Source organism: Micromonospora sp. NBC_00858, assembly GCF_045207365.1.
In the GTDB taxonomy this organism is placed as follows: domain Bacteria; phylum Actinomycetota; class Actinomycetes; order Mycobacteriales; family Micromonosporaceae; genus Micromonospora.
Map to the genome: position 1 here is coordinate 4,237,043 of NZ_CP108828.1, position 57,671 is coordinate 4,294,713.

A 57,671-nucleotide genomic window follows, 5' to 3' on the forward strand; every position below is an offset into this window, starting at 1 on the left:
TGATCGAGTTGGGTTACGAGGGGGTGACCGTCGAGCAGGTGCTTGAGCAGCGGCTACGCCGTGCGGTACGCGGCACCGGGGCCACCGCGGCCGGCGCGCTCGCCGCCGTGGAGGATGCCATTCGGCTGCTCAACAGCCCGCGCCTGGTCGACGAGTTGGGCGAGCGGGCGGTCGACCTGCTCGCCGCCGAGCGCACCGTCGACGACGCCCCGGACGTGCTGCGCCGCATCCGTCGGCTGCTGGCCCACCTCCGGGCCACCGCGCCAACCCTGCCGGCCTGGTGCGAGGCATTCGTGACCACCGGGTACGCCCACTACTGCACGCTGCTGCCGACCGCCATCGCGGCGGAGGAGACCGAGGTCCGGCAGGTCTCCGCGATGCTCGGCTTCCTGTTCTCCATGGAGGGCCTTGCTCTCTCCCTGGGGTGCGACCGGTCCCAACTGGAGCTCGCCGTCGCTCAGTCGCATCCGACGGCTCCGGCGAAGGTCTCCCTGCTCTGGGCCGCCCGGCACCAGCTCGGCCTGCTGCCGCTGGCGGAGCTGCGGGCCCGGTGTGCTGACCTGCTGGCGAATCCACTGGTGGTGCCCGCGTTCCCGCAGTACCTCTCCGGCTTCGTGCACGCGCTGGAGCCGGTGCCCGGGCTGGCGCCGTTCGTGGTGGAGACGATGTCCACCGCCTTCGCCCGGCTTCCCGACCCGGTGCTGCTGCCCTGGCTGCCCACCCTGATCACCACGTTGCGCGATCAGGGGCCGGAGCTGGTGCCGCTGCTGGTCCGCGAGGCGGGGCGCACCTTCCCGGGGGCGCTGTCCGAGCTGGACGCCTGGGTGCCGCCGTGGGTGGCGGCGCCGTCCTCCGCGCCGGTGGTCCCCGTCGCCGAGCCGCTGCGACGGACGGGCGCACTGCTCGCCGCCCATCCGGCGGCGGTCGACGCGGTGGCCACGCTGCTCGGCTGTCCCGGCGGATGGCAACCGACCCGCAATCCGAACGCGAGCCCGAGCGCGGTGGCCGCGCTGCTGGCCGGGCATCCGGACACCATCGAGGCGGTGGCAGCGCTCCTGGTGGCGCCGGGCCCGTCGGTCAGCCACGACGTCCACTGACGACTGTCGACGCCCGATGCGGGGTCACGCGCCGGGCAGCGCAGGGTCACACGGCGGACGGTGCCCGGGTACGGTCCCAGGTGACCGCGGTCACGGCAGGCGCGGACAGCGGCCCCGGCCGGGCACGGCGTCCGCTCGCCGACCGGCCGCCACACCGGCCGCCGCCACAGCGGGCGACAGCGCCACGGTGGTGCCGATCCAGGTCACCGGGGACCCGGCGAAGCGGTTCAACCTGGTGCTGCTCGGCGACGGCTACACCGAGGCCGACCTGCCCACCTTCCGGTCACACGTGGACCGGCACCTCAACACGCTGTGGACGATCGAGCCGTTCAAGTCCTACCGCAGCTACATCAACGTGTACGCCGTCGAGATCGTCTCCGCCGAGTCCGGGGTGGACTGTGACCCGGGCCTGTCTGCGCCACAACGGGACACCGCTCTGGGCATGGGCTTCTGGGGTGGCTGCAATCCGGCCAGCGTGCAGCGGCTGCTGACGGTCAACGGCGCGGCGGCGAACACGTACGCCGACCTGGCCGCCGGGACCAACCGGGGCAACCGCCAGCTGAGCGCCCTCGCCAACAGCGGCACCTACGGCGGCGCGGGCGGCAGCAACGCCACCGCCTCCGGGGGTGACGACAGCTCACTCTTTCGTGCGTAACCGTGCGTATCTGTGAGCAAATGTTATCATGTGGCCGTGAAGCTTGCCGAGTGGGCGCGCCGTAACGGGGTGCACCCGCAGACCGCGTACCGGTGGTTCCGTGAGGGAACCATGCCGGTGCCCGCTCGGCGGCTCCCGTCGGGCACGATCCTGGTGGACGTTGCCGATACCGCCCCGCAGGACCAGGTTGTCGTGTACGCCCGGGTCTCCTCGGCGGACCAGAAGGCCGACCTGGACCGGCAGGTCGCGCGGGTGACCGCCTGGGCCACCGCCCAGCATCTGACCGTGTCCCGGGTGGTGACCGAGGTAGGGTCGGCACTGAACGGGCGTCGCAAGAAGTTCCTGGCCCTGCTCCGCGATCCGGCCGTGGTGACGGTCGTGGTCGAGCACCGGGACCGGTTCGCCCGGTTCGGCGCCGAGTACGTCGAGGCGGCACTGACCGCGCAGGGCCGCCGGCTGCTGGTGGTGGACCCGGCCGGGGTCGACGACGATCTCGTGCGGGACGTCACGGAGATCCTGACCTCGCTGTGCGCGCGGCTGTACGGCCATCGGGCCGCCGCGAACCGGGCCAACCGAGCCGTCGCCGCGGCAACCACCGAGGACGACTCGTGATCGTCAACCAGGCGTACCGGTTCGCGCTGGACCCGAACGCTTCCCAGATGGCCGCGCTGGCATCGCACGTCGGGGCCAGCCGCAAGGCGTTCAACTGGGCGCTTGGGTTGGTCAAGGCGCAGATGGACCAGCGCGCCGCGGAGAAGACCTACGGCCTTACCGGCGACCAGCTCACTCCTTCCGTGTCGTGGACGCTGCCGTCGCTGCGTAAGGCGTGGAACGAGGCCAAGGGCGACGTGGCGCCGTGGTGGGCGGAGAACTCCAAAGAGGCGTACGCCGCCGGGATCCGCAACCTGGTCCGTGGCCTGGACGCTTGGCGCGACTCCAAGTCCGGCAAACGTAAAGGGCCGAAGGTCAACTTCCCGTGCTTCAAGAACAAGCGGTCGGAGACGAAGTCGTGCACGTTCACGACCGGCGTCATCCGGGTCGAGCCGGACCGCAAGCACGTCGCTCTGCCACGCCTAGGCACGATCAAGCTGCACGAGTCGGCCCGCAAGTTGGCCCGGCGTCTGGAAGCGGGCACCGCCCGGATCCTGTCCGCGACGGTGAAACTGGACGGCGGCCGGTGGTACGTGTCGTTTTCCTGCGAGGTCGACCGGCAGATCGCCGACCACGCCCGGTCGGATGCCGTGGTCGGCGTGGACGTCGGCATCAAGCACCTGGCCGTGTTGTCGACCGGCGACGTGATCGACAACCCGCGCCATCTGGCGGGCGGGGCCAAGCACCTGCGGCGGCTGTCACGGCGGGTGTCCCGCCGGGTCGGCCCCGGACCGACGCACCGGCCAGGAGGCATCCAAGCGCTGGCAGAAGGCCAACGCGGACCGGTCCCGGGCATACGCCCGGGTGGCGAACCTGCGCCGCGACGGCCTACACAAGCTCACCTCCGCGCTGACCGCCGACTATGCCACGATCGTGGTGGAAGACCTGAACGTTGCCGGGATGGTCCGCAACCGCAAGCTAGCCAAGGCCATCTCCGACTGCGGGTTCGCCACGATCCGCGGCTTGCTGGGTTACAAGACAACGTGGAACGGTGGTCGGCTGGTCACCGCCGGCCGCTGGTTCCCATCGAGCAAGACCTGTTCGGACTGCGGCGTAGTGAAAGCCAAGCTGCCGCTGCGAGTCCGGACCTTCGAGTGTGACGCCTGCGGGATCGTCCTGGATCGGGACTTGAACGCGGCCAGGAATCTCGCTCGGCTGGTTGAGCGTGAGGCGGGTACCGGAGTGGCCGGAGACCCGGAGCCGCAAGGCTTCAACGGACGTGGAGCCGACCGTAGGACCCCGCTTGCGGGGCAGGTGGCCGTGAAGCGTCCACCCCGACTGGGGACCGTCGGCCGGCAACGGCCGACTGCCGATCGCGAACTCACGTTCGCTCACTGAAAGGCAACGGTTGACCGGCACCGACGACAGCGCCGGGCAGGTCACCTCGGAGTTCCGGCTCGACGGCGACGGCTGGCACAACTACTACGGCTGGCCCACCGATGCCCGGTCGCCCTTCCTGTTCACGGCCACCGGCACGGACGTGGACGGCCTGGTCTACGGCAACCTCGGCTCGGGCGGGCTGTCGGTGTCCCCGTTCGCCGAGCGGTCCCCCGGCTACGGCCGGCACACGATCGAATACCGGGGCATCGACGCGGTCGGCAACATCGGCGCGGCCCGCGCATTCGTGGCCACGCTGATCCCGCCGCCGCCGACCTGCACCAGCGTGGTGTCCGGCCGGCACGCCGGCCCGCTGGTGGTCTCCGCCGGTGTCACCTGCCTGCGCGAGGCGACCGTGTCGGGCGGGGTGACCGTCCGGCCCGACGCCACCCTGGTCACCGAGCGGTCCTCGATCGCCGGGAGCCTGGTGTCGACCGGTGCCACCGCCGTCGAGCTGCTGAACACCGACGTGCGGGGCGCCGTGACGCTGACCGGCACCACCGACCACGTCACGGTGGTGGGGGCACGGGTGACCGGTCGGCTGGTGCTGGCCAGCGCGGGCACCGCGACGGCGCCCACCCTCGCCGGCAGCCGGGTGGGCTCGCTGGCCTGTTCTGGCCCGACCCCGGTCGATCTCGGCGCCCCCACCACCGTGCGCGGCGCGACCTCCGGCCGATGCGGGTCGACGCCGGCAGCCTGACGCCGCGCGACGCGCAACCGCCTCGGGGGCGGCGCGGGCCAACGCTCGCGCCGCCCCTCCCCCGGCCGGGGCTGCCCGCACCGGTTCGACGCCCGGTGCCGGCGGCGGCCGAGGAAACCGACCGGCTCGTGGTGGTCAGGCGTGAGTGGGACGGTGACGGGTAGGCAGCGGCCCGGCGGCATGTCGACAACAGCCGGGTAGGAGGCCGCGATGAGCACGTACCGGGACGAGCAGAGTGATCCGGTTCCCCCGCCGGAGGCGGACGCCCTGGAGCAACGGCAGGACGCGGTCGACATGGGGCCGCCGGACCGAATGTCGGGTGACGTGGACCCGGAGGCCTCCGAGGCCGATCTGGCCGAGCAGGGATCTCTGCCGGCGGGCACGCTCGAGGAGACGACGTCGCTTCCGATCGAGGCCGACGCGGCGGACGTCCTCGAACAGCGCCAGGAGATCCCCACCCGCGACGAGGGCCGGCGGACGTGACGGTGCCGGCCACCGGCTGAGGCACGTCCGGTGGCGGTTCAGTCCAGTTGCCACAGCCTGCGGTTCCACCAGCCCGGGCGGCGGCGGGCCACCTCGCGCAACCGCCAGTGCTCGGCGTGCTGGGTCACGATGAACAGCGGCACCAGGCCGAGCGCCAGCAGCGGCAGGTAGCGCGGCGCCGAGCGGTTCTCCCGCAGCGACGCGGCCAGGGCGGCCGCACCCGACACGTACAGGATCGGGTTGTAGAACCGCATCAGCTCCGGTCCCAGCCCTTCGTACTCGCGCAGCCAGGGCACGCCCAGCCGGGTCCGCCGGCGCGGCCAGCCGCGCAGCTGGGCGAGCACCGTGGCCAGCCCGACGCCGTTGCAGACGGCGAAGACCGCGTCGGCGGATGCCGGCCGGTTGCCGGCCGTCCGCCACAGCGTTCCGGTGCCGAGTGCCCACAGCCCGGCGGCGGGCACCGGGCCCAGGACAGCGGCCGCCGGCATGCCGACGCCGGCGCCCAGCTCGAAGAACGCCTGCGCCGCCAGGCCCGCCGTGGCGAGCCTGGTCAGCGGCCGGCTGCCGGCCGTTTCCGCTCGCACCCGGCTTCCGGCCATCCACCCGATCCGGCTTGACCCCACGGCAGGACCCTTCCGCAGTACGGCACCTCGGCTCGTCGCCGGTCACGCCCCCGACCAGCCCGAACGCGGTACCCGCTCCGGCCCGGCCTACACGCTCTGGTCGCGACCCGCCCGACCTGCTCAGCCGGCGACGACCCGCCAGAGGAGGAGGGCGTTGAGCGCGACGACCAGGACGGCCACCAGGGACGCGGCGACGGTGGTGAGCGGGTGGTTGACCAGGTTGCCCATCAGGTCGCGGCGCCGGGTGAAGGCGACCACCGGGATCAGCGCGAACGGAATGCCGAAGCTGAGGATGACCTGCGACAGCACCAGGGCACGGGTCGGGTCGAGGCCGATGGCGAGCACGGCCAGCGCGGGCACCAGGGTGACCAGCCGGCGCAGCATCAGCGGGACCCGGCGGCGCAGGAAGCCCTGCATGATCACCTCGCCGGCGTAGGTGCCGACGCTGGTGGAGGCGAGCCCGGAGACCAGCAGGGCGATGGCGAAGCCGAACGCGGCGGCGGTGCCGATGGTCTGGCCGAGGCCGGCGTGCACCCCCTCCAGACTGTCCGCGCCGGCCGGGCCGCCGCCGCGGAAGCTGGCCGCGGCGATCAGCAGCATGGCGAGGTTGACCGCGCCGGCCGCCGTCAGGGCGAGCAGCACGTCGGTGCGCTGGCCACGGAACAGGGTCCGGCGCTCCGTGTCGTCGGCGGTGGGGATGCGGTCGCGGGTCAGCGCGGAGTGCACGTAGATGACGTGCGGCATGACGGTGGCGCCGAGGATGCCGGCGGCGAGCAGCACACTGTCGGTGCCCTGGAGCCGGGGCACCAGGCCGGCCATGGCGGAGCCCGGGTCGGAGTCGGCGGCGAGCAGGTTCGCGGCGAGGGCCAGGACGATGACGCCGAGCAGCACGGCGATGGCGATCTCGAAGGCGCGGAACCCGCGCGAGCGCAGGGCGAGCACGGCGAACGCGGCGGTGCCGATGATGATCCCGCCGGGCAGCAGGGGGATGCCGAAGAGCAGGTACAGGGCGACCGCGCCGCCGATCACCTCGGCCAGGTCGGTGGCCATCGCGACCAGCTCCGCCTGCACCCACATCATCCGGTTCACCGGCCGGGGCAGGCGTTCCCGGCACAGCTCGGGCAGGCTGCGCCCGGTGGCCAGGCCCAGCTTGGCGGTGAGTGTCTGCACCAGCATGGCCATCACGTTGGCCACCACCACGACCCAGACCAGCAGGTAGCCGTAGCGGGCGCCGGCGGCGGAGTTGGTGGCGAAGTTGCCGGGTCGACGTAGGCGACAGCCGCGACGAACGCCGGGCCGAGCAGGATCAGCCGGCCGCGTACCCGGCCCCGGGCGCGGGCGACCTGCAGCGGCGTCGCCGTCGACACCACGAGTTCGTTGGTGACCATCGAACACCTCCCCGTCCGGCACGGATCGCGTGTCCGTCCCTTCCCAGGCGGCTGACCCGTCGGGGCCAAGGTGTGGCCTACCGGTGCCAGCACCGCCGACCAGGCCCGAGGACTTGCCCGTTCGGGGGGACTTGCGGTGCCGCCCTTGACAGCGGTGGGGCTCCCGATGAAGCTGTCTATTAGTCCTACTGTCGTAGGACAACAGGAAGGATCGTCTCGAGTGATCGAGTTTGTGCTGGACAGCCGGTCGAAGGTGAACACCTACATGCAGCTCGTGCAGCAGGTGAAACAGGCGCTGCGGGTCGGCCTGCTGGTGCCGGGCGACCAGTTGCCGAAGGTCCGGGACGTCGCGCAGTCGCTGGCGATCAACCCGAACACGGTGCTGAAGGCGTACCGGGAGCTGGAGATCGAGGGTCTGGTCGGCGGCCGACCCGGGGTGGGCACGTTCGTCCAGCGCACCCTGGCCGGCGCTTCCCTGCCCAACCAGGCCGAGCTGCGTGAAGACCTGGTGGCGTGGCTGCACCGGGCGCAGGCCGCCGGCCTCACGGCCGAGGACGTCGTCGCCCTGGTGGAGACCACACTGCGAGCCACCCTCGCCGACGAAGCCCCACAGAAGGAGCCCGCGTGAGCGAGCACAGCGAGCGAACCATCAGGCACAGCAGCCAGCGCTCGCGCCACCGCGAGGCGGTGGCGTGAACGGAACGAGAGGACAGAGGATGGACATGGTCTTGGAGGCCGACCAGCTGGGCAAGCGGTACGGCAGGACCTGGGCGTTGCGGGACTGCTCGCTACACCTGCCGGCCGGCCGGATCGCCGCGCTGGTCGGGCCGAACGGTGCCGGCAAGAGCACCCTGCTGCACCTGGCCGTCGGGCTGCTCAAGCCCGACGCGGGAGCGGTACGCGTGTTCGGCAGATCGCCGTACGGCGACACGGAGGGCCTGGCCGACATCGGCTTCGTCGCACAGGACACCCCGCTGTACCGGGACTTCACCGCAGCCGAGTTGGTCACCGCCGGCGGCAAGCTGAACCGGCGGTGGGACGCCGAGTTGGCCCGCAATCGGCTGGCCCAGCTCGGCATACCGCCAGATCGGCCGGTCGGCAAACTCTCCGGCGGGCAACGCGCCCAGGTGGCGCTCGCCCTGGCGCTGGCCAAGCGGCCCCGGCTGCTGCTGCTCGACGAGCCGGTCGCCAGCCTCGACCCGCTGGCCCGGCGGGAGTTCCTCCAGTCGCTGATGGGCAGCGTGGCGGACTCCGGGACCACCGTCCTGCTCTCCTCGCACCTGCTGGCCGACCTGGAACGCGTCTGCGACTACCTGATCGTGCTCAACGCCGCTCAGGTGCAGCTCGCCGGCGCGGTCGACGACCTGGTCGCCGGGCACCGGCAGCTGGTCGGCCCACGGCACGACGGCGGCCCGATCGGGGGCGTCGCCGCCGTCATCCGGGCCAGCCACACCGACCGACAGTCCACGCTGCTCGTCCGCGCCGACGGTCCGGTCACCGATCCGGCCTGGACGGTGCGCGAGGTCGGCCTGGAGGACGTCATCCTGGCTTACCTGGCCGACGGCAACACGCAGACCAGTCACAGCGAGTGGGGGGTGCCGGCATGATCTGGCTGACCTGGCGGCAACACCGCAAGCAGGCACTCTTCACCCTGCTGGGGTTCGTGGCGCTGGCCGCCCTGCTGGTGCCGATCGGCCTGTCGATGCGGAACAGCTTCGCCGATCTCGGGCTGGCGGAGTGCGTACGCCAACTGAACGACACGAACGTGGCCGCGGCGACCCGGGACGGCTGCGAGGCCGGCTTCCGCCGCTTCACCAACCGGTACGGCAGCCTGAACCTGGTGGCCGTGCTGCTGATCACGCTGCCGGTGCTGGTCGGCCTGTTCTGGGGCGCCCCGCTGGTCGCCCGCGAGGTGGAGCAGGGCACGCACCGGTTCGTCTGGACCCAGGGCGTCGGCCGGAACCGCTGGGCGCTGGTGAAGTTCGGGCTGGTCGGCGCGGCCGTCGTGGTCCTCGCGGTGTGCTACGGGCTGGGCATGTCGTGGTGGGTCGAGCCGCTCACCCAGTCCGCGCACGAGGGCCGACTCGGCCTGATCGTCTTCGACCTCCAGGGCGTCGCCCCGATCGGCTACACCCTCTTCGCCGTGGCGCTCGGCATCTTCGCCGGCACCGTCTGGAAGCGGATGCTGCCCGCCATGGGCATCACCCTGGCCGGATTCATCGGCGTACGGGCGGCGGTGGCGGTCCTGGCCCGACCGCACTACCAGCCCGCCCGCACCCAGACCTTCCCGATCGAGGGGGACGGGACACCGGAGATGGGCCGGGGGGACTGGATCCTCGCCCAGGGCGTCCGGAACCCCGACGGGACGATGATCGCGGAGGACACCCGAATCCAGTGCCCGCCGGGCGGAAAGGGGCCGGACGGTCGGACCTGCGGCGCCGAGCTGGGTCTCGAGCCGGGCGCGTACAACTGGCAGCTCTACCAGCCGGCGGACCGGTTCTGGCTGTTCCAGGGCATCGAGACGGGAATCTTCGTCGCCCTCGCGCTGCTCCTGCTCTACCTGGCCATCCGCCGGGTCCGCCGGATCGCGTAACCCGGCAGCGGGTGATCGCCGGGGCCACGGGGCCCGGCGATCACCCGCTGCGCAGGCCCTCGGCGGTCAGTTTCAGCCAGGACGCGAGGTCGTGCAGCTCGTCGTGCACGGCCCGGGTCATCTCCGGCGTAAAGGGCACGTCCTCGTGGATGGCGTGCACCGTGAGCGTGCCGCGCCGGCGGTCGGCCATGGCGTCGACCTTTCCGACCAGCCGGTCGCCATGCAGGATCGGCAACGCGAAGTAGCCCCACCGCCGGTTGGCCTTCGGCTTGTACATCTCCAGGACGTACTCGTACTCGAACAGGTCCGCGAGGCGGACCCGGTCGTGCACCAGCCGGTCGAAGGGCGACAACACCGCGGTACGCCCGGTGAACGGTTGCCCGAGCGCAGCCGGGTCGACCCGCCAGACGCCCGGGACGCCCTCGACGACCGCCGGCTCACCAGCGTCACCGACCTCCGCCGGCTCGCCGGGGACAGCCACCGCCTTCTCCCGCGCGATGCCCAACGCCCGCAGCCGCCGCTCGTTGCGGAGTCGGTGCGCCTGCTCCAGTGGGACGACGGGCGTGCCCGTTGGGTAGACCCGCTCCGCCACGTCCCAGAGGCGCTGTCGGCCCTGGCGGGCGGCGATCGCGACCTCTCCCCGCAGGACCAGGAACTCCAGCATCTGGGTGACGTTGCGGTTGTTGGTCCACCCCGACGACGGCCAGGGCACCACGCAGGTGTCCGGGATGTCGCGGGAGAGCAGCGGCCCGGAGCGGCCGAGCAGGTCGAGCACGTCCCGGCGGAACGAGTCGTTGGCGCGCAGCCACTCGCGCGGGCGCTCGTAACTGGGCCAGGTCGCCATGGCGGCGAGATAGAGCCGCAGATCGTCCATCGGCCGCACCATCGCCTGGTGCTCGAAGAGCGTCCGGTCCCGCTCCAGCGCCTGCCGCAACTCGGCTGGCTGGTACGACGAGCCGAGTCGGCTCCAGGCGACCAGGTCGGCGCTCGGCGCGACGGCGGCCGTCGGGTCGATCTGCAACAGCGTCAGCTGACGCACCACGGTCAGCAGGTCCGTCGGCCGCTGGGCGGCCAGCAGTTGGGCCCGGACGGCGATCCGCCGCGCCTGCGCCCGATCGAGCTGGTGCACCACCACGTCGCCGAGCCTAACGGCGACGCCCGACACTGCGCGGGAACGTGAAGTCGGATTCCGGCCCGTCGCCAACGCGACTGAAAGTGCCCATCCGATCACACTTGGTGCTCCGATGTGGACCTCAGGGCCGGGTCGGCCGGGCCGCAGGGATGGGAGCGCACGAGTGAAGTCCAGAATCCTCCGTCGGGTCGCCGCGTCGGCCGTGGCGCTCGCCTGCGCCGTGCTGGGCGCGGTGGCGTTGCCGGCCGCCCCGGCGACCGCCAGCCCGATCCGCAACGCCACCGCCTGGTCGGTGCTGCTGTGCAAGTTCAGCGACAAGCCGGCCGAGCCGCAACCGCCGTCGCACTTCGCCAACTTCCTCACCGCGGCCGGGATCGGCACCGGCGGGGTGGCGGACTACCTGGCCGACCAGTCCGGCGGGCGGGTGTCGCTGGCGGGCTCGGTCGTTCGAGGCTGGTACACCATGCCGTACACGCTGGCGCAGTTCCAGTCGATCGACCGGTGGACCCGGATCCAGCGCTGCGTGGACACCGCGGCGACCGCCGGCTACGCGGTGCCCGCCGGGAACCGGATCGCGGTCATGCTCAACGACTGGGTGGATTCGGGTGCGGCCGGTGGCCGGGTGCTGCTCGACCCGGGCGCCTGGAACGTCGGCTTCGCCGCGCACGAGATGCTGCACGGATACAACCTGGGGCACTCGTTCTCCAACGACACCACGTACCAGAACGCGCCATGGTCCCAGCCGGGCGAGTACGACGACCCGTGGGACGAGATGAGCGCCATGCACATCTACGCCTTCGGCACCGCGAACTACGGCACCAGCGCGGTCGGGCTCAACGGGCCCCACCGCGACGAGTTGGGCTGGCTGCCCAAGAACCGGATCTTCACCATGGCCGCCGACGGCATCGGATCGCGCACCCTCACCATGGCGCCGCTGGAGGTGCCCGCCGCGAGTGGCCCGCAACTGATCCGGATCCCGTTCGACCCGGCCGACCTGTTCCACTACTACACCATCGAGTTCCGCCGGAAGACCGGTTGGAGCGCCGGTATCCCCGGCGACACCGTGCTGCTGCATGAGGTCCGCAACGGCACCCCCACCCTGCTCCGTACCGGGCCCGGCGGCGGGCCGGCGCAGTCGGTCAACGCCAACAGTGTGCAGATCGGCGTGAACTGGGTCTCCGGCAATGCCGCCTCGGTGACCGTCACCACCGACGTGGTCAACCGCTGCCTGCAGGGGTACGTGTGGCGCGAGGCCCGCCCCGGTGACCTGGTCTGCGTCACCGGCGCCACCCGCAGCCAGGTGTGGGCGGACAACGCCGCCGCGGCGAGCCGCTGGGTGAACGGCCCGTACGGCCCGCACACCTGCGTCGCCGGCTACGTGTGGCGCGAGGCGTACGCCGGGGACGACGTCTGCGTCACCGGCACCCAGCGCAGCCAGGCCGCCGCCGACAACGCCGCCGCGGCGTCGCGGCGCAATCCCGCCCGGCTGGTGTTCGGCCCGAACAGCTGCGTCAGCGGGTACGTCTGGCGCGACGGCGACCAGTCCGACTACGTCTGCGTGACCGGCGCAACCCGCTCCCAGGTGCTCGCGGACAACGCGGCCGCCGCGAGCCGCTGGGTCAACGGACCGTATGGGCCGCACACCTGCGTCGCCGGCTACGTGTGGCGCGAGGCGTACGCCGGGGACGACGTCTGCGTCACCGGCACCCAACGCAGCCAGGCCGCCGCCGACAACGCCGCCGGACCGGGCCGGGTGCTGCGCCCCGCCGGCTGATCCGTGGCGCGCCCCGGTGGTCGGTCACCGGGGCACGCCGCCTGTCCGGTCGGAGTCCCGCACCTGCGCCTGGTCGAACGCCGGCAGGGGCAGCGGGTACGTCACCGGCGTTCGGTGTCGGACCCCTCCGGCGGCAGGTCGAGCAGGGCGTCGGTCGGATCGGTGCGGGGCGGGCCGGCCGGCCACCAGGCACCGGCACGGCGCCGGAACGGATACCAGCGTCCGTCCGGGCCGTGGCGCAACTGCACGTCCCGGCCGACGGTCCACCGGTTGCGCCAGGACTTCACGTCGCCGTCCACCACCGCACGCAGCGCCGCGGTGGTTCGGGCGGTCACCTCGGGCGGCGGGGTGAACACCGCGTCGAGGGCGGCCACGCCGGCCGGACCGGCGTACTCCCAGGCCCGGACGGCCCGGGGCAGCTCTGCCGCTCGCCCGCTGGCCTCGGCGAGCCGCTCGACGGCCGGCGAGCGCGGCACGCTGGCGGCCAGCCGGACGGCGTCCGGCCAGGCGTCGGGCTCCGGCGCGAGCAGCTCCGCGCGGGTGGCGGCGAGCAGTTGCCGGGCCCGGGAAGCGACGTCGGCGGCGAGCAGCCCGAGCGCCTCGGCATCGACGCCGGGCGCGGAGTGTCCGGCGAGGATCGGGGCGAGCGCCAGCGGTGCGCCGGGCACCGGCGCGGGCGGTGCAGGTAGCGGCGCCGGGGCAGCGGCCCAGGCTTCCTCCGCCGGGGTGCCGACCGGGGCGGCGGCGTCCGCCACCGCGATGTGCCGCCGGGCGTTGCGCCGGCGCAGCTCCTCCACCAGCTCGGTCTCGGCCCGCCCGCGCATCAGCAGCAGCACGAACGGGTCGCGGTCGAGCAGCCAGGACGTCTGGTAGGCCAACGCTGCGGCGTGCCGGCAGGGCTGGTCCCAGGACGGGCATTCGCACTCCGGTTCCAGGTCGCCGTAGCCGGGCAGCAGGCGTACCCCGGCGTCCTCGGCGGTATTGACCAGCTCGGGCGGCATCTCCCGGTCGAGCAGGGCGGCGATGTGGCCGGCCTTCGCGGCGAGCGCGTCGAGCAGACGGTCCCACTGGCGCTCGGAGAGCGGGCCGACGCGCACCACGGTGTCGTGCGGACGGTCCGGGTCGCCGTCATGGACCGGGGCGGAGATCCGACCCGGACTCACGGTGATCGGGCCGACCTGACCGGCGAGCGCGTACCGGCGCCCCCGGCTCAGCTGCCCACGGTCGAGCGCGGCCCGCTCCATGGCGTCGATCCAGGCGGTGCCCCACCAGGTGGCGGCGAACGTCCGGCCGATCCGCCGGTCCGGTGCGAAGGCCGGGAAGCTGCGGGCCCGTCCGTCGTCCCGCACCGGTTCGGCGTCGTCGTCCCACAGGTCGTCGAACTCCTCGTCGCCCGTCACGTCCCGTCCCCTCGTTCCTGGTCGCCGAGCCGGACGAGCCGGAGCAACTCGGCGTCGGACAGCTCGGTCAGGGCGGTCTCGCCGCCGCTGAGCACGGCGTCGGCCAGGGCTCGCTTGGCCTCCAGGAGGGCGGCGATGCGCTCCTCCAGGGTGCCCTGGGCGATCAGCCGGTGCACCTGCACCGGCCTGGTCTGCCCGATCCGGTGGGCCCGGTCGGTGGCCTGTTCCTCGACGGCCGGGTTCCACCAGCGGTCGTAGTGGATGACATGGTCGGCCCGGGTCAGGGTCAGGCCGGCGCCGGCCGCCTTGAGCGACAGCAGGAAGACCGGCACCTCGCCGGCCTGGAACCGGCGGATCAGCTCCTCGCGCCGCGACACCGGTGTGCCGCCGTGCAGCAGCTGCGCCGGTACGCCCCGCTCGGCCAGGTGCCGGGCCAGCAGCCGGGCCATCCGCACGTACTGGGTGAAGACCAGCGCACCGCCACCCTCGGCGAGGATGGTGTCCAACAGGTCGTCGAGGAGGTGCAGCTTCTCCGACCGGCCGCGCAGCGGACCGTGTGCCTCCTTCAGGTAGTGCGCCGGGTGGTTGCAGACCTGCTTCAGCCCGACCAGCAGTTTGAGCACCAGGCCGCGCCGGGCGATGCCGGTGCCGCTGGCCCGGATCTCGGCCAGCACCTCGTCGACCACCTTCTCGTAGAGGGCGGTCTGCTCGGCGGTCAGCGGGACCAGATGGTCGGTGACCGTCTTGGGCGGCAACTCGGGGGCGATGCCCGGGTCCGTCTTGCGGCGGCGCAGCAGGAAGGGGCGGGCCAGGCGGGACAGCCGGCCGACGCTCGCGGAGTCCCGGTCCACCTCGATGGGCCGGGCCCAGGTCGCGCGGAACTCCCCCGCCGTGCCCAGCAGGCCGGGCGTGGTCCAGTCGAGGATCGCCCACAGGTCGGTGAGGTCGTTCTCCACGGGGGTGCCGGTGAGCGCGACCCGGGCCTGGGCCGGGATCGTCCGCAGGGCCTTCGCGGTGCCGCTGAGCCTGTTCTTCACGTACTGCGCCTCGTCCGCGACCACCAGCCCCCAGCGCTGGGTGGTCAGGGTGTCGGCGTCGAGGCGCATGGTGCCGTAGCTGGTCAGCACGATCCCGTCGGCCAGCTCGGCGAGCGACCGGGTGCTGCCGTGGAAGCGGCGTACCGGCGTGCCAGGGGCGAACCGGCGGATCTCCCGCTCCCAGGTGCCGAGCACCGAGGCGGGGCAGACCACCAGGGTCGCGCCGGCGGTGGCCCGGTCGAGCTGGCGGCGCAGGTGCAGGGCCACGACGGTGACCGTCTTGCCCAGGCCCATGTCGTCGGCGAGGCAGCCACCGAACCCGAGCGAGGTCATCCGCTCCAGCCAGCGCAGCCCACGCAGTTGGTACCCGCGCAGGGTGGTGGCGAGCGCGGCCGGCGGGGTCAGCGGCTCCGGCCCCCGGTCGGGGTCGGCGAGCCGTTCACACAGCGCGTCCAGCCAGCCGTCGGCCACCACGTCGACCCGCTCGCCGGCCACCTCGGTGCTGCCGGTCAGGGTCGCCGCCAGGGCGTCGTACGCCGGGAGCGGGGTGAGCCGGCGCTCGGCGGCCCGGCGGGCCAGCTCCGGTGGAACCGCAACCCACCCGTCGCGCAACCGGACGATCGGCCGGGCGACCGCGATCAGGTCCGCCTCGGCGTCGGTCAGCGGCACCCCGGCGAGGGTCAGCTGCCAGCTCAGCGGCATCGGCGCGGCGGAACGGAAGAAGGCCGCCGGCTCGGCGGGCTGCTCCGGTGGAGAACTGACCAGCACCCGGGCGGCGAGCGCGCGGGAGAGCTGCGCCGGCCACTCGATGTCGATGCCGGCCGCGACCAGCCGTGCCTCGGCGCCGTCGAACAGGTCGACCAGGTCCTCGTCGAGCAGCTCCAGCTCGACCGGCGCGGCCTCGTCGAGGAGGCGTTCCAGCGGCGGCCACAGCGCGGCCGCGCGTCGTACGGCGAGCATCGCCTCCACGGTGGCCCGGTCGCCGAGACCGTGCTGGTCGCCCGCCCAGAGGGCCTCGGCGTCGCTGACCAGGGTGGGGTCAGCGAGACTGCGCAGCCGGACCACGGCGCTGGGCGCGGTGGTGTCGAGATCCCCCCGCATCTCCACGCGCAGCGCCACTCGCAGGCCGGTGTCCACCCCGGCGGAGACCTGCCTGGCCCAGCCGCGCAGTTCCTCGGCCGACTGGGGCGCCGGGGCGGTGAAGCGGGGATCGCCGGTGAGCCAGGGCGCGGCCGGGGTACGCGGCAGCGTGTCGGCCACCGCGTCGAGGAAGGCGCGGACCAGTTCCTCCGGGTCGGGGAGGACCAGCCGTCGCGCCGTGGGGTCGAGCGGCACCGCGCGCGCCGTCGGGGGCATCGCGGAGGCCAACGCCCGGATACGTCGCATGTCCTCGACGTCGAACGGGCCGGCGCGCCAGCCGTCGTACCCCTGCGGTGACACTCCGGGCAGGATTCGCCCTCGGGCGACGAGGTGGAGCCCGGTGACCGCGACCGCCGACCAGAACGCGGCGGCCGGGTCGAGCTGGTCGGCGTCGCGCAACGCCACCAGCCGGCGGACCGCGTCGCCCACCGGGATGGACCGGACCGGGACGGTGCACAGCTCCGGCCGGCCGCCGCGCGGGAGGACCAGCCCCAGCTCGCCGCCCTCGCCGACCCGGTCGAACTCCTCGGGCAGCGCGTCGGCGGACGGATGGTGGACGTGAACCGTGCCGGTGCGGGGCGGGTCGCCCGGGGTGAAGACGACCACGAGCGGCACTCTGCCTCCTGATGCATCGTCGGTGGGCGGCCGCCCACCGACCCGACAATCGTGACCTACGACGTTCGACAAGCCCCGGTTCAACCACTCAGCCGCCGGTAGCGGGCCACCGAGAGCGGCAGGAATACGGCGACCAGCACGACTGGCCACACGACGGCCAGCCACGGGTACTGCTGGACCACCCAGGAGTCGCCACCCCAGCCGGCGTTGCCGAAGAGTTCACGGGTCGCGCCGACGGTCACCGACAGGGGGTTCCACTCGGCCACCGTGCCCAGCCAGGCGGGCATGGTGGACGGCGCCACGAACGCGTTGGACAGGAAGCCGAGCGGAAACTCCAGGATCTGCACCCCGGCCACCGCCTGCTGGCCCCGCATCACCAGGCCCAGGAAGATGCCGACCCAGACCAGGGCGAACCGCAGCAGCAGGATCAGCCCCACCGCGGCCAGCGTGTCGCCGACACCGCCGTGCGCCCGCCACCCGAGCGCCAGACCGGCCAACAGCATCACCACGAGGGTGACCAAGGCGAACAGCATGTCGGCCGCCGCCCGACCCATGAGCGGGGCCAGCGGCGAGACGGGCATCGACCGGAAGCGGTCGGTCACCCCGCGGTCCAGGTCGGCCGAGACGGCGATGGTGGTGAGGCTGATGCCGAACACCATGGTCATCACGAACATGCCGGGCAGCAGGAACTCCCGATAGCTCCCGCCCCCCGGCACCTCCAACGCGCCGCCGAAGAGGTAGACGAACATCAGCACGATCAGGATGTCGAAGCCGAGCGAGCCGATCAGCGGCCCGGGATCGCGGCGCCAGTGGGCGAGGCCCCGCCGGGTCAGCGTGACGCTGTCGGCCAGCAGGGTGGGACGACCGGGCCGGTGGGCCGGCGATCCGGTGCCGGGCAGGGTCAGACTGGTCACGCCGAAACCTCCGCGCTGTCGGCGGGCACAACGACCGCCTCGGCGCCGCCGTCCTCGGCGGGCTGCGGTCGATGCCCGGTGAGGTGCAGGAACACCTCATCCAGGGTGGGGCGGCGCAGCGCGATGTCCGCCACCTGCACGCCGCCCTCCTCAAGCGCCCGTAGCACGGCGGCGAGTGTGGCGGCCCGGTCCCCGATCCGGGCACTGAGCAGCCGCCGGTCGTGGTCGACCGTCGGCTCGACCCCGACCACCTGCCGCAGCCGCGGCAGGGCGGCGGCGAGATCGGCGCGGTCGCGGAGGACCAGGTCGAGGCGGTCGCCGCCGAGGCGGCCCTTGAGGTCGTCCGGGGTGCCCTCGGCGATCACCCGGCCGGCGTCGACCACGGAGACCCGGTCGGCCAACTGGTCGGCCTCGTCCAGGTACTGGGTGGTGAGCAGGACGGTGGTGCCGGCGCGGACCAACTCCCGGACCGACTCCCAGACCTCGTTGCGACCGCGCGGGTCCAGACCGGTGGTGGGTTCGTCGAGGAAGAGCACCGACGGGGTGAGGATCATCCCGGCGGCGAGGTCCAGCCGCCGGCGCATGCCACCCGAGTACGCCTTCACCGGCTGCTCACCGGCGTCGACGAGGCCGAACCGTTCCAGCAACTCGGTGGCGCGCCGCCGAGCCGCCTTCGGGTCGAGGTGGAACAGTCGGCCGAAGATGACGAGGTTCTGCTGGCCGCTGAGCATCTCGTCCAGCGCAGCCTGCTGCCCCACCAGCCCGATGCGGTAGCGCACCTGCTCGGGCTGGCGTGCCACGTCGAACCCGGCCACCTCGGCCCGCCCCTCGTCGAAGCGGAGCAGGGTGGACAGGATCCGTACGGCAGTGGTTTTGCCGGCACCGTTCGGGCCCAGCAGGCCGTACACCGTGCCGGCCCGGACCCGCAGGTCGAAGCCGTCCAGCGCGTGCCGGTCCCCGTACCGCTTGCGCAGCCCCTGCGCGACTATCGCGTCCTCACCGGTCGTCATTTCGCTCCCCCTCGATGCCGCCGCCGCTGTCGTACGACGTACGGTAGCATCTACGGCAGCGATGGGCACATGGCATTTCCGTCGGTTGATGACGGTCATCTGTTCGAGGTGATCGATGAGCCCGATCAGCCGCACTCCGCGTGCCGGCCACTCGGCCCGGCACCAGCGCCGTCGAGGACGTGCCGCATCGGCCGCAGCAGGCGCTTGCGGCTACGCCGGGTCGACGGGCCCCACGTGGCCGGCGACGCCGACGTTCAGCGGGTCGGCCAGCAGCTTGTCGAAGGCCAGTTCGGCGGCACCGATCAGGACGGCGTCCGGGCCGAGCGCCGCCGCCTCCAGGCGCAGGTGCTCGCGGGAGACCGGTAGTGGCATGGCGCCCAGCCGGCTGCGGACCGTGTCCGCCCCGGCGGTGAAGATGTCGCGCAGCGAGCCGCCGAACACCACGGCGTCCGGGTTGACCACGTTGACCAGGTTGGCCACGCCGAAGCCGAGCCAGTCGGCGACCCGCTCGACCGCCTCTCGCGCGGTCCGGTCGCCGTCCGCCGCCGCGCGCAGCACCTCGGCCACCGCCGCGCGGTCGCCGGGGTCCCGGCCGGCGTGCCGCAGCAGCGCGTTCTCACCGATCTCGGTCTCCCAGCAGCCGCGTGAGCCGCACCCGCAGGGCAGCCCGTTCGGGTTGACCACCATGTGGCCGACCTTGCCGCTGTGGCCCCGGTGCCCGATCATCAGCCGGCCACCCACGATGATGCCGGCGCTGATGCCGAGGCCGCCGTGCAGGTAGATGAGATCGTCGACGCCCGCCGCCACGCCGCGGACGTGCTCGGCCAGGCCGGCGATGTCGGCCAGGTCGCCGGCCACGAAACCCGGGCCGGCGGAGAGTTCGGCCTCGAGCGCGGCGCCGAGGGTCCCGTCGATGCCGACGATCCGGATCCTGTCGTCCGCGTCACGGGTGGTGTCGGTGACCGCGACCGCGCCGCCGACCAGCAGGGCGTCGGCGGCCACGCAGCGTTCCATGTCGCGGACGAGGTCGGCGAGCGGGCCGACGGCGTCGACCGCCGACATGCCGACGGGTCGGGCGACCTCGCGCAGATCGAGGATGCGCCCGCCGAGGCCGACCCGGGCGGCGCGCAGTCGGTCCGCGTCGATGCTCAGCGCCTGCGCGTAGACCCGGTCGGAGCGAGGGCTGACCACCAGCGAGGGGCGGCCGGCGCGGCGGGCGGTGGTCGGCGCCTCCTCGGTGACCAGGCCACTGGCGACCAGGTCGGCCGCGAGGGCACCGATGGTGCTGCGGTTGAGGCCGAGCCGGCTGGTCAGCTCGGCCCGGGACGTCGGCCCGTGCAGGTGGACGTAGCGCAGGACGGCGCCGAGGTTCTGCCGCCGGATCTCCTCCTGGCTCGCGCCGGGGACCGAGGGCAGCGGGGATTCGGGATTGCGGCCGACGCCGGCTGGCCTGGACCGGACGGGTGTTTCCACGGTCAGACCTCCTTCCGGGTCGGCGGCGGGTGGTGCGGGGGTGCCAGGACGACGATGGGTCCCGGAAGAGGAGATCCGGGACCCATCGGCGTTGCTGCCTACCGTGTGGTGCTTACTTGGTGAGCGGCGCGAGCTTCGGGTCGTTGGCGTACGCCTCAGCCGCGTTGGCCTTGGTGACGGCGACCGGCGGGAGCAGGTACGTGTCGACGACCTTGCTGCCGTTGTTGTAGGACTTGGTGTCGTTCACCTGCGGGGTGTTACCGGCCTGGAGGGCCTTGACCATGTTGATGGTCTCCTTGACCAGGTTCCGCGTGTCCTTGTTGATCGTCATGTACTGCTCGCCAGCGACGATCGACTTGACCGACTCAACCTCGGAGTCCTGACCGGTGACGACCGGGACCTGCTTGCCAGCACCCTTGATCGAGGTCATGATCGCGCGGGCCAGGGTGTCGTTCGGGGAGAGGACGCCGTCCAGCTCCTTGTTGCCGTAGGTCGAGGTCAGCAGCTGGTCCATGCGGGCCTGCGCACCCTCGGCCTTCCAGCCCTGGATGGCGGTCTGCTTGACGTCGGTCTGCTTCGAGGCGACGACCACGTTGCCCTTGTCGATCTCCGGCTTGAGCACGCTCATCGCGCCGTTGAAGAAGACACCGGCGTTGTTGTCGTCCGGCGAGCCGGAGAACAGCTCGATGTTGTACGGGCCGTTCGGCTTCTTGGCCTTCATGCCCTCGAGCAGGGCCTGGCCCTGGAGCTCGCCGACCTTGAAGTTGTCGAACGCGACGTAGTAGTCGAGGTCCGGCGTGTTGGTGATGAGCCGGTCGTACGCGATGACCTTCACGCCGGCCTGGTGGGCCGCGGCGACCTGGGTCGACAGCTGCGCGGCGTCGGTCGCGCCGATGACGATGACCTTGGCGCCCTTGGTCACCATGGCGGTGATCTGAGCCTGCTGGTCGGCGACCGTGGTCGACGCACCCGCGTACTGCACGTCGCTCTGGAAACCGGCCTCCTTGAGACCGTTGCTGAACAGGTCACCGGCGAGGACCCAGTTCTCCGAGGTCTTGGCCGGCAGGGCGACACCGATCAGGGAGTTCGCCGCGAAGCCCTTGGCGTCACCGTTGGAGCCGCCGGTCTCCTCGTCGCGGCCGGAGCCGCAGGCGGTGAGAGCCAGCATGGCGACGGCACCGATGGCCACCGACTTGCCGAAGAATCTACGCATGGGAAGTTACTTGCCCTTCTGGAGAGGTGACACGGAGGAGAGGTCGGTGGCCCGTGGTCCGGGCACCGGTGCCGTGGCGGGCTCGCGCTCCGCGTCGGGCGGTGAAACGGGGGTGGTGGGTGCGTCCCGCTTGAAGGAGCGGGTGATGCTCCCGATCACGGAGAAGCGCCCCTGGCTCTTGTTGTAGACGTCGATCGCGACGGCCAGCAGCAGGACCAGGCCCTTGATGATCTGGACGCGGTCGGTGCCCACGCCCATCAGTTGCAGGCCGTTGTTGAGCACGGCCATGACGAGACCACCAACGATCGAGCCGCTGATGGTTCCGATACCGCCGGAGACGGCCGCGCCACCGATGAAGACCGCGGCGATCGCGTCCAGTTCCCAGCCGTTGCCGTCCTGCGGGCCGGAGGCCGCCGAACGGGCCACGAAGATCATGCCGGCCAGGGCTGCCAGGACGGACATGTTCATCATGACGAAGAAGTTGACCCGCTTGAGCTTCACACCGGACAGCTCGGCCGCCCGGGAGTTGCCGCCGACCGCGTAGATGTGCCGGCCGCCGGCCGTGTTGCGGGTGTAGAAGGAGTACGCGAGGACCAGCGCGACCAGGATGATGCCGGAGATCGGGAAGCTGGTGCCGACGCGACCGCTGGCGAAGCGCAGCGCGGCGAAGGCGATCACCCCGACCATGACGGCCATGCGCAGGATCGAGATCCACATCGGCGCCGGATCGGCGTCCATCGCCCGGCGGGTCTTGCGCGCCTGGAGCTCGCGCCACACCACGGCCACCGCCGCGGCCAGACCGAGTAGCAGCGTGGCGTTGTTGTAGCCGGTGTTCGGCCCGAACTCGGGCAGGAAGCCGGAGCCGATCTCCCGGAAGCCTTCCGGCACCGGGATGGTGTTCGCGTTACCGATGAACTGGTTGCCGCCGCGGAAGAGCAGCATTCCGGCCAGGGTCACGATGAACGCTGGCACCCCGATGTAGGCCACCCAGAAGCCCTGCCAGGCGCCGATCAGCGCGCCGATCCCGAGGCCGAAGAGGATGGCGAGGGGCCAGGGCAGTGACCAGTCGGCCATCGCCTTCGCCACCAGGATGCCGGCGAATGCGGCCACGGAGCCGACCGAGAGGTCGATGTGCCCGGCGACGATCACCATGAGCATGCCGATGGCCAGGATCAGAATGTACGAATTCTGCTGGAACAGCGCGATCAGGTTGTCCGACCGCAGAGTCAGGCCATCGGTCAGGATCTGGAACAGGACGACGATCGCCACCAGGGTGAAGATCATCCCGAACTGGCGAGCGTTGGAGGTGGTGCCTCCGAACAGGTTCTTCTGAAGGTCCTTCAATCGGCTCATCGTGTCAGCATCTTCTTCGTCGAGGTCATCTGCTTCATGAGGTTTTCCGGGGTGGCGTCCTCCCGGGCGATCTCGCCCGTGATGGCACCTTCGAACACGGTGTAGATGCGGTCGCAGAGCCCGATCAGCTCAGGCAACTCCGAGGAGATGATGACGACACCCTTCCCCTGGTCGGCGAGCCGCTGGATGATGCCGTAGATCTCGTACTTGGCGCCCACGTCGATACCGCGCGTCGGCTCGTCGAGGATCAGCAGGTCCGGGTCCGTGAACATCCACTTCGCCAGCACCACCTTCTGCTGGTTGCCGCCGGAGAGCTTGGAGACGCTCTCGTCGACCGTCGGGGCCTTGGTCCGCAACTCCTTGCGGTACGCCTCGGCCGCCTGGTACTCCTCGACCTGGTCCAGGACGCCGTGGTGGGAGATCTTGGACAGCTTGGCGGCCACCGTCGACGACTTGATGTCGTCGAGCAGGTTGAGGCCGATCGCCTTGCGGTCCTCACTGACGTACGCGAGCCCGTGGTCGATCGCGTCCGCCACCGACTTGAGCACGATCTCCTTGCCGTCCTTGATGATCGTGCCCGACTCGTACACCCCGTAGGAGCGGCCGAACACGCTCATCGCCAGCTCGGTGCGGCCCGCGCCCATCAGGCCGGCGAAGCCGACGATCTCGCCGCGGCGCACCACGAAGCTCTCGTTCTTGCAGACCTTCCGGTCGGCGGAGATCGGGTGCCGCACGTTCCAGTCGCGGACCTCGAAGAAGACCTCACCGATCTTCGGCGTGTGGTCCGGGAACCGGCTGCTCAGCTCGCGGCCGACCATGCCCCGCACGATCCGGTCCTCGTCGACCCCTTCGGCCCTGACGTCCAGCGTCTCCACCGTCCGGCCGTCGCGCAGGATGGTGATCTGGTCGGCGATCGCCTCGATCTCGTTCAGCTTGTGCGAGATCATGATCGAGGTGATTCCACGCGAGCGGAAGCCGCGCAGCAGGTCCAGCAGGTGCCGGGAGTCGGCCTCGTTCAGCGCGGCCGTCGGCTCGTCCAGGATGAGCAGCTTCACGTCCTTGGCGAACGCCTTGGCGATCTCCACGAGCTGCTGCTTGCCGACCCCGATGTCCTTGATCAGGGTGTCCGGGTCCTCCTGCAGACCGACCCGGGCCATCAGGTCCAGCGCCATCCGGTTCGCGGCCTTCCAGTCGATCGCGCCCCGCTTGCGCGGCTCGTTGCCGAGGAAGATGTTCTCGGCGATCGACATGCCCGGAATGAGCGCGAGCTCCTGGTGGATGATCACGATTCCGGCGTTCTCGCTGGCCCGGATGTCGGAGAAACGCGTCTCCGACCCCTGGTAGACGATCTGGCCGTCGTAGGTGCCGTACGGGTACACACCGCTGAGGACCTTCATCAGCGTGGACTTGCCCGCGCCGTTTTCACCGCAGATGGCATGGATCTCGCCGGCGCGAACCACCAGGTTGACGTCGGAGAGGGCCTTGACTCCTGGGAACTCCTTGGTGATGGAGCGCATCTCAAGGAGGATGGGCACGTCGCTCATCGCTCGTACCACCTCGCCAACGTCATCGGTTGCCTCCGGAAGGTTTGACCTTCACTCGGTTTTGTTGTTGACGGCAACGTATTGCGGCGAGAGGCCCATCCGCAAGGCGGGGGCGTGTTGAAAATGTAACAATCCGGCAATATAGACGTCGCACAGTGTTCGCCTGCCCCAGCGGCCCCTATAGTCCCGCCGGCAGCGGGCGACCCGGTCGCCGCGCTCCCGGGCGACTTCCGCCGGCCGAGCGGGATCGACCCCGGCCGCTGCGCAAAGGACCCTCAACAGGCACGACGCGACTTCCGCCGGCGGAAGGGTACCGTGCCGGATCGCCGCCGCCCAGACCGGACGGGCGGCACCTCGTGTCGGTAGGTCCCGCTACCCTCGCCTCATGGCAGATCCCTTCCGGGTACGCATCACCGTCCGGGGTTACGAGCTGGACACCCAGGGCCACCTGAACCAGGCCGTCTACGTCCAGTACGGCGAGCACGCCCGGTGGGAGTGCCTGCGCGCCGCCGGCATCGCGCAGGACCGGCTCCTGGCCGCTGGCATCGGACCGGTCGCCCTGGAGTCAAACCTGAAGTACCTACGGGAGCTGCGTGGCGGGGACGAGGTGGACGTGTCCTGCCAGTTCCACTGGAGCGAGAGCAAGGTGTTCCAGATCGAGCAGGACTACACCCTCGTCGACGGCACTCCGGTCGCCCGGCTGACCGGGGTGGGCGGGCTGCTGGACCTGTCGACGCGACGGCTGGTGCCCGACCCGCGCGTACGGTTTCGGCAGCTGGCCACCGACCCGGGGCCGCTCAACCTCTGAGGCTGGTCTCCACCGGCCCGAGCGGGTCGACGTGCTCCGCCGCGCCGCTTTCCGGCTCGTCGCTCACGGGTGCAGCACCGCCTTGATCACCCCGTGCTCACGGCGGTCGAAGCTGCGGTACAGCTCGGGCGCATCGTCGAGGCTGCCGTGGTGGGTGACGATCACGCTGGGCCGGGCCCGGCCGGCGACGACCAGGTCCCGCAAGAGCACCGTGTAGCGGCGGTCGTGGGTACGGCCGAACCGGACCGCGACCCCCTTGCTGAACAGCGTCCCCCACGGCGCGACCAGATCCTCGCGGGCGCTCGCGCCGGGACGGGGTTGCAGGTCCTTCTCCGGGTACACGCCAGCGACCGCGATCGCCCCGGCGGGGTTGACCAACCGGGCCGCGTCGGCGATGACCTGGTCGGGGCGCTCCTGGTCGGGGCGCTCCCGGTCCCGGGCCTGGAACCCGACGGCGTCGATGACCTTGTCGATCCCGCCCAGCTTCTCCTCGCCGAGCGGCAGCCCGGTCCGCGCCCGGTCCGCGCGGATCTGCTCGACCGGGTCGCCGCGGCGGAAGTCGACCGGCACCGCGCCGATCTCGCCGGCCTTGTCGAGCCGGGCGTCGACGCCGTCCACGCAGTACACCACCCGGGCTCCCCGGATCAGCGCCGAGTACGCGCTGAGCAGGCCGATGGTGCCGGCGCCGAACACGGCCACCGTGTCGCCGGCTTCGACCCCGGCCAGGGTGGCTGCGGCGTGCCAACCGGTGACGAACGCGTCGGCGAGCAGCACGAAGTCGTCCTCGTACGCGTCCCCCGGCTCGCCGGGCACGGGTACACAGTTCGCGTCGGCCCACGGCACGCGCAGCAGGTCGGCCTGAGCCCCCCGGTAGGGGCCCATCCCGGCGTAGCCGTACGCCGCGCCCGGCCCCTCGGCCCGGACCCGCAGGCAGGCCGCCGAGAGCCCTCGGGCACACATCACGCACGTCCCGCAGAACAGGTGCGTGGGGATCACCACGCGGGTGCCCGGGCGGACGGTCTGCACCGCGGCGCCCACCTGCTGCACCACGCCCAACGGCTCGTGGCCGAGCACCAGGCCGGCATCGGCGCCGGTCCGCCCGTCGTACATGTGCAGGTCGGTGCCGCACATGGCGGTGGAGGTGATCCGCACGAGCGCGTCGGTCTCGGCCTCCAACGTGGCGTCCGGCACCTCCCGCACCGCGACGCTGCGGACGTCCGCGTAGACGACGGCTCTCATCCCGGCTCCCTCACCAGCGGCGGAGAGCCGGTTCTTCCCGCGGCCGGTGCGTTCATGCCGCCCGGCGCTACTCGGGCAGCTGGGCGCTCTGCTGCTGGCGGAACTGTTCGACCGGGAGGCCGCCGCGACCCCAGTTCTCGGTCTCGACCTCGTCGATCACCACGAAGGTCGATGTCAACGGCTTGTTCAGGACGTCGCGCAGCAGTTCGCTCACGCCCTTGATCAGTGCGGCCTTCTCCTCGGCGGTCGCCGCGGACGCGCCGGGCGTGCTGCCCTCGCGGGTGATCTGGATGGTGACGATCGGCATGGGCCTGCTCCTCTTCCGAAGGGGTTGGCGTGGGTTCCGGGGGCACTAGACGACTGGTCGACTAAAGCTAGCCGACCGGTCGTGTACCTTCAAGGCATGGGACGGACCAGTGACGCGCGGAACAAGATCCTCGACTCGGCCGCCACGCTGATCGAGCAGCGTGGCTACTCGGCGCTGGGCGTGGCCGAGATCTGCGCGGCGGCGGGCGTCCCGAAGGGCAGCTTCTACTACTTCTTCGAGTCCAAGCAGGCGCTCGCCCGCACTGTCATCGACGAGCACTGGGCGACCCAGCGCCGCCAGTGGGAGCAGTTGCTCGGCAGCGAGGGTGACCCCCTGCGGCGGCTACGGGACCTGTTCGAGGCCACCGAGGAGATCCAGCGCGCCGGCCAGCAGAAGGCCGGCGTGGTCGCCGGCTGTCTGTTCGGCAACCTCGCCCTCGAACTCAGCAACCAGGCCGAGGAGATCCGCCGTCGGCTTCAGGAGATCTTCGAGGAACAGATCAACCTGATCGAGCAGGTGGTCGTCGAGGCGAAGGAACGTGGCCTGGCCGGCTCGTCGGTCGACACCCACGAGGCCGCCCGGTCCATCGTCGCCCAGATCGAGGGTCGGGTCCTGCTCGCGAAGCTGCTCAACGACCCGGCCCAGTTGGAGACGCTGTGGCGCAACTGCCTGGACCTCCTCCAGGTACCACCGGAAGCGCGCACCACCACGGACTGAAGGGCCAGGACCGCACGGTCCACACCGGACGTAGCATCGGCGAGGCACGATATTCAGGCGGACCACTCCCCGACCGGATCGGGCACCCGACATGACGACCGAGCAGACCACGTCTCCCCCGCGCACCGGCGTCGGTATCACGGCCACTGGTCTGGGCCACCGTGTCCGGGGCGGTCGCCGGATCCTGGACGACATCTCGCTGGCCATCCAGCCGGGCGAGGTCGTCGCGATCATCGGCGCCAGTGGCGCCGGCAAGACCACCCTGCTGGAGACGCTCGCCGGGATCCGGCGACCCGACGCGGGCACCGTGGCGTACGACGGCGCCGCCGAGGTCGGCGCGATCGGTTTCGTCCCGCAGGACGACATCATCCACCGCGAGCTGCCGCTGGGACGCACCCTGCGGTACGCGGCCCGGCTGCGCCTGCCGCCGGACACCGGGCCGGCCGAGGTGACCCGCCGGGTCGCCGAGGTGCTCGCCGAGTTGCGGCTCACCGAGCGGGCCGCGGTGCCGGTGGGCCGGCTCAGCGGCGGTGAGCGCAAACGCGCCAGCATCGCCGTCGAACTGCTCACCCGACCGGGCGTGTTCTTCCTGGACGAGCCCACCTCCGGGCTGGACCCGGCGATCGCCGTGGACCTGCTCCGGGTGCTGCGGACCCTCGCCGACGCGGGGACCACGGTGGTGCTCACCACCCACCAGATCACCGACGTGGACCGCTGCGACCGCGTTGTCGTACTGACCCGCCAGGGCCGGTTGGCGTTCGCCGGCACACCGGCCGTCGCCCGGGAGTTCTTCGGCCTGCGGTCCCTCGCGGAGGTGCACCTCCGGCTGGACGAGGAGACGGACCCGGCGGCCTGGCCCGACCGCTTCGCCGCGTGCCACGACGGCGACCCGGCGGCCCGTACGGTCGAGCCGGGGGTCGACAGCTCGGGGCGTCGGCAGGTCGGCAGGTTGCGGCAGTGGGCCGTCCTCTCCGCGCGCAACGCGGAGATCGTTGCCCGAAACCGGCTGACCCTGGCGATCCTGCTCGGCTCGCCGCTGATGGTGCTCGGCATGTTCGCGCTGCTGTTCCGGCCCGGGGCGTTCGACCCGGCCCAACCGAGCCCGAACGTGACCGTGATGATCCTGTTCTGGATCGCGTTCGGCGGCTTCTTCTTCGGGCTGACCTACGGCCTGCTCCAGATCTGCACCGAGCTGCCGATCCTGCGCCGGGAGCGGCTGGCGGGTGTCCGGCTGGTGCCGTACCTGTTGGCGAAGGTCGCGGTGCTGCTGCCGCTACTGGCCCTGGTGGACCTGGCCCTGCTCGGGGTGCTGCGCGGTATCGACCGGCTGCCGCCGGTCGGCGGCGCCGACTTCGCCGCCCTGTACGCGACGCTGCTGCTCTCCTCGGCAGCCGCGCTCACCCTCGGCCTGCTCTGCTCCGCGGCCGTCTCCGACGCCGCCCAGGCGACGCTCATGCTGCCGATGCTCTGCTTCCCGCAGGTGTTGTTCGTCGGCGCGATCCTGCCGGTGCCGGCCATGGCGGTCGGCGGCCAGTGGCTCAGCTACGCGATGTCGAACCGGTGGGCGTTCGAGGGCTTGGGACACACCGCCGGGGTGGAGCGGCTCTGGCGCGACGGCGGTTCCCCGCTCGGCCCGCCACTGCTGGCCACGTACGGCGACAGTTTCTCCCGGCCGGTGTGGGTGAACTGGCTGGTGCTCGGCGGGTTCGTGGTGCTCTTCCTCGGCGCGACCTGGGCGGTGCTGGCGCGTCGGGAGGCCCGCCGTGCGGCCTGAGCCGGCCCCCCACACCGCGACCCGCACCTCGCCGACGGCATTGCCGGGGTACGCCGACACCGCTCCGATCGACGAACTGCGCGCCACCGAGTACCGGCACCTGGACCGGCACGGCCAGGTCTACCTCGACTACGCCGGGGCGGGGGTGGCCGCACAGGCCCAGGTGAGAGCCCACCACGATCGGCTGCTAACGGGCCTGTACAGCAATCCACACTCGGAGAATCCGACCAGCGAGGCGGCCGGTTCGCTGGTCGAGTCGGCGCGGCGCGCGGTGCTCGACTTCTTCCGCGCGGACCCGGCCGAGTACACGGTCGTCTTCACCCCGAACGCCAGTGGCGCCTGCCGGCTGGTCGGCGAGGCGTACGACTTCGGTCGGGCCGCACCGTTCGTGCTGACCTGGGACAACCACAACTCGGTCAACGGCATCCGCGAGTACGCCCGAGCGGCCGGCGCGCGGGTGCGCTACGTACCGCTCACCGGGCCGGAGCTGCGGGTCGCCGAGTCGGACCTGTCCACGATGCTCGACGCCGGCCGCGGCGGGCTGGCTGGGCGGTGGGGCCGGCCCGGCGGTCGGGGGCTGTTCGCGTATCCGGCGCAGAGCAACTTCTCCGGTGTGCAGCACCCGCTGGGCTGGGTGGAGCTGGCCCACCGGCACGGGTACGACGTGCTGCTCGACGCCGCCGCGTTCGCACCCACGAACCGGTTGGACCTCAGCGTCGTCCAGCCCGAGTTCGTCTGCCTGAGCTGGTACAAGCTCTTCGGCTATCCCACCGGGGTCGGCGCGCTGCTGGCCCGCCGCGACGCGCTGGCCCGGCTGCGCCGGCCGTGGTTCGCTGGCGGCACGATCCGCGCGGTCAGCGTCCAGGGTGACTGGCACCGGTCGATGGACGACGAGTCGGCCTTCGAGGACGGCACGCTCAACTTCCTGAGCATCCCGGACGTGGAGTTCGGCCTGCGCTGGCTCGACACCATCGGCGTGCAACTCGTGCACACCCGGGTCGGCCTGCTCACCGGCTGGCTGCTGGACCGGCTGACCACGCTGCGGCACCGCACCGGCCGGCCCCTGGTCCAGGTGTACGGGCCGGCGACGGCTGAGGGTCGGGGCGGCACCGTGACGTTCAACTTCCGCCAGCCGGACGGCTCCCTGGTCGACGAGCGGCTCGTCGCGCGGGAATCGGCTGAGGCGGGCTTCTCCCTGCGTACCGGCTGCTTCTGCAACCCGGGTGCGGGTGAGGGCGCGTTCGGGATCAGCCGGGGCTCGCTGCGCCGGCGGCTGCTCGCGCGGGTCGACACGATCGACCAGTACCTCGGTGCGCTGCGGCTGCCGACCGGCGGCGCGGTGCGCGTCTCGTTCGGCCTGGCGTCCAACGCGGCCGACGCGGAGCGCTTCCTCGCGTTCGCCGAGTCGACCTACCTGGACCGCGACGCCACCACCGAGTCACCGTTGCCGCCCCGGCTGCGCTGCTGAGCCCGATCGCGCGCGCGGCCGTTCGCGGCCACCCGCTGTGGCCGGCGGAGCGTCAGCGGACCTGGGCCGCCGACGTCGGGCGGCGCTTCATCTCCTCCATGAACGGGAACCGGGCGGTCAGCTCGGCGAGCGTCAGCCCGGCGCGCCAGGCCGAGGCCAACTGGGCCACCTGGACGAGGTCCATGGCGTCGCCCCGAGCCTGGACCTCACCCGACACCCGAAGGTCGACCATGAAGTATCGGGCCTGGGAGCCCAGCCCGACGCAGACCACACCCTGATCGGAGTGCAGCTCAGCGCAGGTGAACCGGCTACGCCCCTGCTCGGGGGCGGTCACCCGGCCGAGGTCGAGCTCGTGGCGGGCAGCGATCTCAATGAGCGCGGGGGCCAGACCACCCCGCTCGACCAGATCCGGGTAAAGGCGCACACCCAGCGCCGTCGACACGTCGCTCATGACTGACTCCCACTTCCTCGTGACAGAGACCAGCAGCGCGCAGGTTACGGGGATGTTTCCGGCGAGCCTCGTCATCCTGTCCCCCGTGGACGCCCCACGGCAATAGGAAGGGTCGATTCGACCGCTTTCGTGGTAGCACGTGTCCGCGGTCCGGGGCGGACCAGCAAGCCCCGCGGGTGCGGGCGCTCACCCGCGAGCATCGCGCGGTGACCACCCGTCACCGTACTGGTAACACTCTTGACAGAAAGCCAGCATATCGACATTCTTCGTTATAGAGAGCGCTCTCCTACGTTCTCCGGGCGCGAAGCCTCCGCCACCCCCTCGCTGAGGAGCCTCCCGTGTTCACAGCCCGTCCCACCCCCCGCCTCCGACCGTTCGTCCTCGCGGCGGTCGCCCTCATCGCCACCTCCGTGGCGCTCGTCCTCCCGGCCCAGAACGACCGGGCCGAGGCCGCCATCGGCCCGATCAGCTGGCAGGACGAGTTCAACGCCCCGGCCGGCACGCCCGTCGACCAGAACAAGTGGCGGTTCGACATCGGCGGTGGCGGCTGGGGCAACAACGAGCGGCAGTACTACACCAACAGCACCAGCAACGCGGTGCACGACGGCCAGGGCAACCTGGTCATCACCGCCCGCCGGGACAACCCCGCCAACTACCAGTGCCACTACGGGCGCTGCGAGTACACGTCGGCGCGGCTGCTGACCGCGGCCACCTTCAGCCAGACGTACGGCCGGTTCGAGTCCCGGATCAAGATCCCGCGCGGTCAGGGCATCTGGCCGGCGTTCTGGATGCTCGGCACCGGCGGCGGGTGGCCCGACGCCGGCGAGATCGACATCATGGAGAACATCGGTCGGGAACCCAACACCGTATACGGCACCGTGCACGGGCCCGGCTACTCCGGCGGCGGGGGCATCACCGGCAGCCGCACCCTCGGCGGCCCGCTCGCCGACGGCTTCCACACCTACCGGGTGGACTGGGAGCCGAACGTCATCACCTGGTACATCGACGGGGTGCAGTACCACCGGGTCGACCCCGCCCGGCTCGGCGGCAACCGGTGGGTGTTCGACCACCCCTTCTTCATGATCCTCAACGTGGCGGTCGGCGGTAACTGGCCTGGCTACCCGGACGGCTCCACGCAGTTCCCCCAGCAGATGCTGGTCGACTACGTCCGAGTGTCCAGCTACACCTCCGGCGGTGGCGGCGACCCGGCTCCCGGCACCAGCCGGATCAGGGGTGCGCAGAGCGGGCGCTGCATCGACATCCCCAGCGCCAACCCGGTCGACGGCGCCAAGCTGCAGATCTGGGACTGCAACACCACCGCCGCGCAGGCGTGGACGTTCGCCTCCGACGGGACCGTCCGCGCGATGGGCAAGTGCATGGACCCGGCCTGGGCCGGCACCGCCAACGGCACCGAGGTCAACCTGGTCACCTGCAACGGCAATCCCGCCCAACGCTTCACCCTGAGCGCCGCTGGCGACCTGGTCAACATCAGCGCCAACCGGTGCGTGGACGTCCGGGACGCCAACCCCAACAACGGCGGCAAGCTGCACCTGTGGGACTGCACGGGTGCGGCCAACCAGAAGTGGTCCCGCATCTGAGGCCCCCCGTACCACCGGCGAGTGGGCCGCCCGGCAACACGTCCGGGCGGCCTACCGTCGTCCGTGGGCCCGCCGCGACTGGACCCCGTCGGCTGGTCGGCGATCAGTCGAGGCCCAGGCCACGCCGCCCGGTGGGATTGAGGTCGTCGGGCTGGAACCGGTTGGGCCAGCTGCGCTCGTAGTGCTCCGCCGGGAAGTCCGTCGGGCTGGACCCGGTCTGGAACGCCTCCCGGACGGATACCGAGTACCGCTCGTTGCGCGGGCACCACGGGGCCGCGGGGATGTACATGACGTTGCCCCAACCCTGTTGGCCCTGGACCGGTGCCACGCTGTGGATCATGTCGCAGTGCCACCAGACGGAGTCGCCCGCCTTGACGTCGGGGATGCCGGCGAGTGCCTGCATGAGCAGCGGGTGCCACGTCTCGTTGGCAGGGAAGACCTGGTTGACCGTGACGCCGCACATGTCGTCCGCGGGCACGTCGGCGAGCAGCGGCCGGAGCATCAGGTAGGCCATCGCCTCGGGGATCGGGACGGTGTGCAGCACCCCCTGGTCGTGGTCCATGTCGGAGAGGGCCGTCCAGCCCTGGAAGGTGCGGAAGGCCGAGCACATGGTGGTGCCGGGGTACTGCGGTCCGGCGGTGCGGTGGGCCGGGTCCCAGGGGTCGTACTGCTCGACGGTGCCGTCGAAGAGGTGGCGGAAGGCCTTCTGGTACGCCTCGGTCATCCACAGGTCGAGAGTGCCGGGATCGAGGTGGGTACCGAGGCCGTTGGAGTCGGCGCCCGGCGGCCGGCGGCGGATCCGGTCCGGGTAGAGCGAGTCGCGGTCCGGGTCGAACCACCGCACGCCCTCGGACTCGTGCTTCCACTGCCGGTTGAGGAACGCCTGCACCCGGGCCATCCGGTCGCTCTGGCGGGCCTGCATCTGCGCGGGCGACCAGTAGACCGGGTAGATCTCGGGCTTGGACCCCACGCTGCCGAAGAAGTCGTCGGCGGGACCGCGGTAGGCCTCGGCGAACCCGTTGCTGTCCACGTAGTCGACGATGCCGCGGTCCCAGGCGAGGGCCTGCTGGCGGTCGAAGTGGCCGCGGACGACGAGGCAGCCCCGCTGGCGCAGTTTCGACAGCGCCTCCGCCGGCACGGTGCCGGCCTCGATGTCGGCGTACTCGATGACCGGCCAGATCGTCTCGCCGCGATCCCTGGCGGCGGTGATCTCGTCGACCTTCGCCTGGACCCGCCGTTCGACGACCGCGAACACCTCCTCGACCGTACGGCCGGAGGCCTCGATCCGGTCGCGCAGCGCGGCCTTGATCTGGCGGATGGCGGCCGGGAGGTCGTCCGGGGTCGACTCCCAGTGCGGCAGGGGCGGGAGCGGGGCGACGGCCAGGGCGGGTTGGGCGTTCATGGCGCGACTCCTTCTAGTTAGGGCTCCTTCTTGGAAAGACTGTAGGGGTCGGGCACCCTTCTAGGCAAGACTCCTGCCTAGAATCGTGGGGTGACCATCGCCAAGCCCTCGCTGGAGCTGCTGCGCACCCTGACCGACGAGCACGTGCTGCGGGAGTTGATGCGGGCGCGGCGGCTGACCCGCGCCGACCTGGCGGCCCGCAGTGGCCTGTCCAAGCCCACCGTGGGCGAGAGCGTGCGCCGGCTGACCGAGGCCGGCCTGGTCGTGGACACCGGGGAACGGACGCCCGGCGGGCGCGGCCGGGGTCGCGTCGGCTCGTACTACGCCCTCGCCGACACCGTCGGCACCGCCTTGGCCATCAGCATCGCTCCCGACGGCGTGGTGGTCGAGCGGGTCGGCGCACACGGCGACGTCCTCGGGCGGACCCGGCACGACATCAGTCGGCCAGCCCGAGCCGAGCAGGTGGCCGACGCCCTGCGCACCGCCGCCGCGCAGGCGCACGAGGGCACCGGAGAGGCCATCCGGCTGGCGGTCGTCAGCGCCGCCGACCCGGTGGAACGCGCCAGTGGTCGCCTGGTCCGACTGCCCGACGCGCCGTTCCTGCTCGGCGAGCTCGACCCGGTCGAGGTGCTGACGCCACAGGTCGCCGGCCCGGTCATCGTCGACAACGACGTCAACTGGGCGGCGCAGGCCGAGCGCGACACCGATCCGACGGGCCTGGGCGACTTCGCCTACGTGTTCCTCGGCGAAGGACTGGGATGCGCGATCGTCAGCGACGGCGAGGTACGCCGCGGCCACTCCGGAGTCGCCGGCGAGATCGCGCACCTGCTGACCACCGGCCCCCACGGTCAGGCGACCCGGTTCATCGACGTGTTCGCCGACCTCGACCTTCGACGCGCCGGCACGACGGCCATCGACATCGATCGCGTCCGTCAGCTCGCCGCAGTCAACCGGCAGGCGCTGGGGCGGGCCGTCAGCGGCGTGCTCGCCGCCATCGTCGCGCTCACCGACCCGCGACTGGTCCTCATCGGCGGCCCCTGGGGCAGCCACCCGGCGATCCTCGACGCCATCACCACGGCCTTCACCCAGATGCCCCGGCATGTCGAGGTACGCCCGGCACGGCTGACGAAGGAACCGTCGCTGGCCGGGGCCCGCGCCGAAGCCCTCGACCGTCTCCGCTCGGCCATCATCGCCCTCCCCCAACGGACGGACCTCTCGGCGACCCTCCGGTTCCCGGACCAGCAGGACCACGGATTCGGCTGATGACGCGAGGGGTGCGAGGCTCGCCGCTATGTTCGGGTTAGTCCTATAAGTCCGGCATCACCGGGAGTGAGTCCATGTCGCACCACCTTGACACCCCCCTCGCCGCCCAGAGCGGTCAGCTCTTCCTCAACGACCTGTACGTCTTCAACGGCGACCGCGCCACGGTGTTCGTCATGGACGTCAACAGTTCGGTGACAAAGGCCGACATCAAGCGCGGCTTCCACGCCGAGGCGCGCTACGAGTTCAAGATTCACTTCAACGGCGCGGAGGTGGAGGGACTGGCCTACCGACTCGCCTTCGGTGAGCCGGACGGCGACGGCAGGCAGACGCTGGAGTTGTACGAACTCACCGGAGCCGATGCCCGCGACGACGGCGCGATGGGCACTCCCATCGTCCAGGGCCACAGCGGCGAGGTGTCCAGCGGCCGCAACGTCCGGGTCTGGGCCGGGCGGATCACCGACCCGTTCTACATCGACCTCGGCCAGCTCGCGACCGTCAACGCCGCGATCAAGAACGGCGCGAAGCTGGACCGCTCGGCGTGGCGGGCCGACAAGGCCACGAACAGCTTCGCCGGCACCACGGTCGAGTCGATCGTCCTCGAGGTGTCCCATGACGAGCCGATGCTGCGTGACGGCACCGAGATCGGCGTCTGGTGCCGCACCCTGCTGGCCACCGACGCGGGCGGGTGGCGCCAGATCAACCGCGCCGGCCACCCCATGATGTGGCCGACCTTCTGGCCCACCGACACCGACTTCACCAACCCGGCCAACACGCGGCACCCCGGCGACGATCTCAAGGAGGACGGCGAGGAGATCGCCTCTGCGGTCGCGGGGGTCGTGGCGGCGAACGGTACGGCGCCGGATCCGCAGGCGTACGGCTGGAGCGTGGCGCGGCAGCTCTATCCCGACGTGCTGTCGTACCAGGTCGGCACGCCGGCCAACTACGGTTTCGCCGTCCGCAACGGACGCACCATGGCCGACAACGCACCCGAGGTGATGTTCTCCCTGGTGCTGAACACCGGCATGACCTCCGGCCTCACCCCGGACGGGACCAAAGGCGCGCGCGCCGACGCGTTCCCGTACGTGGTGCCGGCCTGATCGGGCCGCCTCAGCTCCCGACGGCGGTGCCACAGGCTGACCTCCTCGGTCGCGCCGAGGAGGTCAGCCCGCAGGATACGGAGGATGTCAGCCCGGGATGTCTCGCGGGTCGCGGCTGCGCGGGTAGGTGTTCTTCTCCCCGATCGTGCCGTCCTGCTTCTTGATCACGTGCTCGACACCACGGTCGGCCGCCATCTCGCGACCCTGGGTCTGCGCGTCGGCCTTGCCCTCATGCGTGCTGCTGGCTCGCTCGTTGCCCTCCGGGCGGTTCTTCCACTGCCCGTCCTCTTGGTACGTCTCGACGTCACCCTTGGCCACGGCCGGCTCCTCCCTGCGTCTGGACTGTTCGCCAGACACAGTGCCCCGAGCCGCGTCGGGCAAACGTGCCCGATGTCGTCCTCAGGAGACGGTGGGCGGCGGGCGCGGTCACCCGGAGACGCAGTTGTTGCTCTTGCGCTTGAGGATGAGTTCGCGTTCGTCGGTGGTGATGCCCGACGGCTCCCCGTCGAAGTGGGTCTCGACCTTCTCCCAGCCTCGGCGCTGCTCATAGTGCAGGTGTGGGGCGCCGGAGTTGCCGGTGCTGCCGAGCCGCCCGATCTGCTCGCCCTGGGCGACCCGCTGACCGACCCGGACCGACGGCGGTTCGAGCAGGTGCAGGTACTGCGTCTCCCATTTGCCACCGTGATCGATCTTCACCCAGTAGCCGCCGCCGCGACCGCGCGGACCCTCCGGATTCTCCGGGTTCCGCCCGCCCACCGACCCGTTGACGCCCGCCACGGTGACGGTGCCGGCGTACGACGCGAGCACCGGCCGCCCCCACGCCTCGCCCTCGGTCGGAAACAGGTCGACGTCGTAGTCGTCATGGCCGGGGTAGGTGCTGAGCTGCCACGTCTCACCGCAGGCGACCGGGAGCTGGAAGAGCGGTCGTGGACCGGGCGGCCGCAACATCGGCACGACGACGAAGGCGACGCCGAGGACAGCCACGACCGCGACGAGCGCGAGGAGAACCCGGGCGGTGCGGCTGCGGACGCGACGGTGGGTGCGAACTCTGGTGGGGCGGCCGGTCGTCACCGTCCCGAGCATGGCAGACGCCGACAACGCCCCGACCCCGGGTCGCACCGCCACGCCCGGCCGTTACATTGCAGTCGTATCGCCAAGTGGGTACCTTGGGATGCAATGCAGTTGCATTGCATAGAGAGAAGGCCCCCATGCACGTCATCGCGTTGTCCGAGGCGACTGCCGCCATGGTCGACCTGGTCGGCGGAAAGGCGGCCGGGCTGGGCGAGCTGATCCGGCGAGGCGAGCGCGTCCCCGAGGGATTCTGCGTCACCACCGAGGCGCACCAGCTCGGCGTCATCCCGCAGGCGGAGATCGTCGCCGCGTACGAACGGCTCGGTGCGGGCGCGGTGGCGGTGCGCTCCAGCGCCACCGCCGAGGACCTACCGGACGCGAGTTTCGCCGGGCAGTCGGACACCGTCCTGAACGTCACGGGCACCGCCGAGCTGATCGCCGCGATCAGGAAATGCTGGGACTCGCTGCACACCGATCGCGCCGTCGCCTACCGCGACGCCCGCGAAATCGATCATCAGGCGGTGCGGATGGCCGTCGTCGTGCAACGCATGGTTGCCCCTGCGGTGGCGGGGGTGCTGTTCACCGCGAACCCGCTGACCGGTCGCCGCGACGAGATGGCGGTCGACGCCGCGCCGGGCCTCGGCACGACGGTGGTGGACGGCGCGGCGACCGTGGACCACTACGTGCTCGACGGCGTCACCCGAGACGAGGCTGGGTGCCTGACGTCCGCGCACCTGGCGGAGCTGCGGGCCACAGGTGAGCGGCTGCGGGGTCACTTCGGCTCCCCGCAGGACGTGGAGTGGGCGATCGACGGCGACGGCGTGCTGTGGTTGCTGCAGTCGCGGCCGATCACCAGCCTGTTTCCCCTCCCGCCGGAGACCGGGAAGCCCCTCCCCCGCGTCTACCTGGAGTTCGGCCACGTTCAGGGCATGCTGCAACCGGTCACCCCGATGGGCATGTCGACCCTGCGGTCGCAGATCGCGGCGATGCTCGCCGCTCTCGGCGTCCGGGTCGAGGTCGTCGACATCGGCGGTCGCCTCTACGGTGACCTGACCGACCTGGCTCGGAGCAGGTCGTCCCGCAAGCGGCTGGTCAAGCTCCTGGCGGTCGACTTCGGCCCACGGGCGCAGGCGGTGATGCAGCACGTCCTGACGGATCCACGGTTCGCCGTGACCACGGCCAGCACCGAGCGCGGCGCGGCACAGGGGGCGGCGTCCCTGCGGACCGCCGGCCGCGCGGTGGCGGGGATCCTGCGCGCGCTGGCCCGTCCCGACGCGGCGCGGGTCCGGATGTTCCGGGCGATCGAGCAGATGAGAGTACGGTCGGCGGCCCCCGCCGACCTGCGGACCGCCGCCGACCGGCTCCGCTTCGTGGAGTCGCGGGACTCCGGCGACAGCGCCGACGCGATCATGTGGCCGATCGTCACCGGCATGCTCGCCGCCGCGTTGCCGGCGTCGTTGCTCAAGGGCGTCGCGAGCTCCGACGAGATCCACACCGTGCTGGGCGGGATGCCGCACAACGTCACCATCGAGATGGATCTGGCGCTCTGGCGGCTCGCCCAGGGCGCCGGCGAACACCGCCGGCTCCTGCTCGACACCCCGCCGGACGAGTTGGCCGCGCGGTATCTGCGCGGGACGCTGCCCGACGTCGGGATGGCCGGCTTCCTGGACGCCTACGGCCATCGCGGCGTTGCCGAGGTCGACCTCGGGGTGCCGCGCTGGGCGGAGGATCCGGCACCGGTCTTCGCGGCGATCGCCAACTACCTGCGGGTCACCGATCCGCGGCAGGGGCCGGACCAGCGCTTCCAGCGGGCCGCCGCAGAGGCCGAGGCCGCGCTTCAGGAACTGGTCAGGCGTGCCCGCCGTCGGCGGCCGGTACGCGGCACGATCGCCGGGTTCCTGCTGCGCCGGGCCCGTTCGTTGGCCGGCCTGCGCGAGGCCGGCAAGTTCGCCGGGCTGTACCCGCTACGGGAGACGCGCCGGCAACTGCTGCTCATCGGCGTCGACCTGCACGGCGCCGGGCTGCTGGAGCAGCCCGACGACATCATGTTCCTGATCCTCGACGAGGTGCACGCCGCGGTGCACGACGGCAGCGATCACCGGGCGACGGTCGCCTCCCGCAGGGCGGTGCACCGCAGGGAGTCACGCCGCAGGGCGGTGCCGGTGGCGTTGCTGTCCGACGGCACCGACGTCGAGGCCGTACTGCCGGCGGCGCCCGCCGTGGACGGCACACTCACCGGCGTGGGCGCGTCGGCGGGCCGGGTGACCGGCCCAGCCCGGGTCGTCCACGACCCGGCCACCGCGCACATCGAGCCCGGCGACGTCCTGGTCGCCGCGACCACCGACCCCGGCTGGACCCCGCTGTTCCTCACCGCCTCGGCGCTGATCACCGAGACCGGCGCGATCATGGCGCACGGCCCCACAGTGGCCCGGGAGTACGGCATCCCCGCCGTCATCTGCGTGCCCGACGCCACCCGGACGATCTCCACCGGTCAGCTCGTCACCGTGGACGGCGGCGCCGGCACCGTCACCGTCCACTGACCGCCCGACCACCATCGCGAGGACGACATGACCGACATGAAGACCCCCACCAGGGCGAAGGTGGGCCCGCTGTTGCGCCGGGTGGCCAAGCTGGAAGCCGCCATGTGGCGCAACCTGTACCTGTGGGCGCGGCGCAGGCCGCTGCCGCTGGCGCCGGGTGACGAGCCGTTCGGCTACCTGGACGTGGTCAAGCCGATTCTCGGCATCTTCATCGGCCTGTCGATCGTGGAGATTCCGATCTTCGACCTCATCGTCACCAACGTGGTGCCGTGGGGGCCGGCCCGCTGGATCGTGCTCGCGCTCGGCGTCTGGGGTCTGCTCTGGATGGTCGGCCTCTTCGCGAGCATGACGATCAACCCCCACGTGGTGGGTGACACGGGCCTGCGGGTGCGGCTGAATTCCGGCATCGACATCTGGATCCCGTGGACGGACATCGAGGCCCTGCGCAAGCGTTACCGCTCGCTGCCGTCCAGCAAGTCGGTGCAGGTCGAGCAGGAGGGGGACCGCCGGGTGGTGTCCATCTCGGTCGGCAGCCAGACGAGCATCGACGTCCTGTTGCGCCACCCGACGAGCTTCGACCTGCCGAAGGTCGGGTCCGAGCCGATGAACGAGCTGCGGTTGTACGCCGACGATCCGGACGGCCTCCTGCGCAGCGCGCGGGGCACCCCCGCCACCGGAACCGTCAGCCGTTAGCCGCCGACCGCCGGCGGGGCTTCCAGGCCACCCACTGTGAAACGATCGAGGTCATGCCCAAGAAGGTCGATCACCAGGAGCGACGCACCCTCATCGCGGACGCGTTGATGCGGGTCGCCGCGGACCAGGGCCTGGAGGCCGTCAGCCTCCGTCACGTGGCTGCCGAGGCCGGTGTGTCCGCCGGGATGGTCCAGCACTACTTCCGCACCAAGGACGAGATGATGGCGTTCGCGTTGGCCGTGGTCCGCGAGCGCGGTGAGATCCGGATCGCCGAGGCGATGGCGCGACTGGGCGCGGACCCCTCCCCTCGGCTGCTGCTGCGCACGATGATCGCCGCGCTGCTGCCGCTCGACGAGCGGAGCCGAGACGACGGGAGCGTGGCGCTGGCGTTCTTCGCCTACACCGCGGTACGACCGGCCGCCGCGGCCAGCCTGCGCGAGGACACCGCGCAGTTGACCGAGTTCATCGCCAGCATCCTGCCCCGCCGAAATGCCGACGCCGCCGCGGCCGGCCTGCTGGCACTGATGGAGGGGTTGGGCGTCTATCTGCTCGGTGGGCAGTACACCGCCGAGCAGGCCGTGGCGGCGTTGGATGCCCACCTCGACCTGCTCTTCGGTTGACGGGTGCCGCGCCGTCAGCAGCGCGGCACGGTCGGGATGTATCCGTCGTAGCCGGTCAGCAGGTAGGCATCGGAGACGTAGCGGTTGGTGCCGATCCGGTTCCACACGGAGGTCGTGCCGTACGGGCCGGTGACCGTGCTGCCGACGGCCTGGCAGTAGATGGCGACGGTGGCGCCGTCGGCGACCGAGCCGACGACCGGATAGCTGGCGCCCGGGCCGGAACGCACGTTGAGGCTGGACGCCTCGGTGTTCACCGTGCCGGAGCCGATGCCGGTGATTCCGTTCACCAGTTGCAGGTAGTAGGTCCAGTTCCAGTTCGGGCCCGGGTCGGTGTGGGTGGCGCCGGGCACCTCGGCGTGCGCGATGATGTGCCCCCGGTCCCTGGGTATGCCGTACTTGGTGGCGAGGCTACGGGTGAGCGTCGCGGAGGCGCGGTACATCGCATCGGTGAACCAGGCGGGGTTGTCGACGTACCCCTCGTGTTCGATGCCGATCGACTGGGTGTTGTAGGTCCAGTTGCCGGCGTGCCAGGCGATGTCCTTCTCCCGCACCGACTGGGTGACGGCGCCGTCGGAGGAGCGGAAGGTGTAGTGGGCGCTGGCCTGGGCGGCCGGGTTCTGGAACCAGCTGACCGCGCCGGCGTAGGAGCCCTGCGTCATGTGGATGACGATGCGGGTGACCGGGTGGCTGCCCGGTCGACTGGCCACGGTGTAGTTGCTCGTGCTGGCCGGTGCCCACGCGGCCGGCCCGTAGTCGGTGCTGAGGGTGCCGAATCCGCCGAGCACGCCGGCCCGCTCCAGGCCGTCCCGCCGGGGTGCGACCGGCCGCCCGGCCACCGCCTCGCCGCGCGTCGAGGTGAACCCGACGCGCAGCAGGTCGTAGACGGTGTCCGCGTAGAGCCGCGCCACCGACGCGTCGCTGGCGCCGCCATACCGGGCGACCGGTCCGTACCAGCCGTTCACGTCGTCGCGGGCAGCGGCGGTGAGGCCGGCCTGGTCGGCGTACGAGCGCAGCACGGCGGCCGCCCCGAGGACGTTCGCGGCGGGTTCGGCGCGCAGCGCTGCCCGGGTGAGCCGGGTGAGCGTCGCCGCCTCCTCCAGGGTGTGCACCTGTGTGTTGCTCGCCAGGTGCATGAGCCCGTGGCCACCGGCCGCGCTCGGCGCACCGGAGTGCATGTCCAGGCGCGACTCGGCGTACCCCAGCGCCACCAGCAGGTCGCGCGGGACGTCGTACCGGGCGGCGGCGGTGTCGAACGCGGCGGCCAGCGGGCCGGCCGACGCCGGCGTACCGGTCGGGGCGGCAGCCGCCGGTGACATGGCCGCGACGGGACCGGCCAGGGCGGTGGTCAGGGTGAGCAGGCCGCCGAGCAGGAGCCGGCCCCGGCGGGAGGTTCGTACGGTCATTGCCACTCCTTGCGACGAAGGGGGTCGGGCGGCCGGCGGCCCCGCCGGCTCGGCGGTCGAGCTCGTCAGCACCAGCCGTTGATCGGAGCGTTCACACCGGTCCAGAGGTAGGCGTCGGACACCCAACTGCCGTCGCTCAACCGGTCCCAGAGCGCCGTGGTGCCGTACCGCCCGGTGTGGGAGGTGCCGTTGGCGGAGCAGGAGACGGAGACGGTGACACCGTCAGCCAGCGAGCCGACCGCCCCGTAACCGGTCCCCGGCCCGGCTCGACGGGTCAGTGCCCCACCGCCGTTCGCGTCGACCACCGCCTGGGTGAGGCCGAGTGCGCCGTAGTTGTAGAGGCCGGAGCCGACCCCGGCCCAGGCCGACCCGTGTCGCGCCCCACCCTGGTAGGCGGCGGCGCCGTTGGCCAGCACCCACTTGCCGATGTCGTGGCCGGCGATCGGCACGTAGGCGCTGTTCTGCCGCAGGCCGAAGTGGACGTGGCGGCCGGTGGCGGATCCGCCGCAGGTGACGTCAGTGCCGGTGTTGCCCAGGAAGGCGCCCTGACCGACGCTGGCGCCGTTGACGGAGATGCTGTTCCACAGGTGGTAGTAGTCGGTCGAGTAGCCCCGGTCGTGGATGACCCGGATCCACCCCTGACACATCGTGTACGCCGCGCCGGCCCGGGCCGCGCGGACCACCTGGTCGCCGCCGGCCAGGTCGACCGAGCTGTACGGCGCGCTGCCACCCCAGCCGTGCGGGCCGCCGGTGAGCGTCCACGTCTGGCCCACCGCGAACGGCAGCGCCATCCCCGTCCGGTAGTCGCCGCCCGCGTACATCGGGGTCGGAGCGGTGGTGAGCGCGCTTCTCTCCGGACCCGTCACCAGGGGCGACTGGGCGGCCAGTTCACCGAAGGCGGCCTCACCGTCGAAGGCGACCCGCCACCCGGCCGGGTCGGCCCGGGCGATGAAGATCGAGCCGGTCGGGTGGGCGTCCTCCTGTCGGGGTGCGAGGGCGACGGCGGTGCCGAACGCCCACCGGCCGCTGCTGCGGCTGACGGTGACCCGGGTGTCTCGTTCCGCGCCAGCGGTGGACAGCTCGACCGAGCTGAGCAGTTTGGCGGTCACCGCGGCGGTGAGCGCGGGGGCGTCGGCCGCGGCGGCGGCGCTGGGCGCCGCCCCGATCAGGCCCGTGACCATCAGCAGGGCCGCGGCGGCGCCGCCGGCCCATCGTCGACCGTGTCTCATCGTGACCTCACTCTCGGTGGGGGTTTCGTCGACCACGGCGACCCGCACCCCGTCGGGTTCGCGGTTGGCCAGCGGCACGGCGGACACCGCCGTCACCGGCCGGCCCTGGTAGCACACGGCCTGTCGAACAAAAGAGATGTACGTCGATATTGACGGTGATTGTTGTGTCACAAACCATCGAAGTCAACCGTGACATCGAAAGTTTTCTACATGGCGGCGCGACGATCGATGAGGATTGTGCGGTCCCGACCGGGCGTGGCATTCTGCGGACGCCGGTACCGGAGGGGGCGGTTGCACATGCTGACCATCCAAGGGGTGTCTCTCGGGTACGGCGATGCGCCGGCCGTCCTCCGGGACGTCTCGGTGACGGTCCGCCCGGGTCGGGTGCTGGCGTTGACCGGCTCGTCGGGCTCGGGCAAGACCACCCTGCTCAACGCGATGGCGGGGCTGCTGCGGCCGCGCGACGGCGCGGTGAGCGTCGACGGGCAGCAACTGCGCGACCGTGACCACGCGGTGGACCACCGGATCGTCCTCATCCCGCAGGACAACGGGCTGGCCCCGATCCTGACCGCCGCCGAGAACGTGCAGGTGGCCCTCGTCGCCGGCGGCGTGGCACCGCCCGAGGCGCGCCGGCAGACCGCCGCGACGCTGGCCCAGCTGGGCCTCGCCGGGCAGGCCGACCAGTTGGTCGAGGAGCTGTCCGGCGGCCAGCAGCAGCGCACGGCCATCGCCCGCGGCCTGGCGCTGCGCGGCGGCGTGCTGCTGGCCGACGAGGTGACCAGCGAGCTGGACGCGGGCAACCGACAGCGGGTGCTGGATCTGCTGCACGACGAGGCCCGGCGGGGTGCGGCGGTCGTGTTCGCCACCCACGACGCGGAGGTGGCCGCCTCCTGCGAAGCGGAACTCCACCTCGCCGAGGGGCGGGCGCAGGTCGTGCGCGGTGGAGAAGATCGCGGTAGGTAACCGCTCGGTATCGATGCGCGTCCGCGGGGCGGTGTGCAGGCCGTCCGCTCGATAGCGTGAGCCTCAATGCTGGCCGTCATCGGGGGAGCACTTGCGGCCCGCCGGGCACAAGCCCTGGCGGTGCTCCTGCTCGCGGTGCTCGCCAGTGCCGCCGCCGCAGCCGCGGTCAGCTATGTGGCCGCTGCCGGGCAGGCCCTCGCCAGGTACGAACTCTCCACAGCCGATCCGAACGAGCTACGGCTGCGGCTCGTCGCCCCCACGGAGTACCCGGGGATGCCGGGCGACCCGGCCGGAAGCGTGTTCGGCGCTCAGGTCGAGCGACTCGCGCCAGCCGGGTTCGAGGTCGTCCTCGGTGCGCAGAGCGGTGGCGTCGCCACCGGCCCGGCCGGGACGGTCACCTCGAACCTGATCTTCCGAGCGGGGGTCTGCGAACGGGTCGCCGTGGCCGGCGCGTGCCCCCGGTCCACCTCGCGGGGCCAGCTCCCCGAGGTGATGGTCAGCACGCACACCGCAGCACATCTGGGTGTCGCCACCGGCGGCCAGTTCACCTTCGGCGCCGTTCCGGTACGGGTGGCCGGCGTCTACCGGCCGCTCGACGCGACCGACCCGTTCTGGCTGGGTGAGGAATACCTACGGCCACCCGCACCCGGCCCGGCCTCCACGTCGACCGTGGGCAGCGCCCTCGACGCGATCTTCACGGCGGAGTCCTCGCCCCTGGCCGACGACAATGCCATCCTGTACCGATCGACGGCCGACCTCTTCGTCAGCAGACAACTGGTGGTCACGGGGTCGGTGCAGGACCTGCGGTCGACCGTCGCGACGGTGACGCGCGACGGGAGCCGGCAGGGCTTCGGTGCCGGCACCTCTCTGCCGAGCCTGCTTGATCGCGTCACCCTGCAGCGCGGGCAGTTGGCCGCCGGCGTGACACTGGGTGCCGGGCTGCTCGTCCTGCTCTGCTGGCTGGTGCTGTTCGTGGCGATCAGTTCGGCGGCCGACGAGCGCCGACCAGAACAGGGCCTGCTCCTGCTGCGCGGGGTGCAGCGCCGACGACGGTGGGCCCTGGCGGTCGGCGAGCACGCCGTACCCGTGTTGGTCGCGATCCCCCTGGGCTGCCTGGGCGGCCTGGCCGCTGCCAAACTGCTCGCCACGCACACCCTGCCCGCCCAGGCCGACGTCACATTGGACGCGACCGCGGTCGGCTACGCCGCCGTCGGTGCCGTTGGCGCGCTCGCCGCGGTGCTGCTGGCTCAGGCGCGGACCATGTCCGCACCGGTCGTCGACCTGCTGCGCCGGGTGCCGGCGCGGGTGCGGGGGTGGCGGGCAAGCGTCGGTGACGTCGTCGCGGTGGCCGTCGCCGTGGCCGCCGTGGTGCAGTTGCGCCTCGGCGGATCGCCCACCGGGCTGGCCCTGGTGGCACCGGTTGTGGGCGCGCTCGCCGCGGGCGTCCTGCTGGCGCGGGTCGCCATGATCGCCGGAGCGGCGGTAGGCGCTGCGCTGCTGGCGCGAGGCCGGACAACCGTCGGCCTCGCCCTCGTGCAGGTGGCGCGGCAACCACGCTTCCGGCCCCTGATGGCGCTGCTCACGGTCGTTGTCGCGATGCTCGCCTTCACCGCCGCGACGAGCGAGGTCGCGTCGGCCGCCTACGCGGATCGGGCAACCGTCGAGGTCGGGGCTCCCCGCGTGGTCGAGGTCAAGGCATCCTCGCGGTCGCACCTGTTGGCGTCCGTCCGGGCGGCCGACCCCACGGGTCGTTCCGCGATGGCCGCGGTCGTGACGAACGCGGCCTCCGAGGCCGGCACACCGGTACTCGCCGTCGACTCCGACCGGCTGGCGACGGTGGCCGTACCGCATGCCTCCTATGGCGCGGATCTGGCGGACATCGCGCGAACGATCCGCCCGGACCCACCCGGAGCACCGCTACACCTGCGAGGGCGTCTGCTCACCGTGGTGATCTCCAACGACCTCGACGCGGCGGCCTTTGCCGGGAATCGGGTCCGCCTCGCGGTCACGGTCTCCAACAGGAACGGCAGCCGCGTGGTCGTCGCTCGCGATGACATCGAGCCCGGCCGCCGCGATTACGTCATACAGGTGCCCGAGTGCGTGCAGGAATGCCGCCTGGTCAATGTCGAGATCGTCGCTCCGGTGGTATCCCGGCAACTGAAGGTCCGGTTCGAGGAGTTGCGCAGCGGCGACGGCGACGGCGAGACGGTTCTGCTGACCGGTGCGGAGTTCGCCGACCTGAATCGGTGGCGGCTGACCGACCCGGATGACACCTTTCTCGACGCCACGAGCGGGCCGGACGCGGCGCTGGTCCTTGGCTTGGCGGAGAACCGGCGAGTGCGGCCGGCCGGCATCAGCGTGGTCGATTCGCCGTTCCCGCTGCCCGGTTGGCTGACCCGGTCGAACGGGACGCCCTTGGGCCGGCCTCACCAGTACGAGGGGGTCGACGGGTCGCCGACGCAGGCGTCGGTCGAGGGCCTGGCGGACCGGCTGCCCCGGCTCGGGGGATCCGGCCTGATCGTTGACCTGGAGTACGCCGACCGGCTCGCCGTCGCCGGCCAGACCGGCGTCGAGGAGGTCTGGCTGGCCCCGACGGCTCCCGCCGACATCCTCGACCGGCTTCGCGCGGAGGGTCTGGTCATCAAGGACGACCGGACGATCGCCGGCGTACGACAGGATTTCGACCGGCAGGGTGCGGCCTTGGCGTTGCGCTTCAACCTGTTCGCCGCGCTGGCCGGGGTCCTGATCGGGGCAGCCGGCCTCATCGCGATGGCAGCGGCCGAACAGCGCAACCGGGTCGCGATGCTGGTGGCGCTCCGGCGGCAGGGGCTGGCCCCGCGCGCCGTCCGTGGCGGCTACGGCTGGCCGGTCGTCATCGCCACCGTGTCGGGTGGCCTCGCCACCCTGGTGATCTGGCTCCTCACTCGGGACGGGCAACGCCTGTTCAGTGACGGCCGATCGCCCGTCCCGCTGCCCGACTGGCCGGACGTCGGCCGGCTGCTGCTGTTCACGGTGCCCACGGTGGCGTTCTTCGCCGTCACCGCGGCGGTGCTCGGCCGGATCGTCGCCGCCTCGGTTCGCCGCCGGACCGGCCAATGACCGCCGAGATGCCCGCAGGGGGCGTAGCGGTCACCTGCCACCGGCTGATCCACATCTACTCCACCGGCACCGGCGACGTGGTCGCGCTCTCCGGCGTGGACCTGCAGATCTCCGCCGGCGAGATGCTGGCGCTGGTCGGCCCGTCCGGCTCCGGCAAGTCCACTCTGGTGGCGATCCTCGGCGGGCTCATGCAGCCCAGCGCCGGGCGGGTGTACGTGGGCGAGCACGACCTGTCCCGGCTCTCCACGACCGCCCTGGCCGCCCTGCGCGGGACCACGGTGGGCACGGTGTTGCAGGGCGCCGAACGCAACCTGCTGCCGTACGTGTCGCTGTCGCGCAACATCTGGTTGGCCCAGCGACCCGCGGCCCGCCTCGCTGGGCGCCGGTTGGACCCGCCGGAGGCGATCCTGGACCTCGTGGGTCTCGCCGATGCCGGCGCGCGGCGCGTCGGCGATCTGACCCCGGGGCAGCGTCAGCGGGCCGCACTGGCGCAGGGGCTCGCCGCCGGGCCTGGGCTGCTCCTCGTCGACGAGCCGACCAGCCAGCTCGACGGGGCCGGCCGGGACGAGGTGCTCGCGGCGCTGGCCACCATCAACTCCGAGCGGGGGACGACGGTGGTCGTGGTGACCCACGACGGTGACGTCGGTGCCCGGCTGGGCCGAGCGGTCACCATCCGCGACGGTCGGGTGGGCGCCGAGGGCCGGGACGGCCGGGACTTCGCCGTGGTGGCCGGGGACGGCACGATCCAGTTGCCGCCGGAGACGTTGGCGGCCTTCCCGGCGGGAACGCTCTTCACGGTCGACCACACCGACGAGTCGATCACCCTGCGCGCCACAGCGAACCCGTCGTCGACCGGCCGGCAGGAGATGGCCACGAGCAGCGATCAACCCGGCCACGTCGATTGACACCGGGCCCGGTGGTCGTGCGGAGTTGCCGCCACTCGACAGTGATCCGTCGATCCCGCTGCGCTGTTGGCGGCGCAGCGGGATCGACGGCCGTCGGACTCCGGGGGCCTACGGGCGAACCTGGATCTTACGGCCGGAGCCGGCGGCGAAACGGTCCAGCGCCTCGGGGTAGCGCTCCAGGCTCAGGCGGTCGCTGATGAACACATCCGGGTCGAGCACGCCCTGCGCGAACAGGTCCGCGGCCCGTTCGAAACTGTGCAGAACGGCCATCGACCCGGTGATGGTGATCTCCTGGTTGTAGATCCGGTACGGCTCGATGACCGCGCGGGCGGCGTAGTCGGCGACACCGAACTGGAGGAACGTGCCGCCCTTGCCGACCCGGGTGAGGCCGTCCTGGATGGCGGCGACGTTACCGGTGGCGTCGACCACGAGGTCCCAGCCGCGCGGCTGGTCGAGCTCGTCCGGGCCGGCGGCGGTACGGGAGACGCCGAGGGAACGGGCGGTGGTGAGGCGCTCCGGGTTGATGTCCACCACGTCCACGCTGGCCGCACCGGTGCGCTTGGCGAGTTCGAGCATCATCAGCCCCATCGTGCCGGACCCGTAGATGAGCACGTGCGAGCCGAGTTGGGAGCGCAGCACGTCGTAGCCACGCACCGCGCAGGACAGCGGCTCGATCAGGGCCGCGTCCTCGGTGCGGACGTGCTCGGGCAGCCGGACGCAGTTGGCGACCGGCGCCACGGCGTACTCGGCGGCGCCGCCGGCGACGGTCACCCCGATCGCGGCCCACCGCTCACAGAGGTTGCTCCGCCCGAGCCGGCAGTAGTGGCATTCGTGGCAGTAGAGGGAGGGGTCGACCGCGACCCGGTCGCCCACCGTCAGTTCGGTGACGTCGACGCCGACCGCCGCCACCTCGCCGGCGAACTCGTGCCCGGGCACGACCGGCAGGGTGGGCGCGAACTCGCCCTGCAGGATGTGCAGGTCCGTCCCGCAGAGGCCACAGGCGGCGACGCGTACGACAACCTCGCGGCGACCCGGGGTGGGATCCTCGACGGTGGTGACCTCGACCTTGCCCGGCGCGGTGATCACAGCGGCTCTCACTTGACGGCTCCCAACGACAGTCCCTGCACGAGTTTGTCCTGAGCGGCGAACCCGGCCGCGAGCACCGGCAGCGAGATGACGGTCGCGGCGGCGCACACCTGGGCGAGGAAGAGGCCCTGGCTGGTGACGAAGCTGGTGAGGAAGACCGGTGCGGTGCCGGCCACGACGCCGGTCAGCACCCGGGCGAACAGCATCTCGTTCCAGCTGAAGATGAAGCAGATGAGGGCGGTCGCGGCGATTCCGGGGGCGGTGACCGGCAGGATGACCCGACGCAGGATGGCCGGCAGCCGGGCGCCGTCGAGCGCCGCGGCCTCCAGGATCTCGACCGGCACCTCCGCCAGGAACGACCGCATCATCCAGACCGCGATCGGCAGGTTCATCGAGGTGTAGAGGATGACCAGCAACCAGATGTTGTCCAGCAGACCGACGGTCTGGGCGATCAGGTAGATCGGCAGCAGCGCGGCGACCACCGGCAGCATCTTGGTGGACAGGAAGAAGAACAGCACGTCCGTCCACTTGCGGACGGGTTTCACGGCGAGCGCGTACGCCGCCGGGATGGCCAGCGCGAGCACGATGAGGGTCGACATGACGCTGGCGGTGACCGAGTTGAGCATCGGCGGCCACGGGCTCGCGCCGCTGGAGGCGCCGAAGAACTCGCGGTATCCGTCGAGGGTCAGCGGCGCGGTGAAGGCCGGCGGGTTGCGGGCGGCGTCCGACTCGCTGTGCAACGAGGTCAGCACCATCCAGCCGACCGGCGCGAAGAACAGCAGGCCGAGCAGCCAGGCGAGCAGGCCGAGCAGCGGGCCGCTGCGGCTGCGCGGCCTCGCCCTGGCGACAGCAGGGGCAGTCATCGCTTCGTCTCCTCCCGGAACATGGACAGCACCACCCGCAGCGCGAAGGTGGCGATGATCATCGAGCCGATCACCACGATCACGCCGGCCGCCGAGGCGCGGCCGTAGTCGTGTGCCTGGTAGAAGGTGGTGTAGATGGTGTACGGCAGGTTGGCGGTGCCGAGACCACCCGAGGTGATGGTGAAGACGGCGTCGAAGTTCTGCACGATGTAGATCGAGCCGAGCAGCGCACCCAGTTCGAGGTAGCGGCGCAGGTGGGGCAGGGTCACGTAGCGGAACACCTGCCAGGCCCCGGCTCCGTCGACCCGGGCCGCCTCGAGGGCGTCCAGCGGACGGCTCTGCAGGCCAGCCAGCAGGATCAGCATCATGAACGGCGTCCACTGCCAGACCAGCGAGGCGACCACCGCCGGCAGCGGGAAGTTCGAGATCCAGTCCGGTTGCGGGGCGGTCACCCCGAACCAGTTCGCGACGACGGCGATCATCCCGTTGAACAGGCCGTACTCCGGGTTGTAGAGGGCGTGTTTCCACAGCAGTGCCGCGGCGACCGGTACCACCAGGAACGGGGCGATCATCAGGGTCCGCACGATGCCGCGCCCCGGGAAGGACCGATCGAGCAGCAGCGCCAGCCCCAACCCGATCAGCAGGCTGATGATCACTACCAGGACGGTGAGCAGGACGGTGGTCACCACCGAATTGCGCAGCACCCGGTCTGAGGCGACCGCCGCGTAGTTGTCCAGACCGGTGAACCGCCGCTCGTCGGGGTAGAGCGAGTTCCAGTTCAGGAACGAGATGACCAGCGTCGCCACGAACGGCAACTGGGTCACCACGATCGTGAAGATCAGGGCCGGCAACAGTGGTGCCCGACGGATCCACTGCTGCCGCCGCCACTGCCGCCGCCCGTCGGACGAGCCGCGGGCCGTTGTGGTCCCGGTCGCGGTCGTGGCCCGTAGGTCAACAGCGCTCATCGCTGCCTCCTCCTCTACGGTGGCGCCGGTCCCGCACGGCGGGACCGGCACCACCCGACGGTTACTTGCCGCGGTACTTCTCGGCGACCTGCTCGGCGAGCCGTTGCCCGTCGGCGAGCGCCTGTTCGACGGAGGTCCGGCCGGCGATCGCCGAGCTGACGCCCTGGGAGACCTGGGTGCCGAGGTCGGTGAACTCCGGGATGCCGACGAACTGGATGCCGGGTGCCGGCCGCGGCTGCACTCCCGGGTTGCTCGGGTCGGCGGTGGTGATGGCCTGCTCGGTCACCTTGTAGAAGGCGGCCGCCGCCTGCTGGTACTGCGGGTTGGCGTACAACGAGGCCCGCTTGCCGTCCGGCACCTTGGCCCAGCCGAGCTGGCTGCCGACCAACTGCTCGTACTCGGAGCTGGACGCCCAGGAGATGAACTTCCACGCGTTGTCCGCGTTCTTGCTGGCCTTCTGGATGCCCCAGGCCCAGGTGTAGAGCCAGCCGGAGCTGGCTGTCCGGTTCACCGGAGCCAGGGCGTACCCGGCCTTGCCGGCGACCGGCGAGGAGCTGGCCTCGATGGACCCGGCGGCGGAGGTGGCGTCGTACCACATGGCGACCTTGCCCTGGATGAAGTTGTTCAGGCACTCGGTGAAGCCGGCCTGCGGCGCGCCAGCCTCACCGTGCTTACGCACGAGGTCCACGTAGAACTTGGTGGCCTGGGTGAACTCCGGGGAGTTGACCTGAGCCTGCCAGTCCTTGGTGAACCAGGTCCCGCCGAAGGTGTTCACCACCGTGGTCAGCGGCGCGAAGAGCTGGCCCCAACCCGGCTGGCCACGCAGGCAGATGCCCTTCATGCCGGGCTGTGCCCCGTCGGCCTTCGCGGCCAGGTCCGCGACCTGCTGCCAGGTCGGCTTCTCGGGCATCGTCAGGCCCTTGGCGGCGAACACGTCCTTGCGATACATGAGGAAGGAGGACTCGCCGTAGAACGGCTCCGCGTACAGCTTGCCGTCGGCCGCGGTCAGCGACGCGGTCATCGGCGGCAGGATGTCGGCCTGGTTGAACGCGCTGTCCTTGGCGACGTGGTCGTCCAGCGGGGTCAGCCAACCGTTCTTCGCGTAGAACGGCACCTCGAAGTTGCTGATGGTGGCGACGTCGTACTGGCCGGCCTGGCTGGAGAACTCCTGACTGATCTTGTCGCGGACGTCGTTCTCCGGCAGCACCGTGTAGTTGACCGTGATGCCGGTCCGCTTGGTGAAGTTGTCCGCGGTCAGCTTCTGGATGTCCATCATCTGCGGGTTGTTGACCATGAGGACGTTGATCGTCTTTGCGCCGCCGGCGTCACCTCCGCCACCGGCGCCGCTACAGCCGGCGGTTGCCAGGACGGTGGAGGCGGCCGCCAGGACGGCGACGGCGATTGTTCGGGCACGATGAGGCACAACGAACCTCCCAGATGGCGGTCGGGTGATGGCGGTGTGGTTTTTCGGTCGGGGTCAGACCCGGATGACCTGCGGCCCCAGAACGGAGTACCGGTGCGCCTCGGCGGCACCGAGGTGGGCGTCGGTGACGATGGCCTCCAGATCGGCGATCTCCGCGAAGCGACAGAAGCTGCTCGCGCCGAACTTGGTGTGCAGGCCGACGAAGATGCTGCGCCGGGCCGCCCGCATGGCACGTGACTTGACGTGGGCCACGGCGGGATCGGGTGTGGTCAGCCCGTGCTCGCGGCTGATCCCGTTGGCGCCGACGAAGGCCAGGTCGATGACGAAGCCGGCCAGCATGTCACCGGCCCAGTGGTCCACCGTGGCCAGTGTCCGGCCGCGGACCCTGCCGCCGAGCAGCAGGACGGTCACCGCCGGGGCGGTGGCCAGGCCGGCGGCCGTGATCAGCGACGCGGTGATCACGGTCAGCCGCCGGTCCCGGGGCAGCGCCTCGGCGATCAACTGAGGGGTGAAGCCCTCGTCGATGAACACCGTCTCCGCGTCCTGGAGCAGACCGACGGCAGCCGCGGCGATCCGGCGCTTGTCATGCACCCGCCGGGTCGTCCGCACCGCCAGGCTGCTCTCGAAGCCCGCGCTCTCCACCGGGTAGGCACCCCCGTGAGTACGCCGCACGAGCCCGTGTTCCTCGAGAACCCGCAGGTCCCGACGAATGGTCTCGGGAGCCGCGACCAGCTCGACGGCGAGCTTGGCGACCAGCACCTGACCCTCGGCGCGGACCAGCTCCAGGATCCGATGCCGCCGCTCCTGAGCCTGCATTCCGCACCTCCTCCGCTGGCACCGCTTTGTCTGGGTCCTGTCTAACACCGGCGCATCGATGTGGCGAGACTCACAGGGGTCGCTCCGGTGCCCGGGTTGTGCCCGGGTCGGACGCGCGCCTCGGCGTTACGACCTGACATCCGGCGATTCGACGGCCCGACCCGGTGACCGAATCGGCCCGCTTACCTGCCCGCCTGGTGACCGATCTTGGATGACGGCCCTCACCCACCGGGCCGGAGGACCTCCCTCAAACGCTGTCGAGCTGCCCCAGATGTGGGGCAGCTCGACAGGAAGGGCGCAGGGACGGGTTCAGCCCCAGAGGCGCGACGGCACGCGCCGTCCCGGCGTCAGCGGGCCGCGCCGGCGCGTCGCTTGTTGTAGACGTCGAAGGCCACGGCGACGAGCAGGACGAGCCCCTTCACCACCGACTGCGTCGACTGGTCGACACCCATCAGCTGCATGCCGTTGCTCATCACCGCCATGATCAGACCACCGACCATCGCGCCCACCACCGTGCCCACCCCGCCGGTGACCGCCGCGCCACCGATGAACGCCGCGGCAATCGCGTCCAGCTCGAACATGTTGCCGGCGGCGGGCTGAGCGCCATTGGACCGCGAGGAGTAGATGACGCCAGCGACCGCCGCGAGGAAGCCCATGTTGACGAACATCCAGAAGTTGACGGTGCGGACCTTCACTCCGGAGAGCGCCGCCGCCGAGAGGTTGCCGCCGATCGCGTAGACCTGGCGACCGAAGACGGTACGCCGGGTGAGCAGGCCGTAGACCAGGACGAGGACCGCCAGGACGATCAGCACGATCGGGAGCCCACGGGCGTGCGCCAACTGCCAGGCGAAGTACATGATGACCGCGCCGACGACGGCGACCCGGGCGACGAACAGCGGGAACGACTCGACGGGCTGCTGGTACCGGATGCGCGCGACGCGGGTGCGGAAGCCGCTCACCGCGTACCCGGCCACGGCTACGGCGCCGATCAGCAGCGTGAAGGCGTCGTAGCCCTGCCCGCCGAGCAGTCCGTTGAGGAATCCCGCCGCGACGCGCTGGTACTCGGCCGGGAACGGCGACAGCGAGATGTTGTCGAGCACCCGCAGGGTGAGGCCACGGAACAGCAGCATCCCGGCCAGGGTCACGATGAAGGCCGGGATGCCGGCGTACGCGACCCAGAAGCCGTGCCAGGCGCCGACCGCGACGCCGACGGCCAGTGCGGCCAGGATGCCGACCCACCACGGGTAGCCCTGCTGGATCACCAGGACGGCGGAGACCGCTCCGGTCAGCGCGACCACCGACCCCACCGACAGGTCGATGTGCCCGCCGATGATCAGGATGACCATCCCGATCGCGAGCACCAGGATGTACGAGTACTGCAGGACGATGTTGGTGATGTTCCCGGGGCTCAGCGACACCCCGTCGGTCAGGATCGCGAAGAGCGCGACGATGACGACCAGGGCGACGTAGATCCCGCTCTGCCGCAGGTTGTTCAGCACCAGTGCCCGCAGGTCGCTCGTCCCGGTGTGCAGGGCGGCGGCCGGCGCGCCGTCCGGGGGCGTCGGGCGCTCCGTCGAGGGGGTCTTGATGCTGGTCATCCCACGAACTCCTTGTCCTTGGTCATCAGCTCCATGAGGCTCTCCTGGGTCGCCTCGCCCACCGGCTTCTCACCGGTGATCCGGCCCGCGGCGAGGGTGTAGATGCGGTCACACATCCCGAGCAGCTCCGGCAGCTCGGAGGAGATGATGATCACCGCCTTGCCGTCGGCCACCAGCCGATTGATGATCGTGTAGATCTCGAACTTGGCTCCGACGTCGATCCCGCGTGTCGGTTCGTCCAGGATCAGCACGTCCGGGTCGGTGAAGAGCCACTTCGACAGCACGACCTTCTGCTGGTTGCCGCCGGAGAGCTTGCCGACGACGGCCATGACGCTGGGCGTCTTGATGTTCATCTCCCGCCGGCTCGCCTCGGCGACCTTGATCTCCTCGTTGCCGTTCACCCAGCCCAGCCGGGCCAGCCGGTCGAGGGCGGCGGCGGAGACGTTGCGCCGGACGTCGTCGATGAGATTCAGGCCGAACCGCTTGCGGTCCTCGGTGACGTAGGCGATGCCGTTGTCGATCGCCTCCGCGACGGTACGGGCGCTGATCTCCCGCCCGTGCACGAACAGCCGGCCTTTGATGTCGCGGCCGTAGGACCGGCCGAACACGCTCATCGCCAGCTCGGTCCGCCCAGCCCCCATCAGCCCCGCGACGCCGACGACCTCACCGGCCCGTACGGACAGGCCGACGCCCTCGACGACCATCCGGTCCTGGGTCGGGTGCCGCACCGTCCAGTCCTCGATCCGGAGCACCTCCTCGCCGGGTGACGACTCCCGGTCCGGGTAGAAGCTGTCCAGGTCGCGCCCGACCATGCCCCGGATGATCCGTTGCTGGGTCACGTCGTCGGCTCGCATGTCGAGGGTCTCCACCGCGCGCCCGTCCCGGATGACCGTGGTCGAGTCGGCGATCGCGGTGATCTCGTTGAGCTTGTGGGAGATCATGATGCAGGTGATCCCCTGGTCCTTGAGCTGTCGCAACAGGTCGAGCAGGTGAGCCGAGTCGACGTCGTTGAGGGCGGCGGTCGGCTCGTCCAGGATGAGCAGGCGCACCTTCTTCGACAACGCCTTGGCGATCTCCACCAGCTGCTGCTTGCCCACGCCGAGCTGGATGACCGGGGTGACGGGGTTCTCGTGCAACCCGACGGACGCCAGCAGCTCGGCCGCCTCGGCGTTGGCCCGGTTCCAGTCGATGAGCCCGCTGCGGCCGCGACGTTCGTTGCCGAGGAAGAGGTTCTCGGCGATCGACAGGTACGGCACCAGGGCGAGTTCCTGATGGATGATGACGATGCCGTTGGCCTCGCTGTCCCGGATGCCGCGAAACTGCATCGGCTTGCCGTCGAACAGGATCTCGCCGTCGTACGAGCCGGACGGGTGGACGCCGGACAGCACCTTCATCAGGGTCGACTTGCCGGCGCCGTTCTCACCACAGATGGCGTGGATCTCGCCCCGGCGCACCGCGAGGGTGACGTCCTCCAGCGCGGTCACCCCGGGGAAGGTCTTCGTGATGCGGCGCATCTCGAGGATGGTGTCGTCCATGCTCACTGTCCTCTGTCAGGTACGGACGCGGTACTCCGTGGCGCCGGGCTCGGCGGTGGCCGCCGAGCCCGGCGGACGGTCAGTTCTTGGCCTGACCGGCGGCGACCTCTTCGGCCGTCCAGTAGCCCGAGTCGATGAGCGCGGTCTTGATGTCGTCCTTGTAGACGGTCGCGATCGGCAGCAGGTACGACGGCACGACCTTCACGCCGTTGTTGTACGTCTGCGTGTCGTTGGCCTGCGGCTGCTTGTCCTGCAGGAACGCCTCGGAAGCGTTCACGGCCTGCTCGGCCAGCAGACGGGTGTCCTTGAAGACGGTGCAGGTCTGCACGCCGTCGTTGATCAGCTTGATCGAGGCGATCTCGGCGTCCTGGCCGGTCACCGCCGGGAGCTTCTTACCCGCCTTGCCGTAGCCGGCGTTCTGCAGGGCGGTGATGATGCCCCGGGAGATGCCGTCGTACGGCGACAGGACGCCGTCGACCCGCGAGCCGTCGTTGTAGCTGGAGGTGAGCAGGTCCTCCATCCGCTTCTGCGCGGTCTCCTGCTGCCACCGCAGGGTCGCCACCTGC

Annotated in this window: 49 protein-coding genes and 2 pseudogenes (2 of these 51 running past the window's edge); 24 read left to right on the forward strand and 27 right to left on the reverse strand. The window is 71.4% G+C overall.

What is annotated here, in order from left to right:
* From OG990_RS19700 to OG990_RS19730, 7 genes and pseudogenes are all read left to right on the forward strand, one after another.
* Positions 1-1,097, forward strand: partial view of a DUF5682 family protein gene (locus tag OG990_RS19700; RefSeq protein WP_406076646.1) — the 3' portion only. It extends 1,774 nt beyond the left edge of the window; 1,097 of the gene's 2,871 nt are visible here — the last part of the coding sequence; its start codon lies beyond the left edge, outside the window; the stop codon is at positions 1,095-1,097.
* A 190-nt stretch (positions 1,098-1,287) separates the two neighbouring features.
* On the forward strand, positions 1,288-1,752 hold the full coding sequence (locus OG990_RS19705; RefSeq protein WP_406076647.1) for a M64 family metallopeptidase: 465 nt from the start codon (positions 1,288-1,290) through the stop codon (positions 1,750-1,752).
* A 36-nt stretch (positions 1,753-1,788) separates the two neighbouring features.
* Positions 1,789-2,364: an IS607 family transposase gene (locus OG990_RS19710; protein WP_406076648.1), complete on the forward strand. Its 576-nt coding sequence runs from the start codon at positions 1,789-1,791 to the stop codon at positions 2,362-2,364.
* Positions 2,365-2,411: 47 nt separating this feature from the next.
* Positions 2,412-3,074, forward strand: a pseudogene (locus tag OG990_RS19715) (IS607 family element RNA-guided endonuclease TnpB); the annotation flags it as partial.
* Positions 3,067-3,741, forward strand: coding sequence for an RNA-guided endonuclease InsQ/TnpB family protein (locus OG990_RS19720; RefSeq protein ID WP_406081824.1), 675 nt, complete (start codon positions 3,067-3,069; stop codon positions 3,739-3,741). The pseudogene OG990_RS19715 and the gene OG990_RS19720, both read left to right, overlap by 8 nt.
* Positions 3,742-3,751: 10 nt before the next feature.
* Positions 3,752-4,480, forward strand: a complete 729-nt coding sequence (locus OG990_RS19725; protein WP_406076650.1) for a hypothetical protein — start codon at positions 3,752-3,754, stop codon at positions 4,478-4,480.
* 210 nt (positions 4,481-4,690) lie between these two features.
* A complete protein-coding gene (locus tag OG990_RS19730) occupies positions 4,691-4,963 on the forward strand; it encodes a hypothetical protein (protein WP_406076652.1) in 273 nt (90 codons plus the stop codon).
* Positions 4,964-5,001: 38 nt separating this feature from the next.
* Here the strand turns inward: OG990_RS19730 and OG990_RS19735 are convergent, their stop codons facing one another.
* Both OG990_RS19735 and OG990_RS19740 read right to left on the reverse strand, forming a co-directional pair.
* The gene (locus OG990_RS19735; protein ID WP_406076653.1) at positions 5,002-5,547 is read right to left on the reverse strand and encodes a hypothetical protein; all 546 of its coding nucleotides are present in this window, start codon (positions 5,545-5,547) and stop codon (positions 5,002-5,004) included.
* 159 nt (positions 5,548-5,706) lie between these two features.
* Positions 5,707-6,974 (reverse strand): annotated as a pseudogene (locus OG990_RS19740) (Nramp family divalent metal transporter).
* Positions 6,975-7,194: 220 nt separating this feature from the next.
* On the opposite strand from OG990_RS19740, the gene OG990_RS19745 reads away from it, so the two are divergent.
* The 3 genes from OG990_RS19745 (at position 7,195) to OG990_RS19755 (ending at position 9,567) form a co-directional block, all read left to right on the forward strand.
* Entirely contained in the window at positions 7,195-7,602 is a 408-nt protein-coding gene (locus OG990_RS19745; protein ID WP_328425475.1) for a GntR family transcriptional regulator, read from the forward strand.
* Between the two features lie 88 nt (positions 7,603-7,690).
* The gene (locus OG990_RS19750) at positions 7,691-8,581 is read left to right on the forward strand and encodes an ABC transporter ATP-binding protein (RefSeq protein WP_328425473.1); all 891 of its coding nucleotides are present in this window, start codon (positions 7,691-7,693) and stop codon (positions 8,579-8,581) included.
* The gene (locus tag OG990_RS19755) at positions 8,578-9,567 is read left to right on the forward strand and encodes a transporter (protein ID WP_406076655.1); all 990 of its coding nucleotides are present in this window, start codon (positions 8,578-8,580) and stop codon (positions 9,565-9,567) included. Before OG990_RS19750 ends, OG990_RS19755 begins: the two co-directional genes overlap by 4 nt.
* A gap of 40 nt (positions 9,568-9,607) precedes the next feature.
* Here the strand turns inward: OG990_RS19755 and OG990_RS19760 are convergent, their stop codons facing one another.
* Positions 9,608-10,702: a DNA glycosylase AlkZ-like family protein gene (locus OG990_RS19760; RefSeq protein ID WP_406076656.1), complete on the reverse strand. Its 1,095-nt coding sequence runs from the start codon at positions 10,700-10,702 to the stop codon at positions 9,608-9,610.
* A 160-nt stretch (positions 10,703-10,862) separates the two neighbouring features.
* Between OG990_RS19760 and OG990_RS19765 the strand changes: the two genes are divergently transcribed.
* Positions 10,863-12,473, forward strand: a complete 1,611-nt coding sequence (locus tag OG990_RS19765) for a hypothetical protein (RefSeq protein ID WP_406076658.1) — start codon at positions 10,863-10,865, stop codon at positions 12,471-12,473.
* 101 nt (positions 12,474-12,574) lie between these two features.
* On the opposite strand, the gene OG990_RS19770 is transcribed toward OG990_RS19765, so the two are convergent.
* The 8 genes from OG990_RS19770 to mmsA (OG990_RS19805) all read right to left on the reverse strand — a co-directional run bounded on the left by OG990_RS19770 (position 12,575) and on the right by mmsA (OG990_RS19805) (position 24,172).
* Positions 12,575-13,873 carry an SWIM zinc finger family protein gene (locus OG990_RS19770; protein WP_406076659.1) on the reverse strand — a complete coding sequence of 433 codons (1,299 nt, stop codon included), beginning with the start codon at positions 13,871-13,873 and terminating at the stop codon, positions 12,575-12,577.
* Positions 13,870-16,665, reverse strand: a complete 2,796-nt coding sequence (locus OG990_RS19775) for a DEAD/DEAH box helicase (RefSeq protein WP_406076661.1) — start codon at positions 16,663-16,665, stop codon at positions 13,870-13,872. Before OG990_RS19775 ends, OG990_RS19770 begins: the two co-directional genes overlap by 4 nt.
* Positions 16,666-16,745: 80 nt before the next feature.
* Positions 16,746-17,570 carry an ABC transporter permease gene (locus OG990_RS19780; RefSeq protein WP_406081825.1) on the reverse strand — a complete coding sequence of 275 codons (825 nt, stop codon included), beginning with the start codon at positions 17,568-17,570 and terminating at the stop codon, positions 16,746-16,748.
* Between the two features lie 5 nt (positions 17,571-17,575).
* Positions 17,576-18,589 (reverse strand): ATP-binding cassette domain-containing protein, encoded by a 1,014-nt coding sequence (locus OG990_RS19785; protein WP_406076663.1) that lies wholly within the window; start codon positions 18,587-18,589, stop codon positions 17,576-17,578.
* A 210-nt stretch (positions 18,590-18,799) separates the two neighbouring features.
* Positions 18,800-20,062 carry an ROK family protein gene (locus tag OG990_RS19790; RefSeq protein ID WP_386988798.1) on the reverse strand — a complete coding sequence of 421 codons (1,263 nt, stop codon included), beginning with the start codon at positions 20,060-20,062 and terminating at the stop codon, positions 18,800-18,802.
* 112 nt (positions 20,063-20,174) lie between these two features.
* Positions 20,175-21,275 (reverse strand): sugar-binding protein, encoded by a 1,101-nt coding sequence (locus OG990_RS19795; protein WP_328425455.1) that lies wholly within the window; start codon positions 21,273-21,275, stop codon positions 20,175-20,177.
* Between the two features lie 6 nt (positions 21,276-21,281).
* On the reverse strand, positions 21,282-22,628 hold the full coding sequence (mmsB, locus tag OG990_RS19800; RefSeq protein ID WP_328425453.1) for a multiple monosaccharide ABC transporter permease: 1,347 nt from the start codon (positions 22,626-22,628) through the stop codon (positions 21,282-21,284).
* Positions 22,625-24,172 carry a multiple monosaccharide ABC transporter ATP-binding protein gene (mmsA, locus tag OG990_RS19805; protein ID WP_406076665.1) on the reverse strand — a complete coding sequence of 516 codons (1,548 nt, stop codon included), beginning with the start codon at positions 24,170-24,172 and terminating at the stop codon, positions 22,625-22,627. Before mmsA (OG990_RS19805) ends, mmsB (OG990_RS19800) begins: the two co-directional genes overlap by 4 nt.
* Before the next feature lie 385 nt (positions 24,173-24,557).
* On the opposite strand from mmsA (OG990_RS19805), the gene OG990_RS19810 reads away from it, so the two are divergent.
* Entirely contained in the window at positions 24,558-24,980 is a 423-nt protein-coding gene (locus OG990_RS19810) for an acyl-CoA thioesterase (protein ID WP_386988802.1), read from the forward strand.
* 63 nt (positions 24,981-25,043) lie between these two features.
* Here OG990_RS19810 and OG990_RS19815 read toward each other — a convergent pair whose 3' ends face one another.
* Positions 25,044-26,219 (reverse strand): glutathione-independent formaldehyde dehydrogenase, encoded by a 1,176-nt coding sequence (locus tag OG990_RS19815; protein WP_328425446.1) that lies wholly within the window; start codon positions 26,217-26,219, stop codon positions 25,044-25,046.
* Between the two features lie 67 nt (positions 26,220-26,286).
* The gene (locus tag OG990_RS19820; protein ID WP_328425444.1) at positions 26,287-26,526 is read right to left on the reverse strand and encodes a 4-oxalocrotonate tautomerase family protein; all 240 of its coding nucleotides are present in this window, start codon (positions 26,524-26,526) and stop codon (positions 26,287-26,289) included.
* Between the two features lie 96 nt (positions 26,527-26,622).
* On the opposite strand from OG990_RS19820, the gene OG990_RS19825 reads away from it, so the two are divergent.
* From OG990_RS19825 to OG990_RS19835, 3 genes are all read left to right on the forward strand, one after another.
* Positions 26,623-27,243 carry a TetR family transcriptional regulator C-terminal domain-containing protein gene (locus OG990_RS19825; protein ID WP_406076667.1) on the forward strand — a complete coding sequence of 207 codons (621 nt, stop codon included), beginning with the start codon at positions 26,623-26,625 and terminating at the stop codon, positions 27,241-27,243.
* A gap of 91 nt (positions 27,244-27,334) precedes the next feature.
* On the forward strand, positions 27,335-29,017 hold the full coding sequence (locus OG990_RS19830) for an ATP-binding cassette domain-containing protein (protein WP_406076669.1): 1,683 nt from the start codon (positions 27,335-27,337) through the stop codon (positions 29,015-29,017).
* Entirely contained in the window at positions 29,007-30,485 is a 1,479-nt protein-coding gene (locus tag OG990_RS19835) for an aminotransferase class V-fold PLP-dependent enzyme (RefSeq protein WP_406076671.1), read from the forward strand. The genes OG990_RS19830 and OG990_RS19835 overlap by 11 nt, the downstream gene beginning before the upstream one ends.
* A 52-nt stretch (positions 30,486-30,537) precedes the next feature.
* Here OG990_RS19835 and OG990_RS19840 read toward each other — a convergent pair whose 3' ends face one another.
* Positions 30,538-30,936 carry a hypothetical protein gene (locus tag OG990_RS19840; protein WP_328425434.1) on the reverse strand — a complete coding sequence of 133 codons (399 nt, stop codon included), beginning with the start codon at positions 30,934-30,936 and terminating at the stop codon, positions 30,538-30,540.
* Between the two features lie 338 nt (positions 30,937-31,274).
* On the opposite strand from OG990_RS19840, the gene OG990_RS19845 reads away from it, so the two are divergent.
* Positions 31,275-32,534, forward strand: a complete 1,260-nt coding sequence (locus tag OG990_RS19845; protein WP_355612340.1) for a family 16 glycosylhydrolase — start codon at positions 31,275-31,277, stop codon at positions 32,532-32,534.
* Between the two features lie 103 nt (positions 32,535-32,637).
* On the opposite strand, the gene OG990_RS19850 is transcribed toward OG990_RS19845, so the two are convergent.
* Entirely contained in the window at positions 32,638-33,936 is a 1,299-nt protein-coding gene (locus OG990_RS19850; RefSeq protein WP_406076672.1) for a DUF1479 domain-containing protein, read from the reverse strand.
* 90 nt (positions 33,937-34,026) lie between these two features.
* On the opposite strand from OG990_RS19850, the gene OG990_RS19855 reads away from it, so the two are divergent.
* Positions 34,027-35,199 (forward strand): ROK family transcriptional regulator, encoded by a 1,173-nt coding sequence (locus tag OG990_RS19855; protein WP_406076673.1) that lies wholly within the window; start codon positions 34,027-34,029, stop codon positions 35,197-35,199.
* 74 nt (positions 35,200-35,273) lie between these two features.
* Complete coding sequence (locus tag OG990_RS19860; RefSeq protein ID WP_406076675.1) at positions 35,274-36,296, forward strand: DUF4331 family protein; 1,023 nt, start codon at positions 35,274-35,276, stop codon at positions 36,294-36,296.
* An 87-nt stretch (positions 36,297-36,383) separates the two neighbouring features.
* Here the strand turns inward: OG990_RS19860 and OG990_RS19865 are convergent, their stop codons facing one another.
* Both OG990_RS19865 and OG990_RS19870 read right to left on the reverse strand, forming a co-directional pair.
* Positions 36,384-36,614, reverse strand: a complete 231-nt coding sequence (locus tag OG990_RS19865) for a DUF2188 domain-containing protein (protein WP_328425424.1) — start codon at positions 36,612-36,614, stop codon at positions 36,384-36,386.
* 108 nt (positions 36,615-36,722) lie between these two features.
* Entirely contained in the window at positions 36,723-37,379 is a 657-nt protein-coding gene (locus OG990_RS19870; protein ID WP_355612366.1) for a M23 family metallopeptidase, read from the reverse strand.
* A gap of 125 nt (positions 37,380-37,504) precedes the next feature.
* Between OG990_RS19870 and OG990_RS19875 the strand changes: the two genes are divergently transcribed.
* From OG990_RS19875 to OG990_RS19885, 3 genes are read left to right on the forward strand one after another with little or no spacing between them, the layout of a single operon-like run.
* Positions 37,505-39,907, forward strand: a complete 2,403-nt coding sequence (locus OG990_RS19875) for a PEP/pyruvate-binding domain-containing protein (RefSeq protein ID WP_406076677.1) — start codon at positions 37,505-37,507, stop codon at positions 39,905-39,907.
* Between the two features lie 27 nt (positions 39,908-39,934).
* Complete coding sequence (locus tag OG990_RS19880; RefSeq protein WP_406076679.1) at positions 39,935-40,600, forward strand: hypothetical protein; 666 nt, start codon at positions 39,935-39,937, stop codon at positions 40,598-40,600.
* Between the two features lie 53 nt (positions 40,601-40,653).
* Complete coding sequence (locus OG990_RS19885; RefSeq protein WP_328425418.1) at positions 40,654-41,220, forward strand: TetR family transcriptional regulator C-terminal domain-containing protein; 567 nt, start codon at positions 40,654-40,656, stop codon at positions 41,218-41,220.
* Positions 41,221-41,234: 14 nt separating this feature from the next.
* Here the strand turns inward: OG990_RS19885 and OG990_RS19890 are convergent, their stop codons facing one another.
* The gene (locus OG990_RS19890) at positions 41,235-42,623 is read right to left on the reverse strand and encodes an N-acetylmuramoyl-L-alanine amidase (protein WP_406076681.1); all 1,389 of its coding nucleotides are present in this window, start codon (positions 42,621-42,623) and stop codon (positions 41,235-41,237) included.
* Between the two features lie 65 nt (positions 42,624-42,688).
* Positions 42,689-43,948, reverse strand: coding sequence for a peptidoglycan DD-metalloendopeptidase family protein (locus OG990_RS19895; RefSeq protein WP_406076683.1), 1,260 nt, complete (start codon positions 43,946-43,948; stop codon positions 42,689-42,691).
* Between the two features lie 201 nt (positions 43,949-44,149).
* On the opposite strand from OG990_RS19895, the gene OG990_RS19900 reads away from it, so the two are divergent.
* From OG990_RS19900 to OG990_RS19910, 3 genes are all read left to right on the forward strand, one after another.
* Positions 44,150-44,815, forward strand: coding sequence for an ABC transporter ATP-binding protein (locus OG990_RS19900; RefSeq protein WP_406076684.1), 666 nt, complete (start codon positions 44,150-44,152; stop codon positions 44,813-44,815).
* A 66-nt stretch (positions 44,816-44,881) separates the two neighbouring features.
* A complete protein-coding gene (locus OG990_RS19905) occupies positions 44,882-47,914 on the forward strand; it encodes an FtsX-like permease family protein (RefSeq protein ID WP_406076685.1) in 3,033 nt (1,010 codons plus the stop codon).
* A complete protein-coding gene (locus OG990_RS19910) occupies positions 47,911-48,819 on the forward strand; it encodes an ABC transporter ATP-binding protein (RefSeq protein WP_406076687.1) in 909 nt (302 codons plus the stop codon). Before OG990_RS19905 ends, OG990_RS19910 begins: the two co-directional genes overlap by 4 nt.
* 108 nt (positions 48,820-48,927) lie before the next feature.
* On the opposite strand, the gene OG990_RS19915 is transcribed toward OG990_RS19910, so the two are convergent.
* The 8 genes from OG990_RS19915 to chvE form a co-directional block, all read right to left on the reverse strand.
* The gene (locus tag OG990_RS19915; RefSeq protein WP_406076689.1) at positions 48,928-49,917 is read right to left on the reverse strand and encodes a zinc-dependent alcohol dehydrogenase family protein; all 990 of its coding nucleotides are present in this window, start codon (positions 49,915-49,917) and stop codon (positions 48,928-48,930) included.
* Positions 49,914-50,768 carry a carbohydrate ABC transporter permease gene (locus OG990_RS19920; protein ID WP_406076690.1) on the reverse strand — a complete coding sequence of 285 codons (855 nt, stop codon included), beginning with the start codon at positions 50,766-50,768 and terminating at the stop codon, positions 49,914-49,916. Before OG990_RS19920 ends, OG990_RS19915 begins: the two co-directional genes overlap by 4 nt.
* A complete protein-coding gene (locus tag OG990_RS19925) occupies positions 50,765-51,733 on the reverse strand; it encodes a carbohydrate ABC transporter permease (RefSeq protein WP_386988851.1) in 969 nt (322 codons plus the stop codon). Before OG990_RS19925 ends, OG990_RS19920 begins: the two co-directional genes overlap by 4 nt.
* A gap of 61 nt (positions 51,734-51,794) precedes the next feature.
* On the reverse strand, positions 51,795-53,156 hold the full coding sequence (locus OG990_RS19930) for a sugar ABC transporter substrate-binding protein (protein ID WP_328425400.1): 1,362 nt from the start codon (positions 53,154-53,156) through the stop codon (positions 51,795-51,797).
* Positions 53,157-53,210: 54 nt separating this feature from the next.
* A complete protein-coding gene (locus OG990_RS19935) occupies positions 53,211-53,972 on the reverse strand; it encodes a DeoR/GlpR family DNA-binding transcription regulator (protein ID WP_328425398.1) in 762 nt (253 codons plus the stop codon).
* A 347-nt stretch (positions 53,973-54,319) separates the two neighbouring features.
* Positions 54,320-55,570 carry a multiple monosaccharide ABC transporter permease gene (gene mmsB / locus OG990_RS19940; protein ID WP_355612300.1) on the reverse strand — a complete coding sequence of 417 codons (1,251 nt, stop codon included), beginning with the start codon at positions 55,568-55,570 and terminating at the stop codon, positions 54,320-54,322.
* The gene (gene mmsA / locus OG990_RS19945; protein WP_328425394.1) at positions 55,567-57,105 is read right to left on the reverse strand and encodes a multiple monosaccharide ABC transporter ATP-binding protein; all 1,539 of its coding nucleotides are present in this window, start codon (positions 57,103-57,105) and stop codon (positions 55,567-55,569) included. Before mmsA (OG990_RS19945) ends, mmsB (OG990_RS19940) begins: the two co-directional genes overlap by 4 nt.
* A 79-nt stretch (positions 57,106-57,184) precedes the next feature.
* Positions 57,185-57,671, reverse strand: partial view of a multiple monosaccharide ABC transporter substrate-binding protein gene (chvE, locus tag OG990_RS19950; RefSeq protein ID WP_406076694.1) — the 3' portion only. Its footprint extends 656 nt past the window's final position; only the last 487 of its 1,143 coding nucleotides appear in the window; its start codon lies off the right edge, out of view; the stop codon is at positions 57,185-57,187.

Excerpts from the sequence above, each read along its gene's own strand:
- OG990_RS19730 (WP_406076652.1), top strand. The coding sequence starts at position 4,691 with ATGAGCACGTACCGGGACGAGCAGAGTGATCCGGTTCCCCCGCCGGAG.
- OG990_RS19750 (WP_328425473.1), top strand. The coding sequence starts at position 7,691 with ATGGACATGGTCTTGGAGGCCGACCAGCTGGGCAAGCGGTACGGCAGG.
- OG990_RS19755 (WP_406076655.1), top strand. The coding sequence starts at position 8,578 with ATGATCTGGCTGACCTGGCGGCAACACCGCAAGCAGGCACTCTTCACC.
- OG990_RS19785 (WP_406076663.1), bottom strand. The coding sequence starts at position 18,589 with ATGACGACCGGTGAGGACGCGATAGTCGCGCAGGGGCTGCGCAAGCGG.
- OG990_RS19795 (WP_328425455.1), bottom strand. The coding sequence starts at position 21,275 with ATGCGTAGATTCTTCGGCAAGTCGGTGGCCATCGGTGCCGTCGCCATG.
- mmsB (WP_328425453.1), bottom strand. The coding sequence starts at position 22,628 with ATGAGCCGATTGAAGGACCTTCAGAAGAACCTGTTCGGAGGCACCACC.
- mmsA (WP_406076665.1), bottom strand. The coding sequence starts at position 24,172 with ATGAGCGACGTGCCCATCCTCCTTGAGATGCGCTCCATCACCAAGGAG.
- OG990_RS19810 (WP_386988802.1), top strand. The coding sequence starts at position 24,558 with ATGGCAGATCCCTTCCGGGTACGCATCACCGTCCGGGGTTACGAGCTG.
- OG990_RS19815 (WP_328425446.1), bottom strand. The coding sequence starts at position 26,219 with ATGAGAGCCGTCGTCTACGCGGACGTCCGCAGCGTCGCGGTGCGGGAG.
- OG990_RS19820 (WP_328425444.1), bottom strand. The coding sequence starts at position 26,526 with ATGCCGATCGTCACCATCCAGATCACCCGCGAGGGCAGCACGCCCGGC.
- OG990_RS19825 (WP_406076667.1), top strand. The coding sequence starts at position 26,623 with ATGGGACGGACCAGTGACGCGCGGAACAAGATCCTCGACTCGGCCGCC.
- OG990_RS19830 (WP_406076669.1), top strand. The coding sequence starts at position 27,335 with ATGACGACCGAGCAGACCACGTCTCCCCCGCGCACCGGCGTCGGTATC.
- OG990_RS19840 (WP_328425434.1), bottom strand. The coding sequence starts at position 30,936 with ATGAGCGACGTGTCGACGGCGCTGGGTGTGCGCCTTTACCCGGATCTG.
- OG990_RS19850 (WP_406076672.1), bottom strand. The coding sequence starts at position 33,936 with ATGAACGCCCAACCCGCCCTGGCCGTCGCCCCGCTCCCGCCCCTGCCG.
- OG990_RS19860 (WP_406076675.1), top strand. The coding sequence starts at position 35,274 with ATGTCGCACCACCTTGACACCCCCCTCGCCGCCCAGAGCGGTCAGCTC.
- OG990_RS19870 (WP_355612366.1), bottom strand. The coding sequence starts at position 37,379 with ATGCTCGGGACGGTGACGACCGGCCGCCCCACCAGAGTTCGCACCCAC.
- OG990_RS19875 (WP_406076677.1), top strand. The coding sequence starts at position 37,505 with ATGCACGTCATCGCGTTGTCCGAGGCGACTGCCGCCATGGTCGACCTG.
- OG990_RS19880 (WP_406076679.1), top strand. The coding sequence starts at position 39,935 with ATGACCGACATGAAGACCCCCACCAGGGCGAAGGTGGGCCCGCTGTTG.
- OG990_RS19885 (WP_328425418.1), top strand. The coding sequence starts at position 40,654 with ATGCCCAAGAAGGTCGATCACCAGGAGCGACGCACCCTCATCGCGGAC.
- OG990_RS19890 (WP_406076681.1), bottom strand. The coding sequence starts at position 42,623 with ATGACCGTACGAACCTCCCGCCGGGGCCGGCTCCTGCTCGGCGGCCTG.
- OG990_RS19900 (WP_406076684.1), top strand. The coding sequence starts at position 44,150 with ATGCTGACCATCCAAGGGGTGTCTCTCGGGTACGGCGATGCGCCGGCC.
- OG990_RS19905 (WP_406076685.1), top strand. The coding sequence starts at position 44,882 with ATGCTGGCCGTCATCGGGGGAGCACTTGCGGCCCGCCGGGCACAAGCC.
- OG990_RS19910 (WP_406076687.1), top strand. The coding sequence starts at position 47,911 with ATGACCGCCGAGATGCCCGCAGGGGGCGTAGCGGTCACCTGCCACCGG.
- OG990_RS19920 (WP_406076690.1), bottom strand. The coding sequence starts at position 50,768 with ATGACTGCCCCTGCTGTCGCCAGGGCGAGGCCGCGCAGCCGCAGCGGC.
- OG990_RS19925 (WP_386988851.1), bottom strand. The coding sequence starts at position 51,733 with ATGAGCGCTGTTGACCTACGGGCCACGACCGCGACCGGGACCACAACG.
- OG990_RS19935 (WP_328425398.1), bottom strand. The coding sequence starts at position 53,972 with ATGCAGGCTCAGGAGCGGCGGCATCGGATCCTGGAGCTGGTCCGCGCC.
- mmsB (WP_355612300.1), bottom strand. The coding sequence starts at position 55,570 with ATGACCAGCATCAAGACCCCCTCGACGGAGCGCCCGACGCCCCCGGAC.
- mmsA (WP_328425394.1), bottom strand. The coding sequence starts at position 57,105 with ATGGACGACACCATCCTCGAGATGCGCCGCATCACGAAGACCTTCCCC.